This is a genomic window from Streptomyces sp. NPDC002144 (assembly GCF_053593695.1).
Map to the genome: position 1 here is coordinate 225,202 of NZ_JBSFDB010000009.1, position 55,743 is coordinate 280,944.

General features: G+C 71.9%; 51 protein-coding genes, 1 tRNA gene, 1 pseudogene and 1 riboswitch (2 of these 54 cut by a window edge). Of the genes and pseudogenes, 21 read left to right on the top strand and 32 right to left on the bottom strand.

Features of this window, described 5'->3' with window-relative positions:
* The 5 genes and pseudogenes from ACWCQ1_RS16415 to ACWCQ1_RS16435 all read left to right on the top strand — a co-directional run.
* Positions 1-863: the 3' portion of a lysylphosphatidylglycerol synthase transmembrane domain-containing protein gene (locus ACWCQ1_RS16415; RefSeq protein WP_451026751.1), read on the top strand. It extends 118 nt beyond the left edge of the window; 863 of the gene's 981 nt are visible here — the last part of the coding sequence; its start codon lies off the left edge, out of view; the stop codon is at positions 861-863.
* A gap of 109 nt (positions 864-972) precedes the next feature.
* Complete coding sequence (locus tag ACWCQ1_RS16420) at positions 973-1,323, top strand: trypco2 family protein (RefSeq protein WP_451026752.1); 351 nt, start codon at positions 973-975, stop codon at positions 1,321-1,323.
* Positions 1,324-1,346: 23 nt separating this feature from the next.
* Complete coding sequence (locus ACWCQ1_RS16425; RefSeq protein ID WP_451026753.1) at positions 1,347-3,692, top strand: S1 family peptidase; 2,346 nt, start codon at positions 1,347-1,349, stop codon at positions 3,690-3,692.
* An 82-nt stretch (positions 3,693-3,774) separates the two neighbouring features.
* Positions 3,775-4,222: pseudogene (locus tag ACWCQ1_RS16430) on the top strand (enoyl-CoA hydratase-related protein); the annotation flags it as partial.
* Between the two features lie 139 nt (positions 4,223-4,361).
* Positions 4,362-5,456 (top strand): mechanosensitive ion channel family protein, encoded by a 1,095-nt coding sequence (locus ACWCQ1_RS16435; protein WP_358600818.1) that lies wholly within the window; start codon positions 4,362-4,364, stop codon positions 5,454-5,456.
* 1 nt (position 5,457) lies between these two features.
* Here the strand turns inward: ACWCQ1_RS16435 and ACWCQ1_RS16440 are convergent, their stop codons facing one another.
* Positions 5,458-6,993: a M1 family metallopeptidase gene (locus ACWCQ1_RS16440; RefSeq protein ID WP_451026754.1), complete on the bottom strand. Its 1,536-nt coding sequence runs from the start codon at positions 6,991-6,993 to the stop codon at positions 5,458-5,460.
* A 187-nt stretch (positions 6,994-7,180) separates the two neighbouring features.
* On the opposite strand from ACWCQ1_RS16440, the gene ACWCQ1_RS16445 reads away from it, so the two are divergent.
* The 3 genes from ACWCQ1_RS16445 to metX all read left to right on the top strand — a co-directional run bounded on the left by ACWCQ1_RS16445 (position 7,181) and on the right by metX (position 12,244).
* Entirely contained in the window at positions 7,181-9,400 is a 2,220-nt protein-coding gene (locus tag ACWCQ1_RS16445; RefSeq protein ID WP_133046482.1) for an NADP-dependent isocitrate dehydrogenase, read from the top strand.
* A gap of 334 nt (positions 9,401-9,734) precedes the next feature.
* Positions 9,735-11,099 (top strand): bifunctional o-acetylhomoserine/o-acetylserine sulfhydrylase, encoded by a 1,365-nt coding sequence (locus ACWCQ1_RS16450; RefSeq protein WP_358600812.1) that lies wholly within the window; start codon positions 9,735-9,737, stop codon positions 11,097-11,099.
* Positions 11,096-12,244, top strand: a complete 1,149-nt coding sequence (gene metX, locus ACWCQ1_RS16455; RefSeq protein ID WP_451026791.1) for a homoserine O-acetyltransferase MetX — start codon at positions 11,096-11,098, stop codon at positions 12,242-12,244. Before ACWCQ1_RS16450 ends, metX begins: the two co-directional genes overlap by 4 nt.
* A 36-nt stretch (positions 12,245-12,280) precedes the next feature.
* Here metX and ACWCQ1_RS16460 read toward each other — a convergent pair whose 3' ends face one another.
* Positions 12,281-12,622: a DUF5713 family protein gene (locus tag ACWCQ1_RS16460; protein WP_451026755.1), complete on the bottom strand. Its 342-nt coding sequence runs from the start codon at positions 12,620-12,622 to the stop codon at positions 12,281-12,283.
* Positions 12,623-12,664: 42 nt separating this feature from the next.
* On the opposite strand from ACWCQ1_RS16460, the gene ACWCQ1_RS16465 reads away from it, so the two are divergent.
* Entirely contained in the window at positions 12,665-13,534 is an 870-nt protein-coding gene (locus tag ACWCQ1_RS16465) for an N-formylglutamate amidohydrolase (protein WP_451026756.1), read from the top strand.
* 22 nt (positions 13,535-13,556) lie between these two features.
* Here ACWCQ1_RS16465 and ACWCQ1_RS16470 read toward each other — a convergent pair whose 3' ends face one another.
* Genes ACWCQ1_RS16470 through ACWCQ1_RS16480 form a run of 3 tightly spaced genes read right to left on the bottom strand, consistent with a single transcriptional unit; the run spans position 13,557 to position 16,179 of the window.
* Positions 13,557-14,093 carry a hypothetical protein gene (locus tag ACWCQ1_RS16470; protein WP_358600803.1) on the bottom strand — a complete coding sequence of 179 codons (537 nt, stop codon included), beginning with the start codon at positions 14,091-14,093 and terminating at the stop codon, positions 13,557-13,559.
* A 14-nt stretch (positions 14,094-14,107) separates the two neighbouring features.
* Entirely contained in the window at positions 14,108-14,683 is a 576-nt protein-coding gene (locus tag ACWCQ1_RS16475) for an RNA polymerase sigma factor (protein ID WP_133046476.1), read from the bottom strand.
* 59 nt (positions 14,684-14,742) lie between these two features.
* Entirely contained in the window at positions 14,743-16,179 is a 1,437-nt protein-coding gene (locus tag ACWCQ1_RS16480) for a S8/S53 family peptidase (RefSeq protein ID WP_133046475.1), read from the bottom strand.
* Positions 16,180-16,338: 159 nt separating this feature from the next.
* Here ACWCQ1_RS16480 and ACWCQ1_RS16485 point away from each other — a divergent pair, with 159 nt between their 5' ends.
* Together ACWCQ1_RS16485 and ACWCQ1_RS16490 are read left to right on the top strand one after the other, a co-directional pair.
* Positions 16,339-18,903 (top strand): CHAT domain-containing protein, encoded by a 2,565-nt coding sequence (locus ACWCQ1_RS16485; protein ID WP_358600998.1) that lies wholly within the window; start codon positions 16,339-16,341, stop codon positions 18,901-18,903.
* A 55-nt stretch (positions 18,904-18,958) separates the two neighbouring features.
* Positions 18,959-20,017, top strand: coding sequence for a hypothetical protein (locus ACWCQ1_RS16490; RefSeq protein ID WP_451026757.1), 1,059 nt, complete (start codon positions 18,959-18,961; stop codon positions 20,015-20,017).
* A gap of 102 nt (positions 20,018-20,119) precedes the next feature.
* Here the strand turns inward: ACWCQ1_RS16490 and ACWCQ1_RS16495 are convergent, their stop codons facing one another.
* Positions 20,120-21,946 carry a LuxR family transcriptional regulator AbsR2 gene (locus tag ACWCQ1_RS16495; protein WP_451026758.1) on the bottom strand — a complete coding sequence of 609 codons (1,827 nt, stop codon included), beginning with the start codon at positions 21,944-21,946 and terminating at the stop codon, positions 20,120-20,122.
* Positions 21,947-22,042: 96 nt separating this feature from the next.
* Between ACWCQ1_RS16495 and absR1 the strand changes: the two genes are divergently transcribed.
* On the top strand, positions 22,043-23,134 hold the full coding sequence (gene absR1 / locus ACWCQ1_RS16500) for a beta-glucuronidase AbsR1 (RefSeq protein WP_451026759.1): 1,092 nt from the start codon (positions 22,043-22,045) through the stop codon (positions 23,132-23,134).
* Positions 23,135-23,280: 146 nt separating this feature from the next.
* Positions 23,281-24,249, top strand: a complete 969-nt coding sequence (locus tag ACWCQ1_RS16505) for an NADPH:quinone reductase (RefSeq protein WP_358600789.1) — start codon at positions 23,281-23,283, stop codon at positions 24,247-24,249.
* Between the two features lie 13 nt (positions 24,250-24,262).
* Here ACWCQ1_RS16505 and ACWCQ1_RS16510 read toward each other — a convergent pair whose 3' ends face one another.
* Positions 24,263-25,234 carry a cytochrome c oxidase assembly protein gene (locus ACWCQ1_RS16510; protein ID WP_451026760.1) on the bottom strand — a complete coding sequence of 324 codons (972 nt, stop codon included), beginning with the start codon at positions 25,232-25,234 and terminating at the stop codon, positions 24,263-24,265.
* Between the two features lie 192 nt (positions 25,235-25,426).
* Here ACWCQ1_RS16510 and ACWCQ1_RS16515 point away from each other — a divergent pair, with 192 nt between their 5' ends.
* Positions 25,427-25,960 (top strand): hypothetical protein, encoded by a 534-nt coding sequence (locus ACWCQ1_RS16515; RefSeq protein ID WP_451026761.1) that lies wholly within the window; start codon positions 25,427-25,429, stop codon positions 25,958-25,960.
* A gap of 3 nt (positions 25,961-25,963) precedes the next feature.
* On the opposite strand, the gene ACWCQ1_RS16520 is transcribed toward ACWCQ1_RS16515, so the two are convergent.
* The 16 genes from ACWCQ1_RS16520 to ACWCQ1_RS16595 form a co-directional block, all read right to left on the bottom strand.
* Complete coding sequence (locus ACWCQ1_RS16520; protein WP_451026762.1) at positions 25,964-27,091, bottom strand: LLM class flavin-dependent oxidoreductase; 1,128 nt, start codon at positions 27,089-27,091, stop codon at positions 25,964-25,966.
* Positions 27,084-28,160, bottom strand: coding sequence for an LLM class flavin-dependent oxidoreductase (locus ACWCQ1_RS16525; RefSeq protein ID WP_451026763.1), 1,077 nt, complete (start codon positions 28,158-28,160; stop codon positions 27,084-27,086). The genes ACWCQ1_RS16520 and ACWCQ1_RS16525 overlap by 8 nt, the downstream gene beginning before the upstream one ends.
* Positions 28,157-29,530 (bottom strand): NtaA/DmoA family FMN-dependent monooxygenase, encoded by a 1,374-nt coding sequence (locus ACWCQ1_RS16530; RefSeq protein ID WP_358600775.1) that lies wholly within the window; start codon positions 29,528-29,530, stop codon positions 28,157-28,159. Before ACWCQ1_RS16530 ends, ACWCQ1_RS16525 begins: the two co-directional genes overlap by 4 nt.
* A gap of 21 nt (positions 29,531-29,551) precedes the next feature.
* Positions 29,552-30,760, bottom strand: coding sequence for an LLM class flavin-dependent oxidoreductase (locus tag ACWCQ1_RS16535; RefSeq protein WP_451026764.1), 1,209 nt, complete (start codon positions 30,758-30,760; stop codon positions 29,552-29,554).
* A 76-nt stretch (positions 30,761-30,836) separates the two neighbouring features.
* Entirely contained in the window at positions 30,837-30,923 is an 87-nt protein-coding gene (locus tag ACWCQ1_RS16540) for a putative leader peptide (RefSeq protein ID WP_358600994.1), read from the bottom strand.
* Positions 30,924-30,982: 59 nt separating this feature from the next.
* Positions 30,983-31,708, bottom strand: a complete 726-nt coding sequence (locus ACWCQ1_RS16545) for a GNAT family N-acetyltransferase (protein ID WP_451026765.1) — start codon at positions 31,706-31,708, stop codon at positions 30,983-30,985.
* A gap of 87 nt (positions 31,709-31,795) precedes the next feature.
* Positions 31,796-32,824: an ABC transporter substrate-binding protein gene (locus tag ACWCQ1_RS16550; protein ID WP_358600769.1), complete on the bottom strand. Its 1,029-nt coding sequence runs from the start codon at positions 32,822-32,824 to the stop codon at positions 31,796-31,798.
* Between the two features lie 63 nt (positions 32,825-32,887).
* On the bottom strand, positions 32,888-33,685 hold the full coding sequence (locus ACWCQ1_RS16555; protein WP_133046462.1) for an amino acid ABC transporter ATP-binding protein: 798 nt from the start codon (positions 33,683-33,685) through the stop codon (positions 32,888-32,890).
* On the bottom strand, positions 33,682-34,662 hold the full coding sequence (locus ACWCQ1_RS16560) for an amino acid ABC transporter permease (RefSeq protein WP_451026766.1): 981 nt from the start codon (positions 34,660-34,662) through the stop codon (positions 33,682-33,684). The genes ACWCQ1_RS16555 and ACWCQ1_RS16560 overlap by 4 nt, the downstream gene beginning before the upstream one ends.
* 325 nt (positions 34,663-34,987) lie before the next feature.
* Positions 34,988-35,097: riboswitch (SAM riboswitch) on the bottom strand.
* Between the two features lie 65 nt (positions 35,098-35,162).
* The gene (locus ACWCQ1_RS16565) at positions 35,163-36,038 is read right to left on the bottom strand and encodes a glutathione S-transferase C-terminal domain-containing protein (protein ID WP_451026767.1); all 876 of its coding nucleotides are present in this window, start codon (positions 36,036-36,038) and stop codon (positions 35,163-35,165) included.
* 153 nt (positions 36,039-36,191) lie between these two features.
* A complete protein-coding gene (locus ACWCQ1_RS16570) occupies positions 36,192-36,302 on the bottom strand; it encodes a putative leader peptide (protein WP_358600757.1) in 111 nt (36 codons plus the stop codon).
* 111 nt (positions 36,303-36,413) lie between these two features.
* On the bottom strand, positions 36,414-37,073 hold the full coding sequence (locus ACWCQ1_RS16575) for a hypothetical protein (RefSeq protein ID WP_358600754.1): 660 nt from the start codon (positions 37,071-37,073) through the stop codon (positions 36,414-36,416).
* A gap of 39 nt (positions 37,074-37,112) precedes the next feature.
* On the bottom strand, positions 37,113-37,487 hold the full coding sequence (locus ACWCQ1_RS16580) for a hypothetical protein (RefSeq protein ID WP_133046458.1): 375 nt from the start codon (positions 37,485-37,487) through the stop codon (positions 37,113-37,115).
* A gap of 481 nt (positions 37,488-37,968) precedes the next feature.
* Entirely contained in the window at positions 37,969-39,786 is a 1,818-nt protein-coding gene (locus tag ACWCQ1_RS16585) for an ABC transporter ATP-binding protein (protein WP_358600750.1), read from the bottom strand.
* Positions 39,787-39,936: 150 nt separating this feature from the next.
* A tRNA-Pro gene (locus tag ACWCQ1_RS16590) sits at positions 39,937-40,010 on the bottom strand.
* Between the two features lie 96 nt (positions 40,011-40,106).
* Positions 40,107-41,558, bottom strand: a complete 1,452-nt coding sequence (locus tag ACWCQ1_RS16595; RefSeq protein ID WP_451026768.1) for an MFS transporter — start codon at positions 41,556-41,558, stop codon at positions 40,107-40,109.
* 269 nt (positions 41,559-41,827) lie between these two features.
* On the opposite strand from ACWCQ1_RS16595, the gene ACWCQ1_RS16600 reads away from it, so the two are divergent.
* A complete protein-coding gene (locus tag ACWCQ1_RS16600) occupies positions 41,828-42,400 on the top strand; it encodes a TetR/AcrR family transcriptional regulator (protein ID WP_358600744.1) in 573 nt (190 codons plus the stop codon).
* On the opposite strand, the gene ACWCQ1_RS16605 is transcribed toward ACWCQ1_RS16600, so the two are convergent.
* A complete protein-coding gene (locus ACWCQ1_RS16605) occupies positions 42,401-43,012 on the bottom strand; it encodes a polysaccharide deacetylase family protein (protein ID WP_358600741.1) in 612 nt (203 codons plus the stop codon).
* Positions 43,013-43,194: 182 nt separating this feature from the next.
* Between ACWCQ1_RS16605 and ACWCQ1_RS16610 the strand changes: the two genes are divergently transcribed.
* The 3 genes from ACWCQ1_RS16610 (at position 43,195) to ACWCQ1_RS16620 (ending at position 45,705) form a co-directional block, all read left to right on the top strand.
* Entirely contained in the window at positions 43,195-43,614 is a 420-nt protein-coding gene (locus tag ACWCQ1_RS16610) for a BlaI/MecI/CopY family transcriptional regulator (RefSeq protein ID WP_451026769.1), read from the top strand.
* A 4-nt stretch (positions 43,615-43,618) separates the two neighbouring features.
* A complete protein-coding gene (locus ACWCQ1_RS16615) occupies positions 43,619-44,653 on the top strand; it encodes a M56 family metallopeptidase (protein ID WP_451026770.1) in 1,035 nt (344 codons plus the stop codon).
* A gap of 119 nt (positions 44,654-44,772) precedes the next feature.
* Positions 44,773-45,705: an alpha/beta hydrolase fold domain-containing protein gene (locus ACWCQ1_RS16620; protein WP_451026771.1), complete on the top strand. Its 933-nt coding sequence runs from the start codon at positions 44,773-44,775 to the stop codon at positions 45,703-45,705.
* A 382-nt stretch (positions 45,706-46,087) separates the two neighbouring features.
* Here the strand turns inward: ACWCQ1_RS16620 and ACWCQ1_RS16625 are convergent, their stop codons facing one another.
* The 6 genes from ACWCQ1_RS16625 to ACWCQ1_RS16650 all read right to left on the bottom strand — a co-directional run bounded on the left by ACWCQ1_RS16625 (position 46,088) and on the right by ACWCQ1_RS16650 (position 51,399).
* Positions 46,088-46,867 carry an alpha/beta fold hydrolase gene (locus ACWCQ1_RS16625; protein ID WP_451026772.1) on the bottom strand — a complete coding sequence of 260 codons (780 nt, stop codon included), beginning with the start codon at positions 46,865-46,867 and terminating at the stop codon, positions 46,088-46,090.
* A 340-nt stretch (positions 46,868-47,207) separates the two neighbouring features.
* Complete coding sequence (locus tag ACWCQ1_RS16630; RefSeq protein WP_451026773.1) at positions 47,208-48,158, bottom strand: VOC family protein; 951 nt, start codon at positions 48,156-48,158, stop codon at positions 47,208-47,210.
* Complete coding sequence (locus tag ACWCQ1_RS16635) at positions 48,155-49,258, bottom strand: 4-oxalomesaconate tautomerase (protein ID WP_451026774.1); 1,104 nt, start codon at positions 49,256-49,258, stop codon at positions 48,155-48,157. Before ACWCQ1_RS16635 ends, ACWCQ1_RS16630 begins: the two co-directional genes overlap by 4 nt.
* On the bottom strand, positions 49,255-49,959 hold the full coding sequence (locus ACWCQ1_RS16640) for a 4-carboxy-4-hydroxy-2-oxoadipate aldolase/oxaloacetate decarboxylase (protein ID WP_451026775.1): 705 nt from the start codon (positions 49,957-49,959) through the stop codon (positions 49,255-49,257). The genes ACWCQ1_RS16635 and ACWCQ1_RS16640 overlap by 4 nt, the downstream gene beginning before the upstream one ends.
* On the bottom strand, positions 49,956-50,705 hold the full coding sequence (locus ACWCQ1_RS16645; protein ID WP_451026776.1) for a PIG-L deacetylase family protein: 750 nt from the start codon (positions 50,703-50,705) through the stop codon (positions 49,956-49,958). Before ACWCQ1_RS16645 ends, ACWCQ1_RS16640 begins: the two co-directional genes overlap by 4 nt.
* A 43-nt stretch (positions 50,706-50,748) precedes the next feature.
* Complete coding sequence (locus tag ACWCQ1_RS16650; protein WP_451026777.1) at positions 50,749-51,399, bottom strand: GntR family transcriptional regulator; 651 nt, start codon at positions 51,397-51,399, stop codon at positions 50,749-50,751.
* Between the two features lie 209 nt (positions 51,400-51,608).
* Between ACWCQ1_RS16650 and ACWCQ1_RS16655 the strand changes: the two genes are divergently transcribed.
* Together ACWCQ1_RS16655 and ACWCQ1_RS16660 are read left to right on the top strand one after the other, a co-directional pair.
* On the top strand, positions 51,609-52,646 hold the full coding sequence (locus ACWCQ1_RS16655; RefSeq protein ID WP_451026778.1) for a zinc-dependent alcohol dehydrogenase: 1,038 nt from the start codon (positions 51,609-51,611) through the stop codon (positions 52,644-52,646).
* A gap of 77 nt (positions 52,647-52,723) precedes the next feature.
* Complete coding sequence (locus ACWCQ1_RS16660) at positions 52,724-54,199, top strand: MFS transporter (RefSeq protein ID WP_451026779.1); 1,476 nt, start codon at positions 52,724-52,726, stop codon at positions 54,197-54,199.
* A 155-nt stretch (positions 54,200-54,354) separates the two neighbouring features.
* Here the strand turns inward: ACWCQ1_RS16660 and ACWCQ1_RS16665 are convergent, their stop codons facing one another.
* Together ACWCQ1_RS16665 and ACWCQ1_RS16670 are read right to left on the bottom strand one after the other, a co-directional pair.
* Positions 54,355-54,951, bottom strand: a complete 597-nt coding sequence (locus ACWCQ1_RS16665; RefSeq protein ID WP_208779598.1) for a hypothetical protein — start codon at positions 54,949-54,951, stop codon at positions 54,355-54,357.
* A gap of 26 nt (positions 54,952-54,977) precedes the next feature.
* Entirely contained in the window at positions 54,978-55,490 is a 513-nt protein-coding gene (locus ACWCQ1_RS16670; RefSeq protein WP_451026780.1) for a hypothetical protein, read from the bottom strand.
* A 122-nt stretch (positions 55,491-55,612) separates the two neighbouring features.
* On the opposite strand from ACWCQ1_RS16670, the gene ACWCQ1_RS16675 reads away from it, so the two are divergent.
* Positions 55,613-55,743, top strand: the 5' end (the start) of a protein-coding gene (locus tag ACWCQ1_RS16675; RefSeq protein ID WP_358600707.1) for a cupin domain-containing protein. It continues 214 nt past the right edge of the window; 131 of the gene's 345 nt are visible here — the first part of the coding sequence; the start codon lies at positions 55,613-55,615; its stop codon lies off the right edge, out of view.

Genomic DNA, 55,743 nt, shown 5'->3' on the forward strand with positions numbered 1-55,743 from the left:
AGCACCGGGACGTGCTCGTGGAGGGCTTCGGCCATCTGCGGTCGGCCGAGTGGCCGTGGCTGCTGGCCGCGGCCGGCGCCACCTGTCTGACCTGGGTGGCGGCCGCGTTCACCCGGCAGGGCGCGGTCGTCGACCGGCTGCCCAGGCGGCGGCTGCTCGCGACGCAGTTCGCCGCGGGCTCGGCCAACCATCTGCTGCCGACCGGCCTCGGCGCGGGGGCGGTCAATCTGCGGTTCATGACGGTGTGCGGCATCCCGCTGGCCCGTTCCTCCGCCGCGCTGGCCCTGTATCTGCTGGCCGAGTCGGTCACCCGGGTGGGTCTGCTGCTCGTCCTGCTGGTCGCGTTCCCCGACGCGCTGCGCTTCGGCGATCTGCTCCCGCACGGCTCGACGGCTCCCCTGCTGCTGACCGTCGGCGCGGTCGCGGTCGTCGCCGTGACGGTCCTCGCCCTCGTACGACGGCTGCGGACCACCGTCCTGACGTTCCTGCGGACCGCTCTGGGGGAACTGCGCTCGGTGCACACCCGCCCGTGCCGCGCGCTCGCCCTGTGGGGCGGCTCGCTCGCCTTCCCCTCCCTTCAGGCGGCCGGTCTCGTCCTGGTCGGCATGTCCCTGGGGCTGCCGGTACCGCCCGTGCACATGGCGGTGGCCTACCTCGCGGCGACGGTCGCGGTGGCCCTGGTACCCACCCCGGGCGGCCTCGGCTCGGTCGAGGCGGCGCTGATCGTGGCCCTGGTCGCGGCGGGCGCACCGGCGGCCGTGGCGACGGCGGTGGTCCTGGCCTACCGGATCATCACGGTGTGGCTGCCCCTGGTGCCGGGGGCGTTGACGCTGGGGGCGCTGGTGCGCCTGAAGGTGATCTGAGGGTCGCGTTCCACACCTGGACACCGGAGCGGTCAACCGTGCGCCCGTCGACGGTTCTTGGGCCGTCCGGCCCATTGCCCCACCGGCCCGGCAGAGCGCACGATGCAGCGTGGCCATCGGACCGGGGGGCGGTATGGAGCGGGACGGTACGGAGTTGTCGGAGGCCATCGCAGCGGTGCGCGCCGGGTTGGAACAGGCTCGCCAGTCAGGGACCCACAGCACTGTCAGATTCGTACCCCAGGAGGTCGTCCTGGACTTCACCGTCGAGTTGCGCCGTACCGGTCAGGCCAAAGGGGCCGTAAAGGCATACGTGGTGTCGGTGGAGGCGGGGGCCGACTCGGCGCGGGCCACCACACAGCACGTCAGCATCCGCCTGCGGGTGACGGACGCTGCAGGGCGGGAGCTACCCGTCGGTGACCAGCTCAACGCTGATCAGTTACGTCGGGCGGACGGCGGCTGAGCGTTCCGCTTCTGGGGGGCATCATGAGCATGGACCTGTCGCGGATCGCGGAAGTACTGGGAGAAGCTGGCTCCTACGGGAGCGGATACCACATGGACGCGGGCCTCGTACTGACCGCCTGCCATGTCGTGGCGTCCGAGGCACGAAATCCGGTCCCGGCCTCAGCGCGCGTCCGCTTCGCCGACACCGCCGACTGGACCGAGGCGCGCGTGGCCTGGAGCGACCGCGATCTGGATGCCGCGCTGCTGCACATACCCGGCAGCCGATCGCCGATGCAGCCGACGCGCTTCGGGGAACTGACCGGCCCCGACCCCCAGTACCCGGCCGGGTGCGCCGTGGTGGGGTTTCCCCAGGTCCAGGCCTCGGACTCGGGGCGGGACACGATGGGCGTCGCGGGAACGGTCGACGCCTCCACCCTGAGGTTCAGCGGGCGGTACCAGATCGACCTCACATCGCTGGAGCACCGCGAGAACTGGAGCGGCATGTCCGGCGCCGCCGTGTTCTGCGGCCCCCTCCTCACCGCCATCGTGCGTGGTGTGCCCGACGGCTTCCATGCCCGCCGCCTCAATGCCGTGCCCGTCGCCCTTGTTTTGCGCGATGACGGGTTCCGGCGCTCCCTGCGCGACACCGGGCACGAGGTCCGCGAGCTGGAATCCGTCGAAATGCATGCCTTGCTCGATGCACCGCCGGTTCCCGGCCCGCCCACGTTCATGTCCCGGTACGATGCAGGGCCGTCGATCTCGTATCTCCTGCACCCGCGCACGCGGACGGTCCCGTTCCTGGGGCGCGGTTTCGAACTCAACATCCTCGAGCGTTGGGCCACATCGGACAACCCTGTCGACGTCATGATGGTCACCGGCCGCATGGGCGCAGGGAAGACAAGGCTCGCCGTGGAGTTGGGGCACCGGCTGGGCAGTGACTGGATCGTCGGATTCCTTCGCAAGGAACCTCCCGACGCGTCCCCGGCACCGGACCTGCACCCGCTCACCACGAGCGCACGCCCTGTCCTGCTGGTGATCGACTACGCGGAGACGCGGCCAGCCTGGATCCGGCTCGTGCTCGACACACTGGCCGGGTACGAGCGGCGAGTGCGTATTCGCCTACTCCTGCTGAGCCGGACCGCCGAGTCGTGGCACGAGGTGGTGAAGCGATGCCACAACAAGGGTCTCCTCTCCAGCACACGCAACCACCTCGCTCTGCGGGACCTAAACCTGGACGAGGACACCCCAGTCCTGCGTATGCGCGAGGCGGCGCACGCTTTCGCGCGAGGCCTGTACGGCGCCACGGGGACGGCCGAGGAGATCGCCGCGATCATCGACCATGAGGACTTCGCCGTCGTGCCGCCTGACCCGTTCTCCCTAGGCATCGTCGCCTGCGCGGCGGCCATCAGCGCGTCCTCACGTGTGAACCCGGGCCTCCCCGTCCTGGATTCTCCCTACGAAGTCGTCTTGGACCGGGAGGAGACCTACTGGGAACGCGGCGCCCGCGTCTTCGGCCTCGCCACGGACCAGCCGCACACCCGCGATCTGCTCCGCACACTCGTCGTCACGCAAGCCCTCTGCGGGGCGCGGGACGTCCCCGAAGCAGTGGCGGCAGTCGGGGCGGCCCAACGCGCTTTCCACCGAGAGGACGGCGTCGTGCAACCGTCGGCCCCGGATGTGAGGTTGCAGCGGTCCTTGTTGAAGAGCCTCTACCCCTCCCACGACGAAGAATGGGGCCGCTTCGGGCCCCATGCGCTTACCGCACTACTGATAGAGCGCGCGGAGCACGAAGACCCCGGTCTTACCGAGGCCATCCTCCGGGACCGCGGGCTGCACAGGGAGCAACGACGCAGGAGCCTGGAAACGATCCTCCTGGGCTCGTCTCAGCGCCCCTGGCTGGCCGATCTCGCGTTGGCAGCCTTGGCAGGTTCACCGGGAGACCTCGGTGTGGCGGTCGCCGAAGCCGCGGACGCAGCCGAGCAACCGGCGGTGTGGCTGGCCGAGGCCCGCACGGCCGTCCGGGTGAACGCTGAGCACCTGTCGCCGGAGGACCGCGGCGCCTGGCTGGAAGTAGCGGACTACCTGGACGAGCAGATCGCCGCCCGGCTCCGTCCGCCCGAGCCTCCTGACCGCAACGGCTTGGATCCGGAGGAGAACGGCGAAGGCCCGGGCTCAGGTGGTCCGCCACTGCCCGCGCCACCCGTCGGCGGCTCAAGGGACGCTAGCCGCACTCGCTCGACCCGCCGGGCAAGCGTTCCGGATCCGCCGCCCGAGAGACCGGGCGTCTCCAGAGGCGAGGACCGTTCCAATGCTCCGCCCCCAGGCAGCCCGAACCACCGCAGCCGAGCGGGCCACAAACGGCCTCCACAGACGCCCGGACCCATCTGAGTACCGCATACGGCGGACGAACTCCTCCGCTCGACGGTCGCCTCCAAAGCAGCGTTCTGGCCTCCACACCGTCGGAAAGGACATCGCATGCCCCGTCCGCACCGAGCGCCAACGGCACGTCACCAGTGTCGTCCTCGCCAGACCCGGAGTCCGCAACACCGTCGACGGTCCGACAGCCCCCGACCCTGCATGGGTGCCGATCTCAAGGCGATCGGCATCGAGCACGGCAACCGGTTGACGGAGGACGGGGACGTACCCATGGGTGGGCCCGGGTGCGGCTGTCCAGGCCGGTGACGCCGCCGTCGCGGGCGCGCCGTGGCGGGCGGGCTGGCGTTGGCCCTGTGGTGCGATCTGGGGGTCGCCGAGTAGGACGCCGTCTTCGGCCGTTCTGCCGACGCTGGGGTGTGCCGCTGATCGACGGGCGGGGAACTCCTGGCCCGGTTGTCGGGGAGAGCCGCGCGATAACCATGGTCCTGACGGGGCGTGCGGTGGGGCCCGGGATGCCTGCGAGACGGATCTGGCCGACCGGGTGGCTCTGCTGGACCGGGCAGGCCCGGGGTGTCCGGGCATTCGTCCGAATCCATTCCGTCCGGGCGTCTCTCCAGTGCGAACTCCTCTGCCGGATAAGGCAGGATGAGCGGTTGCACATCCTGGACTTGGAGGTAGTCGGTGAACCGAGCGCTCACCGTGGACGATCTGGTCGTCGCCGCAGTCGCGCTGGTGGCGGGGCTGTTGGCGGCGTTTCTGCTGCGCATGCTGATGCGGTGGCTGGGCAAGCACGCCGGCCGGACGCGTTGGAGCGGGGACGACGTCATCGTGGACGCGTTGCGGACGGTGGTGCCGTGGGCGGCGTTCCTCGGCGGTGCGGCCTCGGCGGGTGGGGTGCTCCCGCTGACGCGGACCGTCCAGAAGCACGTCAACCAGTCACTGACCGTCGTCCTCATCCTCGTGGTGACGCTGACGGCGGCCCGGGTCATCGCCGGTCTGGTGCGGACCGTCACCCAGTCCCGCTCCGGGGTCGCCGGGTCGGCCACGATCTTCGTGAACATCACCCGGGTCCTGGTGCTGGCACTCGGCTTCCTGGTGGTGCTGCAGACGCTCGGCATTTCCATAGCCCCGATGCTCACCGCCCTCGGTGTCGGCGGTCTGGCGGTCGCGCTGGCCCTGCAGGACACCCTCGCCAACCTCTTCGCGGGCGTCCACATCCTGGCGTCCAAGACCGTGCAGCCCGGCGACTACATCCGGCTCAGCAGCGGCGAGGAGGGGTACGTCGAGGACATCAACTGGCGCCAGACCACGGTCCGCGCCCTCTCCAACAACCTGGTCGTCATCCCCAACGGGCAGCTCGCCAAGGCCAACATGACCAACTTCATGCGCCCCGAGCAGCAGTTGACCATTCTGGTCCAGGTGGGCGTCGGCTACGACAGCGACCTGGAGCACGTCGAGCGGGTCACCCTGGAGGTGGTCTCCGACGTGATGACCGGGGTCAGCGGCGCCGTACCGGAGCACGAGCCGGCGATCCGCTTCCACACCTTCGGCGACTCCCGGATCGGCTTCACGGTGATCCTGGGCGTGGGCGAGTTCAGCGACCAGTTCCGCATCAAGCACGAGTTCATCAAGCAACTGCACCGCCGCTACCGCGAGGAGGGCATCCGCATCCCGGCGCCGACGCGGACGGTGGCGCTGCAGCAGGGGTCGGTGTCGATCCCGCAGCAGCGCGGCCCGCAGGAGGTGGGCGACGCGAACGTCGCCCACCTGGAGTGACCTACAGGGTCGCCGAGTTGTCGTGGTACCCGCCCGTCCGCCGGCGCGGCGCGAGCGAGGAGCTGACCGGCGTGACCGTCCAGTCCGGGTGACCGGGCATCCGGGGGGTCTTCGTGCCGTAGAGCCAGTCCCGCAGGAAGCCGGACAGGTCCTGGCCGGAGACCTCCGAGGCGACGGCGATGTAGTCCTGCGTCGTCGCCGAGGAGTTGCGGTGACGGTCCAGGAAGCACCGCTCGACGGCGTGGAAGACGTCCTCCCCGACGAGCTGACGCAGCGCGTACAGCACCAGGACGCCGCCCGTGTAGCGCTGGCTGTCGAAGAGGTTGACCGCGTTCGGGGCCGCGACCGGGCCCGAGTCGTGCCGCCACTGGTCGCCGAGGCCGTACGTGTACTTCATCCGGTCCTCGAAGGTGCTGTAGCCGAGCGAGTCGGTCCAGCCGCGCTCGTAGCGGTACAGCAGCCCGTAGAAGTCCGCGTGGCCCTCGTTCAGCCACAGGTCGGCCCAGGTCGCGGGGCTGACGAGGTTGCCGAACCAGGAGTGGACCAGCTCGTGCATCATGTGCGAGCCGATCTTCTTCTCCTCCTGGAGCAGGAAGTTCGGCTTGTACAGGGTGAGGGTCTGGGTCTCCAGGCCGGTGAAGTCGAAGGCCGCCGGGTCGTCGGAGTTGCAGGGCAGCAGTCCGTACGTCTCGAAGGGGAACGCGCCGAGGCGCTGCTCGAGCCAGCCGACCAGGCCGGGGGTGAGCGCGAGGGCGGGCTCCAGGGCGGCGGCGCGGGCGGCCGGCACGACGTCCCGCAGCGGCAGTCCGTTCGGCCCCTGGCGGTCCTTGACGACGTAGTCGCCGACGGTGATCTGCACCAGCTCGGTCGCCATCGGCTCACGGGAGCGGTACGTGTACGCGGTCCGGCCGTCGCCGAGAGTCTCGGTGCCGGTCGCCAGGCCGTTCGCGACACCGCGCAGACCGGCCGGGACGGTGACGCGGAAGGTGAAGTCCGCCTTGTCCGAGGGGTGGTCGTTGCACGGGAAGACGGTGTGCGCGGAGTTGGGCTGCGGGCAGATCGCGAAGCCGTCCGGGGTGACGACCCAGGCGGTGTGCGCCAGTGCGCGGCGCGGATCGGCGCCGTACTCGACACAGATCGTCACCCGGGCCCGCGCCGGCAGCGGGCGGGCGGGGGTGATGCGCAGCTTCTCGTCCGTCTGCTCGAAGGCGGCGGGGCGGCCGGCGACGCGGACGGAGCGTATGTCCAGGCCGAGGGCGTCCAGGGAGAGGCGGGTGAGGGGCTGGGTGGTGCGGATGCGCAGGGTCGCCGTGGCGTCGACGAGCCGGGTCGTGGCGTCGTAGGCGAGGTCGAGGTGGTAGGCGGCGACGCGGTAGCCGTCGTTGCCGAGGCTCGGGAAGACGGGGTCGCCGAGGGTCTCGGGCCCCGGGGTGCCCTGGTCCTTCTCGGTGGCCTGGGCGGTTCCCCCCACGGTCAGTGCCGCGGCCGTGCCGATCAGCGCGGCCGCGGGGGCCGTCACTCGGGTGCGATATCTCATGGTCAGCTTTCGCTCGGGCGGCCGGTCGGTCGGTTCCGGCCGTCGACGATCAGATGCGATCAGGTGCACGATCTGCATCCAGGACCCGGGATGCGACGCATTGGTTGCACGGACCCCTGTCGAGCCGGCCTCGATCACGAGATATCTTGATGTCGAGCAATGTTGCAGACGTGGAGCGGAGCACCCGGTGACTGACTCGACCATCATCTATACGCACACTGACGAGGCCCCGGCCCTGGCGACGTATTCCTTCCTGCCGGTGGTCCAGGCGTACGCCTCGCAGGCGGGTGTCTCCGTGGAGACGCGGGACATCTCGCTGGCCGGGCGGATCATCGCCGTGTTCCCGGAGTACCTGGCCGAGGACCAGCGCATCCCCGACGCCCTGCACGAGCTGGGCGAGCTGGCCAAGACGCCCGCGGCCAACATCATCAAGCTGCCGAACATCTCGGCGTCCATCCCGCAGCTGAAGGCCGCCGTCGCCGAGCTGCAGGCCCAGGGCTACGCGCTGCCGAACTACCCGGACGACCCGAAGACCGACGAGGAGCGGGAGATCCAGGCCCGCTACGACAAGGTCAAGGGCTCCGCCGTGAACCCGGTCCTGCGCGAGGGCAACTCCGACCGCCGCGCCCCCGCCTCGGTCAAGAACTACGCCAAGACCCACCCGCACCGCATGGGCGCCTGGTCGGCCGACTCCAAGACCAACGTGGCGACCATGGGCGAGAACGACTTCCGCTCCACCGAGAAGTCCGTCGTGATCTCCGAGGCCGGTTCGCTGCGGATCGAGCTGGCGGCCGAGGACGGCACCACCACCGTGCTGCGCGAGTCGGTACCGGTCCTCGAGGGCGAGGTCGTCGACGCCTCCGTGCTGCACGTGGCCGCGCTGCGCGAGTTCCTCACCGCGCAGATCGCCCGCGCCAAGGCCGAGGACGTGCTGTTCTCGGTGCACCTGAAGGCCACCATGATGAAGGTCTCCGACCCGATCATCTTCGGTCACGTGGTGCGCGTGTTCTTCCCGAAGACCTTCGAGCAGTACGGCGCCGCGCTCGCCGCCGCCGGTCTGTCCCCGAACGACGGTCTGGGCGGCATCCTCAAGGGCCTGGACGCCCTGCCCGAGGGCGACGCGATCAAGGCGTCCTTCGAGGCGGAACTCGCCGAGGGCCCGGCGCTGGCCATGGTCGACTCCGACAAGGGCATCACCAACCTGCACGTCCCCTCCGACGTCATCGTCGACGCCTCCATGCCGGCCATGATCCGCACCTCCGGCCACATGTGGGGCCCGGACGGCCAGGAGGCCGACACCATCGCGGTCCTGCCGGACTCCTCCTACGCCGGCGTCTACCAGGCCGTGATCGACGACTGCCGGGCCAACGGCGCCTACGACCCGTCCACCATGGGCTCGGTCCCGAACGTGGGCCTGATGGCGCAGAAGGCCGAGGAGTACGGCTCCCACGACAAGACCTTCGAGATCAAGGCCGCCGGCACGGTCCGCCTGGTCGACCAGGGCGGCAACGTCCTGATCGAGCAGCCGGTCGCCGCGGGCGACATCTTCCGCGCCTGCCAGACCAAGGACGCCCCGATCAAGGACTGGGTGAAGCTCGCCGTCACCCGTGCCCGCGCCACCGGCGACCCGGCCGTCTTCTGGCTGGACGAGACCCGCGCGCACGACGCCAACCTGATCGCCAAGATCAACGCCTACCTGCCGGAGCACGACACCGAGGGCCTGGACATCCGCATCCTCGCCCCCGTCGAGGCCACCAAGCTGTCGGTGGAGCGCATCCGCCGCGGCGAGAACACCATCTCCGTCACCGGCAACGTCCTGCGTGACTACCTCACCGACCTCTTCCCCATCCTGGAGCTGGGCACCAGCGCCAAGATGCTGTCGGTCGTCCCGCTGATGGCGGGCGGCGGCCTGTTCGAGACGGGCGCCGGCGGCTCCGCGCCCAAGCACGTCCAGCAGCTGGTCAAGGAGAACTACCTGCGCTGGGACTCCCTCGGTGAGTTCTTCGCGCTGGTGCCCTCCTTCGAGCAGTACGCCACGGCCACCGGCAACGCCCGCGCCAAGGTCCTGGCCGACACCCTCGACCGCGCCACGGCGACCTTCCTCAACGAGGACAAGTCCCCGACCCGGCGCGTCGGCGGCATCGACAACCGCGGCAGCCACTTCTACCTGTCCCTGTACTGGGCGCAGGAGCTGGCGCAGCAGACCGACGACGCCGAGCTCGCCAAGGCCTTCCAGCCGCTCGCCGAGACGCTCGCCGCGAACGAGCAGAAGATCGTCGAGGAGCTGAACGCCGTCCAGGGCAGCCCGGCGGACATCGGCGGCTACTACCAGCCCGACCCGGCGAAGGCCGCCGCGGTCATGCGCCCGTCGGCCACCTGGAACGAGGCCCTGGCCTCCCTGAGCTGACGTCCCGGGCCTCCCGGCCCGCAGCCTCTCGTGCCGCCCCGTCCGGAACCTTTCCGGGCGGGGCGGCCGCGTTGGCGGACCCGGTCGGCGGCGGGTTCATGAAGGCTGTGTGTCACGCCCGGCAGGACGCTGGCCCGCCCCGGTCATCCGTGGTTCCCTCGTGCCATGACGGTGCTCGTGACCCGACGCCACGTGGACTACGTGCGTGTCACCACCACTTCTTGTCGTGCCGTGAGCTGACGCTCCCCTCCGGCCGATCACTCTCCCTCCCCGCTGTGCCGACGCGTGCCCGCACGCGTACTCCGGCGCGCCCTTCCGCACGAGGAGCAGCACCATGAGCCAGCCCATCGACTCCGTCACCGCAGGTCACACGCCCGAGGAAGCGGCGGCCGCGCCGGACACCCCGGCCTGGTCGTTCGAGACCAAGCAGATCCACGCCGGGGCCGCGCCGGACCCGACGACGGGCGCCCGGGCGACGCCGATCTACCAGACGACGTCCTTCGTCTTCCGCGACACGCAGCACGCCGCCGACCTGTTCTCGCTCGCCGAGCCCGGCAACATCTACACCCGCATCCACAACCCCACCCAGGACGTCTTCGAGCAGCGGATCGCCGCGCTGGAGGGCGGGGTCGCCGCCGTCGCGCTGTCCTCCGGACAGGCCGCGGAGACACTGGCGATCCTGACGCTGGCGAGCTCGGGCGACCACATCGTCTCCAGCACGTCCCTGTACGGCGGCACCTACAACCTCTTCCGGCACACGCTGCCGAAGCTGGGCATCGAGGTGTCCTTCGTCGACGACCCGGACGACCTCGATTCCTGGCGCGCGGCGATCCGACCGGGCACGAAGGCGCTGTTCGCGGAGACGCTGGGCAACCCGCGCGGCAACGTCCTCGACGTACGGGGCGTCGCCGACGTCGCGCACGAGGCCGGTGTCCCGCTGATCGTGGACAACACCGTTCCCACCCCCTTCCTGCTGCGGCCCATCGAGCACGGCGCGGACATCGTGGTGCACTCGGCGACCAAGTTCCTCGGCGGGCACGGCACCGCGATCGCCGGTGTGGTGGTGGACGGCGGCACCTTCGACTTCGGCGCGCACGCCGACCGCTTCCCCGACTTCACCGAGCCCGACCCCAGCTACCACGGCCTGCGGTACTGGCCCGCGCTCGGCCCCGGCGCCTTCGCCGTCAAACTGCGCGTGCAACTGCTACGCGACCTCGGCCCCGCGCTCTCCCCCCACTCCGCGTTCCTGCTGCTGCAGGGCGTCGAGACGCTCAGCCTGCGCATCGAACGGCACTCCGCCAACGCACAGGCCCTCGCGGAGTGGCTGGAGCAGCGCGACGAGGTCTCCGCCGTCCACTACCCGGGCCTGGAGTCCAGTCCGTGGTACGAGGCGGGGCAGACGTACCTGCCGCGCGGCGCCGGTGCCATCGTCTCCTTCGAGCTGCGGGACGGCGTCGAGGCGGGCAAACGGTTCGTGGACGCGGTCGAGCTGTTCAGCCACCTCGCCAACATCGGTGACGTGCGCAGCCTGATCATCCACCCGGCCTCCACGACCCACAGCCAGCTGGACGAACAGCAGTTGGCGGCGACCGGCACCGCGCCGGGTCTGGTGCGGCTGTCGGTCGGCATCGAGAACCTCGCCGACCTCAGGGCCGACCTGGAGGCCGGTTTCCGCGCGGCCAAGGGCGCGGCGTCCTGAACGCCGTACCCGCACCCGAGGCACCTCTCCCGCCGGCCACCGGGGCCTGGCGGGAGGGGGACCCGCCCGGCCGGCGTCGGTGGTACACGGCCGAGAAGCCCCTGCCGCTGGAGGCGGGCGGTGAACTGCCCGGCGTCCGGCTGGCGTTCGAGACCTGGGGGCACCTGGCGCCGGACCGTTCCAACGCCGTCCTCGTCCTGCACGCCCTGACCGGCGACAGCCACGCCGCCGGTCCCGCCGGGCCCGGTCATCCGACGCCCGGCTGGTGGGACGGACTGGTCGGGCCCGGCCTGGCCCTGGACACCGACCGCTGGTTCGTCGTCGCCCCGAACGTCCTGGGCGGCTGCCAGGGCAGTACGGGGCCCTCCTCCGCGCGTCCCGAGGGGCATGGACGCTGGGGTGGCGCCTTCCCCTTCCTGACCCAGCGGGACCAGGTGGCCGCCGAGGCGGGCCTGGCCGACGCACTCGGCATCGACCGGTGGGCGCTGGTCGTCGGCGGTTCGATGGGCGGGATGCGTGCCGTGGAGTGGTCGGTGTCGTACCCGGAGCGGACCGGTGCGCTGCTGCTGCTCGCGACGACCGGGGCGGCGAGCGCCGAGCAGATCGCCTGGGCGAACATCCAGTTGCACGCCATCCGCAGCGACCCCCACTGGCACGGCGGCGACTACCACGACACCGGGCACGGCCCGTACACAGGCCTCGGGCTGGCCCGCCGCCTCGCCCACGTCACCTACCGCAGCGAGCCGGAACTGCGGATCCGCTTCGGCCGTACGCCCCAGGGCGCCGAGGACCCTTTCGGCGGCGGCCGCTACCAGGTCGAGTCGTATCTCGACCATCACGCCGCCAAGCTGGTACGGCGCTTCGACGCGGGCAGCTATGTCGTGCTGTCGGAGGCCATGAACGCCCACGACGTGGGCCGCGGCCGCGGTGGCCTGCGGGCCGCGCTCGGCCGGGTCACCGCCCCCACCCTGGTCGCCGGCGTCGACTCCGACCGCCTCTACCCGCTCGCCCAGCAGGCGGAGCTGGCCGCGCTGATCCCGACCGCGGACCGGCTGCGGATCATCGAGTCGCCGTACGGGCACGACGGGTTCCTGATCGAGACGGCACAGGTCGCCGCGCTGGTCCGCACCCTGCTGACCGGTTGAGTCCAGCCCGGGCCGGCCGGTGAGGGGCCACCCGCTTCACCACTCACGCGTCGCGATCAGCTCCTCCACGTCCGCGTCGTCGAAGCCGTAGGCCTGGGCGATGAACCAGAAGTCGCCGCCTATCTCCTCCCGGGCCACCGTCTCGATCTCGCTGCCCGCCGCCTCGAACTCGGCCTCCAGCGCGTTGAACTCCTCGGTGGCCGCCTGCGTCAGGGCGTACAGCGCGGCCAGGTCGGCGGGCCGCTCGGCCTCGATGCGTTCGCACAGGGCGACCAGCACCGCCCGGCCCTTGTCGAGGACGTGGTCCGGGAAGTACTCGTCCTCGTACAGGACCTCCAGGAACGGACGGGACGCGGCCTTCTCGTTGCTGATGGGCATGGGTGCTCCCCCGAGTTCGTGCTCGTCGATGTGGCACCTTTGATGCTGCCACGCCCCACTGACAACGCCCGCCGACACCGCCCACCGCAACGCCCGCTGGAGCAGCCCGTGCCCGATCCCGCCGCCCCGTTCGACCTCCTGCCCGGCGCCGCCGACTCCCCCGTGATCCTCCATGTGCCGCACTCCGCTCGGGAGATACCGGCCGAGGTGCGCGCGGGCATCGTGCTGGACGACGCGGCGCTGGAGCGGGAGCTGGACCACATCACGGACGCACACACGGCGGAACTGGCCGAGGCGGCGGCGCGGTTGGCGCGGACGACCCCCTGGCGGTTCGTGAACCGGCTCTCGCGGCTGGTCGTCGACCCCGAACGCTTCCCGGACGAGCGGGAGGAGATGCTGGCCGTCGGGATGGGCGCGGTCTACACGCGCACCACGCACCGGGAGGCGCTGCGGCCCGCCGACGCCGACCCCGAGCCGCTCGTCGAGCGTTACTTCAGGCCGTACGCGCGGGCCATGACGGACGCCGTGGCCGACCGGCTGGCGAGCACCGGACGGGCCGTCGTCGTCGACGTGCACTCCTACCCCGGCACGGCGCTGCCGTACGAACTGCACGGCGCGGGACCGCGACCGCCGGTCTGTCTCGGCACCGACCCCTTCCACACGCCGCCCGGGCTTCTGGCGGCCGCGCGGGATGCGTTCGCGCCGTGCGGGGAGACGGGGCTGGACAGCCCCTTCAGCGGGACGTACGTACCACTGGAGTTCTACGGCACGGACGCCCGGGTCGGCGCGCTGATGGTGGAGATCCGGCGGGACACGTACATGACCGAGCCGGGCGGACCGGCGGGCCCCGGCCTCGACCGGCTGGCCTCCGCGCTGGCCACCCTGGTGGAGACCCTGCCCGTCACGTGGTGAAGGGCAGGGACCGGGGCGTGCCTCAGGCAGTGAGCCAGTCCGTGACGAGGACTCCCTCGTCGGTGCGCAGACGCAGGGCGAACGGGCCTGCCGGGGACTCCTCGTACACGAAGCGGCCCATGTCGTCGGTCGTCAGGGGCGCCGCGGTCCGCAGGCCCCTGAGCACCTCGACCCGGGCGGTCTGCGGCGGCAGCACCTGCCCCATCAGGCCCTGGGCGCTCAGCTCCACGTCGACGGTCAGCCCGCCCGCGTGGAAGGTGAGCATGCGCGGCACGTCCACGGCTCCCCGCACCGGGATGGCGTCGACCACGGAGTCGAACGTCAGCTCGGCGATCTTGGCGTCGAGGTCGTGCAGGACGAAGGCCTCCACGGCGATCTGCCGCAGTTCCGCCGGGAGCGGGTCGAGGATCGCCGCGCCCCGGCGCAGCTCCTCCTCCAGCAGATCGAGCCCCAGGTCCTCTCCGTCGAACAGTTCTTCGTCGAACCCTTCCTCGCCGAACGATCCGTCGTCGAGCGGTTCCTCGCCGTCGAAGGGCTCCTCGCCGTTCAGGTCACTCATGTCACCCATGTCCCTCACACCGCCCCCCGTGCTTCGAGTCGCGCCCGCAGGCGCCGCAGACAGCGCTGGCGCAGTGGACCGATGCTGCCCACGGCGATCCCGAGGGCGGCGGACACCTCCTGGTAGCTGGGCGGCGGCGAGGCCATCAGGACACGCAGCAACTGCCTGCACCGCTCGCCCAGTTCCTCGAACTCCTGCCACAGGTGCCGGATGCGCTCGGTCCGGGCGTCGGCCTCCTCCAGATCGAGTAACGACTGCTCGGGCGTGCGGTCCTCGCTGACCCGGTCCAGCAGCTGGGGATCGTCCGTCGGAGTGAGCCGCCGCATGCTCTTGAGCACCTTCAGGCACTCGTGCCGCGCGGTGCTCGCCAGCCAGGAGCCCGCCTTGTCGGGTTCTCTGATGCGCCCCAGGTGCTGGGCGAAGCGGAACCACACGGTCTGGTACACCTCGTGCGCGTCGGCGTCGGACAGCCGGTGCGAGCGCACGACGGACCACACCAGTGGGCTCAGCCCCTCCACGAGCGCCTTCCAGGCCGCCGCGTCGCCGTCGACGGCGGACCTGACCTGCGCGCCGACATCTCCTCGTTCCACGGCCCCACTCCTCGTGTACGGCCTGTCATCGTACGCCGTGGAGGGGGAGGTTCCGCACCTCATGCGGGAGCGGCGAGCAGTGTGACCGGCGACGGGCGCCAACCCGCCGGGAGCAGCGCCGGAGCATGCGCCCCGCGCACTTCCGCGTAGGTGGTGTTCCCGGCGAGCAGCTGGGTGCGGGCCACGCGCGGGTCGCTCTCCTTGTTGGCGGTCATGTAGGCGGCGACGAGCCCCGCGGCCACCGGGGTCGCGAAGGAGGTTCCGCTCCAGTGCGCGTAGCCCTCGAACATCACCTGGTCGGCCTTGCCGGGGGTGGGCGCGCCCGTCTCGCTGAGCACTCCGGTGTGGCGCGGGTACTGGCAGGTGCAGGCGTAGGTGAAGCCGTAGCGGCAGGCGTCGTAGGTGGTGTGCTGGTAGACGTACGGCACGGGCGCGTCGAAGCCGGTCAGGGTGCTGGTGAGGCGCTCCCCGGGGGCGTACGCGTTCACCCACGCGCCGTGGTTGGAGAAGCACGCGCCGAACTCGCCGTCGCTGCGCAGGGCGCCGATCGACAGGACCGAGTCCCGGTAGTCGGGCAGGGAGGCGTAGGCGGCGGGCCAGAAGGGGGTGGCGCTGGAGTTGTTGCCGGCCGCCGCGACCAGCAGGGTGCGCTGCCCGCGCAGTTCCCGCATGAAGCTCTCCACGCCCAGCAGGCCGTCGGTGCGGCCGTTGGAGGTGCCGGCGGAGAGGCTGATGATGTCCGGCCAGCCGTTCGCGTCGACGGCGTCGAACAGCCGCTGGCCGAACTCGGACTCCAGGACGGCACCGGCGTCGTTGAGGGTGCTGCGGACGGTGATGTCGGTGTTGGGCGCGACGGCCGCGACAAGGCCGGCGATGAAGGTGCCGTGGCCGACGTACTGCAGCAGGTTGCCCGCGCTGTCGGTCTCGGTGCCGTGCAGGTCGCCCTGGACGTGCGCGAGCAGCGGGACCAGCCCGTAGTCGTGCGTGAGGCCGTTGTCGACGACCAGGACGCCGACGGCGCTGTCGGGGTCGTGGGGCAGCTCGGTGGGGACCGGGTTGGTGCCCTGGGTGAGCGGGGAGGGCACGGGCTCGTCGCCCGGGCAGGAGTTGACCGCGATGGACACCACGTGGTTGCGGCTGACCAGCCGGCGTCCGGCGCGGCCCTCGTGCTCGCGCATCGAGCGCAGGGCGTGCGCCACGGCCCGGTCACCGCGCCGGTCGCCGTGGCCGGGGTCGCCGACCTGGATGCGGGTGACGCCCGAGCGGTTGGTCTCCGGGCCCGCCCGGCGCACCTGGTCGCCGCTCAGACCGGTGGCCTCGGTGAAGCGGGTGCGCACGGTGTCCTCGACCAGCCGCGCCTCCTCGCCGTCCCGGGCGAGGACCACCCCCTTCTCGTAGATGAACTCCGCCGCGTCGTCCGGCCCCAGCGCGAGGGGGACGTCGGGCATGGAACGCTGGATCTGGTCGAACTGTTCGTGGAATCGCTGTGGTGCCATGGCGTGTCCTCCCCCTTGAGGCGACTGTCGTCAGTTCAGAGTCGCCGGGCCGTTCATTGATACAGCTGATACAGCGCCAAAACGGTGTCGGGTGCAACCAGGGCCACTACCATCCGTTGAGTGACAGCGGGAAGCGACTCGGTTCTCGAACTGCTGCCGATGGTGTTCGCTGCCCCGAACGAGGCCCTGGCGCGGGCCCGGGGCGTGCTGGAGGACGACCCGTCGCCGTGGCACGCCTCCGTGGCGCACCAGGCGATCGGGATCTGGCAGCGGGACTGGGGCGACCTCAGGCTTGCCCTGCACCATCTGCGCCGCGCCCGTGATCTCGCCGTGCGCGCGGAGTCCCCGGACCGGGAGGCGGACGTCCTGGCCGCGCTCGGCGTCGCGCTGATCCACGCGGGCCGCACCCGGCAGGGCCTGGAGGCGCTGGAGCGGGGGGTCGCCGTCAGCAGCGGGCACACCCGCGCGCGGGTGCTCTTCCGCCGCGCCTACGCCTCCTGGGTGCTGGGCCGGCACCGCGAGGCGCTGGAGGACGTACGGCGGGCGATTCCCGTGCTGCGGCAGGTCGACGACGTCATCTGGACGGCGCGGGCGCTGACCCTGCGGGCCACCGTGCATCTGGCGCTCGGCGCCGTGGACCGGGCGGACGCCGACTTCGCGGCGGCCGAGGAGCTGTGGGACACCACCGGCCAGGACCACGACAAGGCGGACGTCGTGGAGAGCCGGGGTCTCGCCGCCTTCCGGCAGGGTGACGTGCCGGTCGCGCTGCGACTGCTCGACGAGGCCGAGGAGCGGTACGCCAAGCTCGGCACGCCGTCGTTCATGCTCTCCATCCGGCGCTGCGAGGTGCTGATGGCGGCCGGGCTCGCCCCGGAAGCGCTCGCCGTGGCCGACGCGGCGATCGGAGCGATCGACGGCATCGGCGGGCAGTCCACCCGCAAGGCCGAGCTGCTGCTGGTCGCGGCCCGGGCGGCCCGCCTCGCCGGTGACGCGAACACCGCGATCGCCCGCGCCGCGCTGGCGGTGCGGCTGTTCGCCGGGCAGCGGCGGCCCTGGTGGGAGACGCACGCCCGGCTGGTGCTGATCGAGGCACGGCTGTCCGCAGGGCGCGCCTCGGGACGCCTGGTCGCGGACGCGGCGGCGGTCGCCGAACGGCTCGCCTCCTTCGGCGCGCCGGCCGCTCCCGAGGCCTCCCTGCTGGCGGGCCGCATCGCGCTGTCGTTGGACTGGACGCAGGACGCGGAACGGCATCTGGCCGTCGCCGCGCGCAGCCGGCACAGCGGGCCGCCGCTGGCCCGGATGACCGGCTGGGCGGCGCAGGCACTGCGGGCCCGGGTCGCCGGTTCCCGGCGGAGCGTCCTGGAGGCGTGCCGGCGCGGACTCGACGTGCTCGACGACCACCGGATGACGCTGGGCGCCTCGGAGCTGCGGGCCCGCGCCACCGCGCAGGGCGCGGAACTGGCCGCGCTGGCCCAGCGGGTCAGCCTGGACTCCGGCGAGCCGCGCCGGCTGCTGATGTGGAGCGAGCGCTGGCGGGCCACCGCCCTGTCCACCCCGCCGGCCCGGCCGCCGGCCGATCCGGAGCTGCTCGGCCAGCTGACCGCCTTCCGGGAGATCGCCGCGCGCGCTGAGGAGGCCCGCGGCGGCGGCCGTCCCGTTCCGGCTCTGGAGCGCGAACAGCGGCGCCTGGAACGGGAGATCCGCTCGCGCACCCTGCACATCCGCGGCGACAGGCCCGGCGCCGAGGACCGCTTCGACCCGGGCCGGCTGCTGGACCGGCTGGGCGGGACACGGCTGGTGGAGCTCGCCGTGCTGGACGGCCGGGTGCAGGTGCTGCTGTGCGGGGACGGGCGGGTACGGCGGTTCGAGGCGGGGCTGCTCGCGGACGCCGAGGCCGAGGCGGAGCACGTGCAGGCGGGTTTGCGGCGGCTGGCGCACCCCGGCGCGGAGGCGCGGCTGCCGCTGGTGGAGGCCATGGGACGGCGCCTGGAGGAGCTGCTGCTCGGCCCTGCCGCGGCCCATCTGGGCTCCGGGCCCGTCGTGGTCGTACCCCCGGGCCGGCTGCACCGTGTGCCCTGGGCGCTGCTGCCGGCGCTGCGGGAACGGGTGCTCAGTGTGTCGCCGTCGGCGAGCGGCTGGCTGCGGGCGCGGGAGACCGCGCCGCCGCCCCGGGACCGCCATGTGCTGGTGCGGGGGCCGGGACTGGCGACCGGTGGGGCGGAGGTGCCCGAACTCGCCGACCGGTACGGCAGGCCGACGCTGCTGGAGCACGAGGACGCGCGCGTGCCGCGGGTGTTGGAGGAGCTGGACGGGGCCGCGCTCGCGCACATCGCCGCGCACGGCACGTTCCGCGCCGACAGTCCGCTGTTCTCCTCGCTGCGGATGGCCGACGGGCCGCTGATCGTCCATGACTTCGAGCGGCTGGACCGCAGCCCGTACCGGATCATCCTGTCCAGCTGCGACACCGCCCGGCTCGCCGCGGTGGGCGCCGACGAGCTGCTCGGTCTGGTCACCGCGCTGCTGCCGCTGGGCACGGCCGGGGTGGTGGCGAGCAGCGCGCCGGTCAACGACCACGCGGTGGTGCCGCTGATGCTGGCGCTGCACAAGGGTCTCGCCGACGGGCTGTCCCTGGCGGAGGCGCTGCGGGACGCGCGGGCCGCGCTGCCGGACGACGCGCTGCACCAGGCGACGGGGTGGGCGTTCACGGCGTTCGGGGCGGCATGAGGATGGCGGGGGGGTTCCCCTGCCGTGGGCGCGGCGGCTCAGGCACCATGATCGTGTGACATACGCGGTGACTGTTGACGTGCACCTCGCTCGGGGTGCCCAGGAACTCGACGCCCTGCAGCGCGAGGGTGTGATCTTCCTGCTGCGCAAGGGCCTCGACTCGATCGAGGCCATCGAGGGTCCCGACGGGATGCAGGTCGACCTGACGGACGACTTCATCGCCGTCCATCCCGAAGGAGCCCTGCTGAAGCTCTTCGTCGACGCGCCGGCGCTGGAGTTCGCGGAGGACGCGGCGCGGGAGGTCGTCGCGGAACTGCTGGAGCGCAGTGAGCTGCTGGCCGACTGGGAGATCACGCGGTGCGAGGTGGATCTGCACCCCGATCTGCTCCAGGAGAGCCTCGACGCGGCCGACGGCCCGGACGCGCCGCCGGCCGATCCCGCCGAACGCGCGCGCCGGCACGCGGAGTTCGAACCCGCCGTCTCGCCGTCCCGGCTGGACGAGGCCGAGATCGAGGAGATGCGCACCCGGCTGCGCTCGCTCGCCCCGAGCCTGCGGGCCTTCCCGCTGTCGGCCTTCGGTCACGACGAGAAGGGAACCGTCGGTCGCGAGGCGGCCGAGGTCGCGGCCGGTGCCCTCGTCCACGCCGTCGACCTCCTCGTCGACCAGTTGTTCACGGACCTGGCGGGGCTGGAGGAGGAGGGCCCGACCGTCGCCGAGAGCGACGCGCCGTTCATGATCCTCGACGACCTGCCGTCGCAGTTCGCCCTCCAGTACACGGTTCTGTTCGCGCGCCGTCTGATCGTCACGGCGATCACCATGACCGGACGCCTCGCCCAGCCGCACTTCGGCGAACTGAGCTGTGTCGCCGAAGAGTTGCTGATGAAGTTCCTCCTCGCCCAGGCCGAGGTGACGGCCGACCTGCACGGTCTGCTCACCGACGAGGTCAGCGCGGCCCTGGAGATCTTCACCGCCACCGTGTGCGAGGACCTCGACCACGAGTGGCTGTACAAGCCGGCCACGGACGCCCTCGGAGTGAACGACTGGTTCATCCCGTTCAACGACGACCGCCAGGTACACCCGTACGCCGCGAACGACGGCGATGACCACGCCTAGACCACCGGTCACGGCCGGAACACCGGTCACCGTGTCGGGGCATGAGGTGGCGGCCTGACCCCTCCCCCGAATACCGGGGGTCAGACCGCCTGTTCAGGGGGCTCAGGCCGTCTCCGTGTCGGGGAGGTCCATGAGCCACGGGAGGGCCGAGCGGTCGTTCGCGCCGAGGCGGGCGTAGGCGCTGTAGAGGTGGTTGCCGACCGTGCGGATGGACAGGGTCAGGCGCTCGGCGATCTGGCGGTTGCTCAGGCCCGCCGCAGCGAGGGTGACGATCTGCCGCTGACGGGCGGTCAGTTCGCCCAGGACCAGGCCGGACAGGGCCGGGGTGCGGGCACCCTGGCAGCGGCGGGCCAGGGCGACGGCACGCGTGCGTGACGTGCGCGCGGCGTGCGGGTCGCGGTGGGCCCGTACCGCCTGGGCCCGCGCCTCCGCGGCGAAGAGCAGGAAGCCGCGCTCCTCCAGCGCCTCGGCCGCGCGGTCCAGGCCCGGTCCGTCGGCCTGCGCCAGCGCCTCCGCGTGCAGGGCGAGCACCCCGCCCGCCGGAAGGCGGTCGGCGACCTTCTCCGGGGCGCCGAGCCGGACGGCGTCGTAGAGGCCGTAGGCGTCCTCCGCCCCGTACGCCTCCAGGGCCGCCCCCTCCACGTCCCCCCTGGCCACCGCCAGCCAGACCCCGGCCCCGTCCAGGGCCGGCTGTCCCGCCAGGGCCCGCTCGGCGGTGGCCGTGTCCCCCGACTGCGCGGCGGCCAGGGCGAGTTCGGTACGGCAGGAGGCGTCGCCCGGCGCCTCCCGCAGTCCCTCCCTCGCCCAGGCCGCCGCCTCCCGCAGCTCCCCCCGAAGCCGCGAGAACCGCGCGCGTACGGCCGCGTGGCCGGCCGGCACCGGCACGCCCTCCTGGGCGAGCCACTCCCCCACGGATGCCGGCAGCGCGCGCACATCGGTCTGTTCGATCCCCCGGGTCAACGCCGCCCGCTCCGCGGCCAGCGCCGGCGCGCACTGCTCCGGCGTGCGGGCCAGGCGCCTGGCCCGCAGCCCGCCGGCCGCGGCCCGCAGCACCGGGCCGTGCAGAGGGCGGGCGAGGCGCACGGCGCCGTCGTCGTCGAGGCGGACGAGGTGGTCGGCCTCGAGGGCTTCGAGGTCCCCGAGGCGGAAGTCGTCCATGGGCAGCGGCAGAGGCTCCGAGAAGGCCAGCCGGGCGAGAGCCTCGCTCCGGGGGTGGTCCAGCACCCGCGCGCCGCGCTCGCGGACGGTCGCCGTCAGCGGGAGCGGACCGCGCCAGGTCCACTGGTCCGTCTCCGGGCAGCGGGTGAGAAGGCCGCGTGCGCGCAGGGCGTCGACCAGCTCGCGGAGCAGGCGCAGATCGCCCCGGGACAGGTGCAGCAGGCGGTTGAGGGTCAGCGGCTCCAAGGGGCCGCCGAGGCCGGCCGCGAGGAGGTGCTCGGTGTCCTCCCGGGGAAGCGGTTCCAGGGGGAGGCGGGGCAGCAGCTCGCCGGTCCACAGGCGGGAGACGGCGCCGGGGCACGGGACGTCGTCCGCGGCGACGACGATCAGACGGGTACGGCCGTGCACGGCGAGCTGGTGGACGAGGGCGGCCGAGGCGTCGTCCAGGAGATGGGCGTCGTCGATCAGCAGCAGCCGTACGCCGGACAGGAGGTGGAGCGCCCGGTGCAGGGAGACCGTCTCGGGCAGCAGGTGGGCGAACGCGGCGAAGGGGATGTGCCGGGTCTCGGGCGTGCCGGCCGCGCGGGCCCGGTCGCTGCCCCGGACCGCCTCGGTGACCAGGCGGGTCTTGCCGCGGCCCGCCGGGCCGGTGACCACGATGCCGAGGTGGCCGGCGGTGAGGGCGCGGCGGATCAGCTCCAGTTCGTCCTCGCGCCCGGTGAACCGCCAGGGCAGTTCGAGGGTCTTCGCGTCGCGTTCGAAGGTCGTCACGGGAGTATGAGTGCGAGTACTCAGCCCTGATACAGGGTGACTTGAGTAGACCCCGACTCAGGCGCCCGTGACCCTGCTCACGGCAGTCTGTTCGGCATGACCGGACGCTACTGCAGCCTCGCGGCGCAGTCGGCCCCCGCCTTCACCGCGGGGCTGACCGCCGAGCGGCTCAGTGCGCTCGTCTCGGGACACCGGATGTGGGTCAACGGCACGGTCCTGCACTACTGCTTCTTCGACGGCGACAGCGACGCCTCGGTCATTCCCGTACCGGGGACCGGGTCGGTGCGCCGGGTGTCGTGGGTCGGCACCTCCGAGCAGCGGGACGTGGTGCGCGCGTGCTTCCAGGAGTGGCGGGACCTCGGCATCGGCATCGGCATCACCTTCGTCGAGGTCGGCGACCGCTCGGAGGCCGAACTGCGGATCGGCTTCCAGCTCGGTGACGGCTCCTGGTCGGCGGTGGGCCGGGACGCGCTGCGGGCCGGGCAGCACGAGCGCACCATGAACTTCGGCTGGGACCTGACCGCGCCCGGGGAGCGCGGGACGGCGCTGCACGAGATCGGGCACGCGCTGGGGATGCTGCACGAGCACCAGAGCCCGTTCGCCGGCATCCACTTCGACGACGAGGCCGTGTACGCGGATCTCGCCGGCCCGCCGAACTTCTGGGGCCGGGAGCGGACGTACTTCAACATCCTGCGCAAGCTGGACCCGGACGAGGCCAACGGTTCCGTCTGGGACCCGCAGTCGATCATGGAGTATCCGTTCCCGGACGGGCTGATCCTGGAGCCGGAGCAGTTCCGCGGCGGTCTGCACCCGCCGGGCACGCTGTCGCCGGCCGACAAGGAGTTCGCCCTGCGCTGGTACCCGCCGGCTGGTGCGCCGCTGCCGCCGGCCCTGGAGCCCTTCCGGTCCGTGCCGCTCGGTCTGGGACCGGGCGAGCAGGCCGACTTCACGATCGATCCGCAGGAGACCCGCGAGTACACCGTGGGCGCCTTCGGTGCGAGCGACACCGTCCTGGTGGTCTTCGAGGAGCGCGACGGCGAACCCCGCTATCTCGCCGGCCGGGACGACGGCGGAGAACCGCACAACGCCACGATCAGGGCCCGCCTCGTCAAGGGCCGCCGCTACTACGTCCGAGTCCGTCTGTACTCCGCGTGGGGTCCGGGGGAAACAGCGGTCATGTGCTGGTAACGGCACACGACCCGCACCACGCGGTCGGCTGGACCACAGTCCGGCGCCGGGGGAGGGTTCGGGGACGGTCGCCTTCGGGGGAGGGAGACCGTCCCCGACCCGTGTCGTCCGACCGGGAGGGGTGAGCGGCGCCGTACGGTGGCGGCATGCGTGCCGCGTACATCGAACAGCTCGGCTCCCCCGACGTCATCCGTCATGGTGTGCTGCCCGCGCCCGTGCCCGGCCCCGGGGAGGTGCTGGTCGACGTCGGGGTCACGGCGGTGGACCCGGTGGACGGCTTCGTACGGTCCGGGCGTTTCCGGACGCCGCTTCGGTTCCCCTTCGTCATCGGGCGGGACTTGGTGGGCACGGTGGCGTCCGCCGCGGAGGGGTTCGCCGCGGGTGAGGCGGTCTGGTGCAACAGCCTGGGACACGACGGGCGTCAGGGCGCGGCGGCCGAGCAGGCGGCGGTGCCGGCCGACCGTCTCTACCGGCTCCCGGCCGGCGTGCGGGCCGAGGAGGCGGTGGCCGTTCTGCATCCCGCGGCGACCGCGTATCTCGCCCTGTTCACGCACGGTGGTCTGCGCGCCGGTGAGACCGTCCTGGTGGGCGGCGCGGCGGGCAACGTGGGCAGCGCGCTGGTGACGCTGGCGGCCCGGGCGGACGCCCGGGTGATCGCCACGGCGTCACCGCACGACCATGAGCATGTACGGGCGCTGGGTGCGGCCGAGGTGGTCGACTACCGGGATCCGGGCGACCGTCTCGCCGCCCTCGCCCCGCGCGGGGTCGATCTGCACATCGACACCTCCGGCCGGCACGACCTGCGCACGGCGGTCGCACTGCTGGCCCACCGGGGCCGGATCGTGCTGATGGCAGGGACCGAGGCCGAACCCGTGCTGCCGGTCGGCCCGCTGTACATGAAGGACGGCTCCCTGCGGGGTTTCGTCATCTCGCATGCCACGGTGGCCGAACTGGCCGAGGCGGCGGAGTGTGTGAACGACCACCTCGCCGCGGGGCTGCTGCGTCCCCGTGCCGTGGAGGTGCTGCCGCTGAGTGCGGCGGCGGAGGCGCATCGGCGCATGGAGCGCGGCGAGTTGCACGGACGGCGCCTGGTGCTGGACCCGGCGGCCGGCTGAGCCGGGCGCCGGGTCAGGGCCGTTGCTGCCGGATGCGCTGGGCGACCGCGCTGTTCTCGGTCTCCCACCAGGGCCGTACGAGATCCGGCGAGGGCTCGGCCGACTCCGCGGGCGCCGCCGGGACCAGCTCCGTGGCCAGGCGGCGGTCCAGCGCGACGGTCTCGGCGCGTTCCGTGCGGGCCCACTGGACCAGGATCGCGAGCAGGAAGGGCAGCGCCACCAGTTCGGCGATGCTGATCATCGCGCCGCCGCCGAGCTGCTGGTCGTGCCGCACGTCGGGCGACCAGGCCGGGGCGTGGTGCAGGTACCAGGCGCCGGCGATCAGCGTGCCGTGGGTCATCACCACGATGCCGGGTACGGCGTCGATGATCCCGTCGAGGAAGACCAGCGCCACCCGCACGGGGTGGGTGCACCACGCGGGCAGGGTCTCCTCGCGGGTGAGCACCGGCACCACGAACAGGCTGCCGGCGAGCAGCAGATGGAGGTACATCAGCTGGTGCAGCCAGCCGACCCGCAGGGCGGTCTCGAAGTACGGCGTGAAGTACACCGTGAGTTCGGTGGCCAGGACGAGAGCGGTGCTGACCAGCGGGAAGGTGAGCAGACGGACCACACGCCCGCTCATCGCGCGCCGCAGGCGCCCGGCGGCCGGTCCGGGCAGGGCACTCACGGCGAGGCGCAGGGGGTCGCCGAGGGCCAGGCCGAGCGGTGCGATCAGGTCCAGGAGGATGTTCTGCACGGCTGCCGGCCAGAACAGCACGTGGTCGTAGACGGCGAGGGCCGACATCGTGGCCACCACGAGGGTGCCGAGGCCGAGCAGCACGAACGCGGCGAGTCGCGCCGGCGGCCAGTGCTCGCCCCGCCGCCGCAACCGCAGTACGCCCCAGGCGTACAGACCGCCGAGCAGGGCCACGACCAGCAGGGCGGGCACGTCCGGTTGCCATGAGGACAGCAGCCGTCCCACGGTGAGCTCCGGTGGGCTCGACATCGCGCACTCCCTCCACGGCATCCGACCAGACCCGGCCAGGGACTCTACGCCGTGCGCAGACGGCCGAGCGGACGGCGGCCGGTGAGGGGCCGGTCGTCATACCGAGCTCTTGCCGAGTCCTTACCGAGACTCACGCAGCGATCAGTTCAGGCCAGGGATCGGCTACGCTGACCGCCGATATCAGGGGGAGAGATGATCAACGCGCGTCGGCTGCTGGTCGCCGGAGTGACGGCTCTGCTCGTGGCGGGGCTGGGGGCGTGCGGGGGCGGGTCCGGCGACTCCGGGCGAAGCGGCACCGCCAGGACGGCCCAGGCGAGCCCGGACGGCGTCCCGGGAAGCAAGGACACCGTCCGGGGACTCAAGGACACCGTCCGCCATGTCTCCCGGAAGACCGCCTACGCCACCCGCCCCCATCTCGTCCGGACGTGCCGGCCCGCCACCCGGCGGGTCCGGCACACCTCACGGTCGGGCAGCGGCACCCACCGGACGACCCGCGTCTGGTACACCACCGAGCACTACCAGAGCTGCACGAAGGTCCAGAAGGGCACGGAGAGGTACCGGCGGGTCGTCCGCCGGGAGCGGTGGTGCGTGAGCCTGGACGACGTCAACGGCGTCAGGACACAGGACGGCGTCTGGTACGAGGTCGACCGGCAGACCTACTCCCAGGTGCTGGCCGCGGACGACCACACGCGCGTGCGGTTCACCCCGACCGGCACCGGCTGCTGACCGTCACCGTCGGCGCCACTCCCGCGCCAGCAGTTCGTAGGACCGCACCCGGTCCGCGTGGTCGTGGGTGATCGTGGTGATGAGCAACTCGTCGGCGCCAGTGGCCTCCTGGAGCTGTTCCAGCCGGTCGGCGACCCGGCCGGGTGAGCCGACGAACTGCGTGTCGATCCGGTCCCGCACCAGCTCCCGGTCCTCGTCGCTCCAGACGTGGGCCCGGGCCTCCTCCGGCGTGGGGAAGGGAATGGCGCCCTCGGCCGTGCGGATGCTGCGCACCCACAGGCCGTAGCCGGTGGCGAGTTCGCGGGCGGTGGCGTCGTCCTCGGCGACCACGACGTCGGCGGAGACGCTGACATAGGGCTTGTCCAGGACGTCGGAGGGCTGGAAGGAGGAGCGGTAGCCTTCCACCGCGTCCAGGACCGTGGCCGGGCTGACGTGGTAGTTGGCCGCGAACCGCAGGCCCCGCGCGCCCGCGGCCTGTGCGCTCTCGCCGCCGCTGCTGCCGAGGATCCACAGTTCGACCTCGGCCCCCTCCCCCGGCACGACATGCGCCTCGACGCCCTCCGGGGAGCGGTAACTGCCCTCCAGCAGGGCGAGGATGTCGTCGATCTGCTCGGCGTAGTCCTGGGACTCGGCCCCCGGCAGGAGGAGCAGCTTGCGCTGCAGGGCGATGCGGGGGGAGCCGAGGAGGCGGGCGAAGGAGAAGGGGGGCGGGATCAGCAGGCCATTGGGGGCGCGCCCGTCGACGACGGGAGTGGCCGGCACTCCGGCGGCGGGCTTCTCGCCCGGCGGACGGCCGCCTGAGCGGCCCAGGCCCAGGTCGAAGCGGCCCGGGTGCACGGCGTCCAGCAGACCGAACTCCTCCACCGTCGACAGGGCGGTGCGGTGGCCGAGCTGTACGGCGCCCGAGCCCAGGCGGATCGTGGAGGTGGCCGAGGCGGTGAGGGCCAGGACGACCGCGGGGGACGTGCCGGCGACGCCCGGGTTGAGGTGGTGCTCGGCGAACCAGTAGCGGGCGTATCCGAGCCGTTCGGCGTGCCGGGCCAGGTCGACGGAGTTGCGCAGGGCGTCGGCGGCTGTCGAGCCGGAGGAGACCGGCACGAGGTCCAGGACGCCGAGGGGGATGTCAGACACGCGCCGCCTCCACGGGCAATACGGGAGCCCAGTCGAAGGGCGGGTCCGGGATGTCCTTGCGCAGGGTCGGGGCGACCGCCGACTGGAAGAGTTCCAGCGAGTCGCGGTGCCGGCTGTCGCTCAGGCCGCCCGCGTCGGCGTGCAGATGGACGACGGTGTGTCCGAACTGCTCGTGATAGCGGTGCACCTTGTCGATGACCTGCTGCGGGCTGCCGATCAGGGCCGAGCTGCGCTCGACGAAGTCCTCCAGGGTCTCGAAGACGACCGGCAGTCCGGCCTTCTTGAAGAACGCCAGGTTGGCCTCGAACACCGGCCGGTAGGCGGCGAGCGCCTCCTGCGAGGTGGGGGCGACGTGGATGCCCGCCGTGCCGGCGCCGACGGCGATCCGCGCCGGGTCGTGGCCGTAGTGCTCCCAGCGCTCGCGGTAGTGACGGATCAACTCGGCATAGGGCTCGATGGGGTTGGTGACGTTCGCCGAGAACAGCGGGTCGCCGTAGCGGGCGGCCAGGTCCACCGACTCCTTGCTGGTGGCGCTGCCGTGCCACACGCGCACCGGCCGCTGGTAGGGCCGCGGCCACACCTCGGCGTCGGTCAGCGGAGGCCGGAAACGGGTCGCCGCGGTGACCTTGTCCTGGCGCCAGATCTGCCGGAACACCTCGTAGCTCTCGGCGTTGCGGTCCCACTGGTCCTCGGGCGTGACGTGGAACAGGTCGCGCTGGGCGGCGCCGTTGCCCTTGCCGATGATCAGGTCGAGACGGCCGCCCGACAGATGGTCGAGGGTGGCGTAGTCCTCGTAGGCGCGCACCGGGTCCAGCAGGCTGAGCGTGGTGACGGCGGTGAACAGCCGGATGCGTTTGGTGAGGGCGGCAACATGGCTCAGGACGACGGTCGGCGACGAGGAGATGAACGGCCGCTCGTGCCGCTCCCCCACGCCGAAGCCGTCGAAGCCCAGTTCCTCCGCGAGCAGGGCGTTGTCGAGCACCTCGCGGAAACGGTCGTGGGTCGACTTCAGTTCGCCGGTGACCGAATCCGGCCGGTGGACGATGAGGGTGATCGTCAGGAACTTCACGACGCGACCCGGTCGTCGGCGGCGTCGGGATGCTCGAGGCCCAGGTGGTGGCGGAGGGTGGGGCCCTCGTACTCGGTGCGGAAGACGCCCTGTTCCTGCAGCAGCGGGACGACCTTGTCGGCGAAGTCGTCCAGGCCGCCCGGGGTGATGTGCGGGACGAGGATGAAGCCGTCGCTGGCGTCGGCCTGGACGTAGTCGTTGATGGTCCTGGCGATGGTCGCCGGGGAGCCGACGAAGGTCTGCCGGTTGCCGGTGTTGATGACCAGGTCCCGGATGGACCAGTTGTTGGCGGCGGCCAGTTCGCGCCACTCGCGGGCGGTGGCCAGCGGGTCGCGGTACATCCGCACCTGGGCGCGGCCCTTGGAGATGTGCTCGTCGCTGACGTCCGGGTCGATGTCGGGCAGCGGCCCCTCCGGGTCGTAGGAGGACAGGTCCCGGTTCCAGACGAACTCCAGGTGCTTGATGGCGGTGGCCCCGCTGACCTGCTGGCGGCGCACCTCCCTGGCGAGTTCCTCCGCCTCGGCGTCGGTGTCGGCGAGCGCGAAGGAGGCGGCGGGCAGGATCAGCAGCTGGTCGGGGCGGCGGCCGTACTTGGCGAGACGGTTCTTGACGTCCGTGTAGAAGGCCTGGCCGTCGGTCAGGGTGGCGTGCCGGCTGAAGATGGCGTCGGCGGAGGAGGCGGCGAACTCCCGGCCCTCCTCGGAGTCGCCGGCCTGGAAGATGACGGGACGGCCCTGCGGGGAGCGCGGGACGTTGAACTGGCCGTGGATGTCGAAGTGCTGGCCCGTGTGCACGAAGGAGCCGGCCTTCGCGTCCCGCAGGAAGACGCCGGTGGCCTGGTCGGCGATGATCTCGTCGCCGTGCCAGGAGTCGAAGAGTTCGTTCGCGGTGGCCAGGAACTCCTTGGCGCGGGAGTAGCGCTCCGTCTGCGGGAGGAAGCCGCCGCGGCGGAAGTTCTCGCCGGTGAAGGCGTCCCAGGAGGTGACGACGTTCCAGGCGGAGCGGCCGCCGGAGAGGTGGTCGAGGCTGGCGAACTGGCGGGCCACCTCGTAGGGCTCGTTGAAGGTGGAGTTGATGGTGCCGGTCAGACCGAGGTGCTCGGTGACGGCGGCGAGCGCGGCGAGGATCGTGAAGGTGTCTGGGCGGCCGACCACGTCCAAGTCGTATATTTTTCCGCCCTGTTCGCGCAGGCGCAGGCCCTCGGCCAGGAACAGGAAGTCGAACCTGGCGCGTTCGGCGGTCCGCGCGAAGTGCGCGAAGGAGTCGAACTCGATGTGGCTGCCGGCCTTCGGGTCGCTCCACACGGTGGTGTTGTTGACGCCAGGGAAGTGCGCGGCCAGATGGATCTGCTTCAGCGGCTTGCTGGTCATGTCGGTGCGGTCCTTCCGGCTTCAGGCGGCGGCGTAGCGGTTGGCGGGGCGGGCGAGACCGAGCAGGCCGCGCAGGGTGTCGGCCTCGTAGGCGGTGCGGAAGACGCCCCGGCGCTGGAGTTCGGGGACCAGGCCGCGGGTGACGGCGGGCAGGTCGTGCCCGGCGACGGCGGGCCGCAGCCGGAACCCGGTCAGGCCCTCCGCCGCCAACTCCTGTAGCAGATCGGCAAGTTGGGCGGGCGTACCGGTGAAGACACGGGCGTCGCTGGTGTACGGCTCCCCCGCGAGGGCGTCGAGACGTGCGCGGCGGTCCTCCGCGGCGGACTGCTCTTCGTCCAGGAAGACCACCAGGTCACCGAAGACATGGAGGAGTTCACCGGCGCGTCCGGCCGCCTCCTGCTCGGCGCGGATCTCGGCGACGATCGCCCGGGCGTCCTCGGCGTCCCGCGGGGTGACGTAGCCGACGTCGGCCTGGCGGGCCACCAGCCGGTAGGGCACGGTCTGGTGGGCGAGGGCGGTGACCAGCGGCTGGCCCTGCGGCGGACGCGGGGTGATGGAGGGGCCCTTGACGCTGAAGTGCCTGCCCTCGAAGTCGATGTAGTGCAGCTTGTCGCGGTCGATGAAACGGCCGGTGGCGACGTCCCGGATCTCGGCGTCGTCCTCCCAGCTGTCCCAGAGCCGGCGCACAACCTCGACGTAGTCCGCGGCCTCGTCGAAGAGGTCGGTGAGCCGTTCCTGCCCGGCCGGGCTCCGCAGTTCGCCCAGGTCGATCGGCGGGAAGGTGCGGCGGCCGAAGTGGTCGGCCTCGTGGGGGCGGGCGGAGATCTGTACCCGCAGCCCGGCGCGGCCGGTGCTGACGTAGTCCAGGGTGGCGATCGCCTTGGAGATGTGGAAGGGCTCCGTGTGGGTGGCGATCACGGTCGGGACCAGGCCGATGTGCCGGGTCAGGGGTGCGATGCGGGACGCGGTGAGTACGGCGTCGAGGCGGCCGCGTACCTGGTCGGTGCGGCCGTCGAGCTCACCGAACTGCGAGGACTGCAGGCCGAGTCCGTCCTCGAGGGTGACGAAGTCGAGCAGGCCGCGTTCGGCCTCGGCGACCAGGTCGGCCCAGTAGCCGGCGGTGAACAGGTCCCGGGGGCGGGCGACCTGCTCGCGCCAGGAGGCGGGATGCCAGCCGGTGCCGTCGAGGGCGACGGCAAGGTGCAGGGAGGAAGCGGGAGTTGCGGACACGAGGTGCCTTCCTGGAGGTCCGTACGAGATCGCCGGCCCGCGGGAGTCGGGGCGCACGGCGGCTGGGGAAACGGGGTCAGGAGCTACAGAGGGAGCCGGCGACGCGCTGGAGGTCGATGTGGGGCCGGGAGTGGAGGCGGACGACGCGCGCTACACGTGTCATGTGTCGCACCTCCGTCCGCGTGGGCCGAGCACTCGCCTTCGACAAGGACAACGGCACGGCTATGCCGTTTCTTCCAGCGCGGCGGCCCCGGTGTGCCGGACGAGCGAGAAGACGGTACGGCTGCGCAGGGTGAACCCGATCGACTCGTACAGCCGGATCGCGTTCACGTTGGTGGCCGCGGCGTGCAGGAAGGGGCGTTCGCCGCGCTCCTTGATGCCGGCGGCGACCGCGCGGACCAGACGGGTGGCCAGGCCCCGGCCACGGTGGGCGGGGTCGGTGCACACGGCGCTGATCTCCGTCCAGCCCGGCGGGTGCAGCCGCTCGCCGGCCAGGGCGATCAGCCGGCCCTGGTGGCGGATGCCGAGGTAGGTGCCCAGTTCGACGGTGCGGGGCAGATAGGGGCCCGGCTCGGTGCGGGCGACCAGGTCGAGGATCTCGGGCACGTCGTCGGGGCCGAGCCGCACCGCCTCGGGGTCGGGCTCGGCGCGCAGGGCGGTGTCGACGAGCTGGACGCCGTGCCCGGTGCGCACGACCTCCCAGCCCTCCGCCGCCTCGGTCACGCCCCGCACCGCGGCGGTGCCGCCGGGGCCGACGAGTGCGGCGAGGTCGGCCCAGGCGCGCGGGTCGTCCTCGTCGGAGAGGGCGTGGAAAGGGGCCACGTCCGGCTGGTAGCGGACGGCGTGGCCGACGCGCTGGGCGAAGCGGGCGTGCGGGCCGGTGAGCGCGGCCCAGGCGGGGTTGTCCAGGAGGTGCGAGGAGTTGGCGTCGAGGGCGATGACGGACATGGTGTGGCGGTCTCCGGTGTGCGGCTCGGGATGTCCGGCGCGGGGACTCCACCGCGCAGCGGCGGCGGAGTCCCCGGCGCGCGGTGGTCAGGAGTTGTCGAGCGGCAGTCCGGGCGGGTTGACCTCGGACTTGGCCACGGCCTCGTTGGAGAGGTTGTAGGCCTTGAGCCACTCGGCGTACTGACCGTTCTTGATCAGGTAGTTGATGGCGTCGGCGAGCGGCTTGGCCAGGCCGCTGTCCTTCTTCGCGGTGGCCGCGATCAGGCCCTGCAGGCTGGCACCCGCGCCCGAGTAGGTGCCCGCCGTACGCGTGGCGTTGGGCGTGTTGGCCACTTGGCGGTTGTGGTAGGCGAAGCCGGGGTTGGGGCCGAAGGACGCGTCGATCTTCCCGCTGTTCAGGGCGAGGAAGGTGCTGGTGCTGTCCTGGAAGTACTTGACGGTGAGCTTCTTGCCCTCCTTGGCGAGCTTCGCCTTCCACTCCAGGAGGATCTTCTCCTGGTTGGTGCCGGAACCGACGGCGACCGTCTTGCCGGCGAGGTTCTCGTAGTTGCCGTCGAAGTTCCAGGTGCTCTTCTTCGGGACGATGAAGGCCAGGTTGTCCTGCCGGTAGGAGGCGAACTCGTACTTCTTCTTGCGTTCCTCGGTGTCGGTGACGTTGGAGAAGGCCACGTCGACCTTGCCGCTGTCGATGCCGACGAAGAGGTTCTCCCAGGTGGAGTTCTTCACCTCGGGCTTGAGACCGAGGACCGCTGCGACCAGACGGCCGAGGTCGGGCTCGGAGCCGGTGAGGGTCTTCTGGTCGCTGCCCACGTAGGCCAGCGGCGGGAAGCCGGCCGGCAGTGCGCCGATGCCGATCTCCAGCTTGCCGCTCTTCTTGACGGCCGCGGGCAGTTCGGCGCTGATGGACTTGACCTCGGAGACCTTGATGGAGGTCTGCTGGGCGGCGCCGTTGGAGACCTGGCCGACGACGACCTCGCCGGTCTTGGCGGCGGCGTCGGTGGAGGTGGCCGCGTCGCTGTTGCCACCGCAGGCGGCGAGCCCGGTGGCCAGGGAGGCGACGGCGGTCGCCGCGGTGATGCCGCGTATCAGGCTGCGTCGGGTGAAGTGGATGGACATGGCCGTTCCTTGTCGCTGGAGGTGATGAGAGTGGTGTGGGGGGAGGTCTGAAGCTGCGGCGAGTCACAGGACCTTGCTGAGGAAGTCCCTGGTCCGCTCGTGCCGAGGGTTGTCGAGGACCTCGGAGGGCGGGCCCTGCTCGACGATCCGGCCGCCGTCTATGAAGACGACCCGGTCGGCGATCTCGCGGGCGAAGCCGATCTCGTGGGTGACGATGACGAGGGTGGTGCCGCTGGTCGCCAGGTCCTTGATGACGGCGAGCACCTCGCCGACCAGTTCGGGGTCGAGGGCGGAGGTGGGCTCGTCGAAGAGGATGACGCCGGGGCGCAGCGCGAGGGCGCGGGCGATGGCGACGCGCTGCTGCTGGCCGCCGGACAGCTGGCGCGGGTAGGCGCCGGTCTTGTCGGCGAGGCCGACGCGGCCGAGGAGTTCCCGGGCGAGTTCCTGGGCCTCGGTCCTGCCGAGCCGGCCGGTGGCGACCGGGGCCGCGGCCACGTTGTCCAGGACGGTCAGGTGCGGGAAGAGGTTGAAGTTCTGGAAGACGAAGCCGATCCGGCCGCGTTGGGTGAGGATGGCCCGCTCGCTGAGCTCCTTGAGCCGGTCGCCCTGCCGCTTCACGCCGATCGGTTCGCCGTTGATGCTGACATGGCCGATCTCGGGCTTCTCCAGGTGGTTGATGACCCGCAGCAGGGTGGACTTGCCGGAGCCCGAGGGGCCGAGGATCACGGTGACCTCGCCGGGGCGGACGGTCAGGTCCACGCCGTCCAGCACCCGGTGGGTGCCGTACCACTTGTGCACGTCGTGCACCTCGACGGTGGCGGCCTCGACGTTCGCCAGGGCCTCGATGGTGTCGGTGGTCATACGGCGGCCTCCCGGCGGATACGGGCCCGCAGCTCGGTGAGAGCGGTGCGGAGCTTCTGCAGCGGTGTCGGCGGCAGGCTGCGGGTGGCACCGCGGGCGTAGTGCCGCTCGACGTAGAACTGGATGACGGAGACGACGCTGGTCAGGATCAGGTACCAGACGGTGACGACCAGCAGCAGTGGCACGATGTCGCCGGGATAGGTGGAGCCCATGGTCTGCGCGGAGCCGAACAGGTCGAGCAGGGAGACGTAGAAGACCAGCGAGGTGCCCTTGATCAGGCCGATGAGCTGGTTGACGTAGTTGGGGATGATCGAGCGCAGTGCCTGCGGGAAGACGATCTTCCGGAACTGGTAGCCCTTCGGCAGGCCGAGTGCCGCGGCCGCCTCGTGCTGGCCCTGGTCGACGGAGAGGATGCCGCCGCGGACGACCTCGGCCGCGTAGGCCGCCTCATTGAGGCTGAGGCCGATGACGGCGATGGCCATGTCGGTGGCGAGCTTCGTCTCGTCGAAGGAGAAGAAGGCCGGACCGAAGGGGATGCCGACGCTCAACGTCTTGTACAGGGCGCTGAAGTTGTAGAGGAAGAGCAGCACCACGATGAGCGGGATGGAGCGCAGCGCCCAGATGTAGGTCCAGCTGACGGCGCGCAGCACCGGGCTTCTCGACAGCCGGGCCAGGGCGAGCAGGATGCCGCCGAGGAGGCCCAACACCGCGCTGTAGGCGGTGACTTCGAGGGTGATCACCAGACCGTCGAGGATGGTGGGGCGCAGGAACCAGTAGCCCCAGCGGTCCCACTGGTAGAACGGGTTGGTCACCAGGCCGTGCACGAACTGGGCGACCAGGACGAGGACGACCGCGGTGGCGATCCAGCGTCCGGGGCGCCGCAGCGGCAGAACTCGCTGGGCGGTGAGGGGCTTTGACGGTTCGTCTGCGGCGGACGTCGGCGCAAGCGTGACGGTGGCGCCAGGGGGTTCACTCATGGTGGGCTCCGGCTGGGTCGGACACCCCGGACGGCGCGGCGGCATGCGGCGGCGGACGCGACAGCGGAGTACCGGGGGGCGGAAAGGACGACGGCACACCGCGTCGCGGTGTTCGTCAGGGGGTGCGGGGGCTGCGGGAAGAGGTCAGCCCCGACAGCGGGCACGGCCCGATGCGGTACACAGTGCGCTGTTCACGCGGAGCAGATCGACGGCGCGATCGGCCACGAGAGGGTTCGGGTACGGCTGTACGCAGCCCTGTGGGCGGCGCGTGGCCGTCCTGGGAGCTGCGTACATGGCGTCACCGTCACTGTTCCGGCCCGTGTGGGCCTCGCGCTTACCGAAAGGTCATCCGGTCCGGTCGTCACCTGGGGCACCCCACCGCGGTGCGAGGGTTGCCGGTCAGCTAGCCAGGGCTTGTCGCTGACGCTCATGACCGTTCTGGTTGTCAGTTAAAACAATCGTCCGAACACATGTCAACGCCCGTCCACCAGGTGGAACGGCTAACGGGTTTTGTGGGCCGCCCAGTCCAGGATCCGTACGGCCGCTCCGGCGGCCTCCAGTCCCTGGCAGCGTGCGTGGTGGCGGCGTTCGATGCCGTCGAGGTCGAGGTGGCCGCCGAACGCCGGGTGGGCGGCGAGCCGGCGGGCGTAGGCCCACAGGGTGGGGTGGTCGGCGATGCGCTGGACGGCGGCGGCGTCCAGGTGGTTGCGGTGCACGGTGTCGAGCTGGACCAGCGCGGCCCACAACTCGACGTCGGCCGCGGTGACTTCGTCACGGATCAGGTAGGTACGGCCGGTGAGCCAGCGGTCGAGGGCGCCCAGGGTGTCGAGCAGGGTGGTCAGTGCTGTGTCACACACGACCGCGTCCTCGCCGGCCGACCCGGCCCGCTGCGCCGCCTCCTCGATCCCCTCCCGGCACATCCGCTCCACGGCCTCGATCTCCGAGTCCGCGCCGCAGGGGTGGAGGGAGGTACCGCCGGTGGAGAAACGGCGGGCGAGGTCGCGCATGATGTCCGGCGCGTGGGTGCTGACGATCCGTCCGGACCAGTCGTCGCTGAGCACCGGTCCGACGGCCGGTCCGCGGTAGCGGTGGGCGCTGGCCTCGTACAGCGGCCGCAGGGCCGAGTGGCCGCCTTCGGGGCAGTCGGGCACGGCGGGCAGGTGGGTCACCGGACAGACGGTGTCCAGGCCGAGCAGGCTGTGGGTGACGGCGATGCGCAGGCCGTCGGGACAGGCGGTCGACAGATGGAGGCGGTAGCGGCCCGGAACGGCGTAGTGGCCGCTGCGCGCGTCCCGGCCGATGCGGCCACGGAAGGCGGGCGCGGGTCGGTCGGTGGCGTGGGCGGTGGCGTGGGTGGCCGGCGGTGCGATGGTCATGACTCTCCCCGGGAGCGGGCGCGGACGTACGCGCGGCGGAAGCGACGTCGGGCGGGCGGGAATGGGGCGGCGGTCCTGGGAGCAGGGCTCACCCGTGCGCGCCGGACGAGGCGCCCCCGAGGGGGCGGGTGCCGGCGCGGGAAAGGCCGCGGCTCAGCCCTGGGGCCTGATCGCGCTGCAGACTCGCAGCAGATCGATGTGGCGGCGGGAGGTCAGAAGAGGCGAACGGACCACGCGGACGGTGACCGGTTCATGGCGCCTCATGTTTCCCTACCTATTCACTAGGATTCCCTCAGTGAGTGTCGATCCGACCGCGGACCACGTCAAGAGGGGCGTCCCGCATGGCGGACGCCCCGGTGGACTTTCCCGGTGGGGTCAGCGGAGATGAGCGGTGTCGACGGTCGTGTACTCGCTTCCGACGGCGGTGACCAGGATGTAGCCGGGGTTGCTGTTGCGGTCGACGTAGCACGTGAGGTAGTGGACGACGGCCACCGTCTGGCGCACGGGATTCTGCGCCACCGCCTTGCGGCAGTCCGCCGCGGTGGGAAGTTTGTCGGAGTTCCAGGAGGCCAGCTTGCCGTTGCTCGCGGCCAGGTAGCCACCCGAGACGTAGATGGCGTCGGTGCTCGACCCCGCCGGTACCGGCGGGGTGTGGCTGAAGTCGTAGCCGGTCGGCGTGCCCCCGGGGTCCATCATGCGGAACCCGCGGACCAGCGCGGTCGAGACGGAGGGCTGCGGGCTGGACAGCGCGGCCGTGGTCGCGAGACCGCCGCCCCCGATGAGCGTCACCGCCGCCACGCCGGCGATCACGGGATGGGCGGAGGCCATGCCGAGCAGCGGGCCGATGACCGGGACCGAGAACTTCAGATGGGTGTTCTTCTGCGTGACCGTGGAGTGGTCGCCCGCGGTCACGGTCGCCGTGGGCGCGTAGTCCCGTGAGCGGCGGCGCGTGGCCCGCTGCGGGGGCAGGTAGGTGTTGTGCTGGACGTTGCCGTCGCCGGCCTGGGCGCCGTTGGTCCGGCTGTTCCTCATCATGGCGGTGCTTTCTGCGGCCCGTGGGTGTCGGTCGGGCGCCTAACCGAACGTGTTGTGCTGGGTGTTGCCGTCGCCGACCTGCACGCCTCGCGCCTCCCGCAGATCGACCCGGTACGTCCCGCGGGGGCCCGCGTCCGGGGCGGTCAGGGCCAGCAGCCGTCGGGCGTGCTCCACGACTTCGGCGTCCACGGCACCGGCCAGGACGAGATCGTGGGCGAGCCCTTCGGCCGATCCGCCCGGCCGGCGCTCCAGCAGCTCGATGCGTTCCAGGGCCCCGGGCCTGCCCGCGAGCCGCCGCACGAGCGCCTGCTTCAGGGCGGCGTAGCACTCGGTCACCGCCGACGAGGCGGCGCCGCTCAGACCGGCACCCACCCCCGCGGCCAGCGCCTGCGCCACCAACGTCCCCGGGTCCATCCCCCACCTCCGCACGGCTTCCTCGGCGGCACCCGGTGACGATCACCGGCGTGACGACACGAGGAAGCTATCGGCGGGCCGACCGGCTCCTCGGGCCTTGAGCGGAGTCGACGGATATCGCACGACCGGCGGCGGGACGTCGCCGTTGTTGGCCGTTTCCTGCCCGGCGATGCCCGTTCGGCACCGGAGGGACCGCCGTCGCTCCCCCAGCCGACGGCCGGACCGCGGAGTTCGGGCGCCGGCCATCGGACGCGAACCATATGCGGGCCGGCGGCCGTTGACCCCGGAGCCGGCGGACGTTGTCACCGCGGACGGCCGCCTTCTGGTCCCTCGTGAAGGCGGGTTCGTCCTCGGCGGCGAGTCCGTGCGAAGGGACCCGGAGCCATGGGCGGCGTCGCACGGCGAGCCGCCGAGCAGAACGACCCAGGCCGTCGCGCGCGGCCCGTGTGCCCGGCGGCCCGGGATGCTGCCGGGACCGGGCTCAGTGCAGGTCCGCGCCTGCCGGGCTGTCGTCCGTCAGGAAGCCGCCGGACTGGTGCTGCCAGAGCTTGGCGTAGGCGCCGGCGGAGGCGAGGAGTTCCTGGTGGGTGCCCTGTTCGACGATCCGGCCGCGGTCGAGGACGACGAGCCGGTCCATGCCGGCGACCGTGCTCAGCCGGTGCGCGACCACCAGCGCGGTCCGCCCCTCCATCAGCCGCCACAGGGCTTCCTGGACGAGGATCTCGCTCTCGGAGTCCAGCGCGCTGGTCGCCTCGTCGAGCAGCAGGATCGGGGCGTCCCGCAGGATCGCCCGGGCCAGCGCGACGCGTTGGCGCTGGCCGCCGGAGAGCTTGACGCCCCGCTCGCCGACCATGGTGTCGAAGCCGTCCGGCAGTGCGTCGGCGAACTCCGTGACGTGCGCCGCCCGGGCCGCGCGGCGGATCTCGGCGTCGGTGGCGTCCGGCCGGGCGAAGGCGATGTTCTCCCGTAGCGTGCGGTGGAACATCGCCGGGTCCTGCGGCACGTACGCGATCAGGCCGCGCAGGTCCGCCTGCCGCATCCGGCTGATGTCCTGGCCGCCGATCAGGATGCGGCCCGCGTCGATGTCCATCATCCGCAGCAGCAGCCGGGTCAGCGTGGTCTTGCCCCCGCCGGAGCGGCCGACCAGTCCGATCCTCGTGCCGCTGGCCACGGCCAGGTCGAGACCCTGGAAGAGCGGTTCGCCGCCGCCGTGGGTGAAGTCGACCCGCTCGAAGCGGACGTCGGCCGGTCCCGGCAGCAGCGGCTCGGGGGCCGGCGGGTCCAGCACGGTGGGCGGGACCAGCAGCAGCTCGGTGAACTGCGCGGCCTCCGTCATCGAGCTCTCCAGCCGGCGGTAGATCTGGTTGAAGTCGAACATGATCTTCGTGGCGTTGGTGTAGTAGGTGAAGGCGACCACGACCGCCTCCACGCCGTGTCCGCCCCCGCCGAGCGCGACCGCGAGCAACAGGCCCAGCACATTGGTGAGGACGGACATCGGCGCGACCAGGGTGTCGATGCGCAGATTGCCGTAGTCCCACGACCGGAGCATGAGCCGGCGCGAGTGGGCGACCCGCCTGCGGTGCTCGGCGGCCTCGCGCCGCTCGGCGGCGAAGGCGCGGACCGTCTCCATGTTCATCAGACTGTCGGCGACATGGCCCGCCACCCGGGCGATCGCCTCCTCGCGCTGGTCGACGATGGCCTGACGGCGCCGGATCAGCGGCGCGACGCACACCGCGGTGACCGCGATCATCGCCAACAGCCCGACGACGAGCCACGGTTGGTAGCGCCACAGCACCACCGAGCCGAACAGCAGCGGTACGAGGCTGCCCACGATGTTGAAGGTGAGGGTGTCGGCGAACTCCTCGAAGCGGGAGGCGAAGCTGAGCACCCTCTTGGTCAGCGCCCCGGCGAAGTTGTCGTGGAAGAACGCGGCGTCCTTGGCGAACAGTTCGTCCAGGCCGAGCACGTAGAGGTGCTCGATGCCGAGGGCGTCCAGACGGTTGAGGCAGTGCAGCCCGACGCGCCACACTCCCTCCGCGAGCAGCATCACCCCGGCGAAGACGAGGACGTACGGCAGTGTCGCGGCGAGCTTGATGCCGTGGTCGTCGGAGATACGGGCGACGAGCTTGGCGACGACCAGCGGCGCGAGGTAGTTGAGGCCGATGTTTCCGAGGGCGGGCAGCAGCAGCGCGGGCACCGTCATCCGGCGCAGCCGGGCCAGCTCCCGTCCGTAGTAACGAAGTGCGAGAAGCACGGAGCCCCTGCGCGGCGTGGCCGCGCGAGCATCGGGTAATCCCATTCCGATCCTGAGGTCGCGAGTGCGGGCGGGTCAGGGATGGGAGTGTCCCAGGAACAAACCCGCCTGGTCCAAGCGTTTTCCGGGCAGACCGGTGCAGGGATCGAAAAAACAGCGGGCCTGCCGTCATCGGCAGACCCGCTGTGAAAACCGTCGGGACGACAGGATTTGAACCTGCGACCCCTTGACCCCCAGTCAAGTGCGCTACCAAGCTGCGCCACGTCCCGGTGCCTCTCGCGCGGTGACCCGTGCGATCAGGCAGGTCAACTTTACCGTACGCGGGACGGTGTTCCCGCCGGGCCCGGCGGGCGTGGCTCCGGGTGTCAGCTCGCGGTGCCGGACGTGACCGTGTGCGGCTCGGCCTCGGCCGGGACGGAGGCGGCCCGTGCCGTGGGGCCGGGGCGCCCCGCGCGTGCCGTCGGCACCAGCAGGGCGGCCAGGGCCGCCGCCAGGCACAGCACCGCCAGCAGGGCGAAGCCGTGGGTGTAGCCGGAGGCGTACGGCAGGCCCGAGGGCTGGAGGTGTCCGGTGACCAGGACGCTGGTCACGGCCGCGCCGATGGAGCCGCCGATGGTGCGGATGTTGGCGTTCATGCCGGTCGCGGCGCCGGTCTGGGAGGCCGGGACGCTGCCGACGATCAGGTTGGCCATGGAGGCGAAGGCGAGACCGATGCCGAGGCCGAAGACGCCCGAGACGAGGGCGACCTGCCACTGCTCGTCATGCCAGGCGGCGAGCAGTCCGAGGGCGACGGCGCCGAGCGTGGCACCGGTCGTCAGGAGGGACTTGGCGCCGACCACGGGCTCCAGCCGGCCGCTGAGGATGCCGGAGAAGAACATGGCCACCAACATCGGCAGCATCAGCAGTCCGGACGTCGTGACGCCGGCGCCGAAGCCGTATCCCGCGGAGCTCGGCGTCTGGACGAAGCCGGGCAGGAAGGACCACAGCGCGTACATGCCGGCGCCGAACAGCAGGGCCGCGGCGTTGGTGGTCCACACGGCGGGCAGCCGCATCACGCGCAGGTCGATCAGCGGGGTGCGGGAGCGGGCCTCGGACAGCAGCCAGGCGGTGAACAGCACGACCGCCGCGGCGAACAGGCCGACGACCCTGATCGAGCCCCAGCCCCAGACGCTCGCCTGGCTCAGCGGCAGCAGCAGTGCCACCAGCCAGCCAGACAGCAGACCGGCGCCGAGCCAACTGACGTTGCCCTGAGCCCGGTTGGGCGACTCCGGGACATAGCGCAGGGCGATCAGCGCGGTGATCGCGACGACGCCGACGGGGATCCAGAACAGCCAGCGGTAGTCGAGGGCGGACACGATCGGGCCGGCCGCGACGATGCCGACGCCCCCGCCCGCGGCGATGACGGCGGACAGGTTGCTGATGCTGCCGCTGACCCGGGAGATCTCGAACTCGTCGCGGATGATGCCGAAGGACAGCGGGAAGAGGGCGCCGCCGACGCCCTGCACGATCCGGGCGACGATCAGCACGCCGATGGTCGGGGCGAGCGCGGCGAGCAGACAGCCGGCCAGGACGACGAGCAGCACGGCGACGAGGGTGCGCTTCTTGCCGATCAGGTCGCCGACACGGCCGAGGATCGGGGTGAAGACGGAGGCGGACAGCAGGTAGGCCGTCATCACCCAGGTCGCGGTGGACTGCGAGGTGTGCAGCGCGTGCTGGACGGTCGGCAGGGCCGGCGCGATCAGCGACTGCAGCATCGAGAACACACCGGCGCCGGTCGCGAGGACCGCGAAGGTGAGACGGGTGGACTTGCGGGGCATGGACGAGCCTCTCCGAACGAACGGGGTGCGGCCGGAGTTCTCTGGCCACGGTCGTACGGGCCCGGGCCGCCGGTGGGCGGCTGCGGGCACGCCGACGGCCGCGGTGAGCGGTCGCGGAAAGGTGGTGGACGGATGCGCGGGCCGTGCGGATCCACGGCGGACGCACCCGCACTGCTAAAGTGGAGGTACGCCTCCACTCTAGCGGAGGCGTACCTCCGCTTCAAGTAGCGGAGGTAACCCTCCGTATCAGTCACGTTCGGGAGGCATCCGTGACGTTCCCCGTCGGCGAGATCGTGGCGTCGCGGCGGCCGCACCGGAAGGACGCCGCACGCAACTACGACGCCCTGCTGGACGCGGCCCGCGAGGCGTTCGCGGCCCATGGGGCGGACGCGTCCCTGGAGGACATCGCCCGTCGCGCGGGCGTCGGCATCGGCACGCTGTACCGCAACTTCCCCACCCGCCGGGACCTCTTCGAGAGCGTGTACGCGGACGAGGTCAACGAGCTGTGCCGGGTCGCCGGTGAGGTCGCCGGGCTCGAGCCCTGGGAGGCGCTGACGACATGGCTGCGGCGGTTCACCGACTACATGGTGACCAAACGGGCGGTGCGTGAGGCGCTCAACGACGAGTCGGAGATCTTCCAGGCCTGCCGGGAGTCGATGTACGCGGCCGGTGGACCGCTGTTCGAGCGGGCCCAGGAGGCGGGTGAGGCCCGCAAGGACATGGACTTCATGGACCTGCTGCGGATGGTCGCCGGCATCACGGCGACGGCCTTCGACGACGACGCCCAGCGCGACCGCGTGCTCGCCATCGCCCTGGACGGGGTCCGCGCCACCGCCCGCTGATCAGACCGCGCGCGGCCGGTGCTCGCGCAGCGGGCCGACCGTCAGTCCCCGCTCCTGGCACGCGTCGAGGATCCGCGGCAGCGCCCCGAGGGCCGAGCGCCAGGCACCGGGCGCGGAGGTGCAGTCGGAGTCGTGCAGCAGGATCGTGCCGCCGCCCCGCAGATCGCGTACGAGCGTGCGGTGCACGGAGTCCGGGGTGGCTCGGGCGGTCCAGTCCTCGCCCCACCAGGTCCACAGCACCGGGCTGAGGCCGAGGCGCCGGGCGGCGAGGTGGGCGGCGGCGGACATCACTCCGTAGGGCGGCCGGAAGAGCCGCGGTGGGAGCCCGGCGAGGGCGCCGACGGTGTCGCGGGCGCGGGCGAGGTCGTCGCGGGTGGCACGGGGGCCGCGCAGCCACGGGGCGCGCACCAGTATGCGGTGGTAGCCGTCCCGGACCGCCCGGCCGATCCGGGCGGGCAGCAGGTCGAGCAGATCGCGGCGCTCGACGGCGATGCCGTCCGCCACGAGCCGGCGCTGCAACTCGCGTGCGGCACCGTCGTGACCGGCGCCGATGCTCGCCGAGACGATCACGACGCGCTCGGCCGAACGCACCGTACTTCCGCGCTGGGGCATGGGGTTGTTCCTTCGCGGGTGGAGTGAGGCGGCGAAACTCTACAACATGTAGTAGGTAGGCTCGTACAAGATGTCGTAGTTCTCGTCGGGGCCGACCGCGGAGGTCCCCACACGTCCTACAAGGCGTAGTAGCCCAGCGGGTAGGCTGTGGCGCCGAGCAACCGAGGACGGTGAGGTGAACGATGCACGACCGGGAGGGAGAGGCATCCGGCAGGCGGGCCCGCGGTGAGCTGGAGAGCGGTGTGCTGGCCGCGCTGTGGGCGGCCGAGACGGCGCTGACCGCCCGGCAGGTGCTGGACCGGCTGCCCGGCGACCTCGCCTACACCACCGTGCTGACGATCCTGTCGCGGCTGTACGACAAGGGGATGCTGGTCCGCCACCGCGCCGGCCGCGGCTACGCCTACGCACCCGTGCGGGACGAGGCGTCCCACACCGCCGAGCAGATGCACGCCCTGCTGGAACACGGCTCCGACCGCGAGGCGGTGCTCAGCCGCTTCGTCTCCGAACTGTCGCGCGAGGACGAGGAGTTGCTGCACCGGCTGCTCGCGGAGAACGAGGCCGGGCACGACGACACGAACGGCTCCACGGCCGAGGGACCGTGAGCCGGTGCGGATCAGCGTCTACGTCCCCCTCCTGATCACCGTCGTCCTCGCGGTGCTCGCCCCCCGGCCGGCCCGACGGCTGGCGCCCCGCCCGGCCGCCCGTGCGCTGGCGTGCGGCGCGCTGGTGACGGCGCTCGGCTGGCTGGGATCGCTGGCCCTGCTGGCCTTCGCCGGGTTCGCGCGCATCCCCGAGGTCGCCGAGGAGGGCCGGTGGTCGGTAGCCGAACTGCGCGCCGACGACCCCGTCTACCTCACCGTCGCGACGGCCGCCGCGCTCGCCCTGGCCGGTTCCTGCGCCGGGCTCGCGGTCGCCGCCGTCCGACAGGTACGGCATCTGCGGTGGGCCCGCCGGGAGTGCCGGCGGCTGCCGGGCGACACCGAACTGGCCGTCCTGGACGACCCCTCACCCAGCGCCTTCGCACTGCCCGGGGCGCCCGGGCGGATCGTGGTGTCCCGGGGCATGCTGCGCTGCCTCGGGGACGACGAGCGCGAGGCGCTGCTGGCCCATGAACGGGCGCATCTGCGGGACAGACACCATCTCTACCAGACCCTCTGGCGGCTGACCGCCGCCGTCAGCCCCCTGCTGCGCCCGCTCGCGGACACGGGCGACTTCATGCTGGAGCGCTGGGCCGACGAGGAGGCCGCGGCGCACGTGGGCGACCGCCGGACCGTCGCACGCTCGGTGGGCCGGGCGGCCCTCGCCTCCGCCGCGCATCCGCCCCGGACCTCCCGGCTGGCCGTGAACGGCGGTGCGGTGCCGCAGCGCGTCCGGGCCCTGCTCGCTCCGCCTCCCCCGCGCCGGTCCCTGCCGTTCGTCGGGGGCGCGCTGCTGCTCCTCGTGTGCTGTACGAGCCTGGCGAACGCGGCGTCCGACAGCGAGGAGATGATCGAGAGCGCGCAGCGCGCCGCGTGCCGGGCACACCTGGAGACCGCGGCTCCGCCGCCTTCGCCGTTCGGGCACCGGACCGGCTTCCGCTGCGAGGACGGCGGCCCCGGCCCGCACGAGCACGTCCGCGCGGACGCCGACGACCGCCCCTGATCGCCATCGGTCACCACTGATCGGCCGTCGGGCTCGCCGGCGTGTTATCTTCCCCTCCACCGATCAGCAGGAATCCTGATGATTGGTTCCCTCAAGCATGCCCTCGAAGGGGAGCCGGTATGTCCCTGTTGGCCCGACCCGCGGTGGCCGCCGTCGCCGCCAGAACCCTGCAGCGCCTGACCCGGCTGGCCGACCGGCGATCCGGCGGACGCGGGTCCGCCGCCGCGTCCCACGCCAGGTTCCCCGAATACCCGCGCACCGTCGACGAGTTGAGCGTCCCCACGTCGATCGGTCCGGCCCGGGCCACGGTCTACCGGCCGGCCGTCGACGGGACACCGCCGGTCCACGTCAACTTCCACGGCGGTGGGTACGTCGTGGCCCTGACGGAGATCGACGACCCGCTGTGCCGCTTCCTCGCCGCCGAGGCGGGCGTGGTCGTCGTCAACGTCGACTACGCCGTCGCCCCGCAGCATCCCTTCCCCGCGCCGCCCCGGCAGGCGTACGAGATCGTTCGGTGGGTCGCCGGACACGGCGCGGAGCACGGCTGGGACGGTGCCCGGCTCACCGTCGGCGGACAGAGCGCCGGAGGCGGCCTCGCGGCGGCCGTGGCACGGCAGGCGCTGGAGGAGGGCGGCCCGTCCATCGCCCTTCAGGTCCTGCACTATCCGCCGCTGGACCTGGCGACGAACGCCCGCGACAAGCACAGCGCCGCCGCCAAACCGGTGCTGCGGCCCTGGATGGCCGACGTCTTCGACACGTCGTACGTCCCGGACCCGGCGTCGCGCACCGACCGGCTGGTGTCGCCCGCACACCCCTCGGACACGGCCGACCTGAAGGGGATCGCGCCGGCGGTGGTCATCACGGCCGAGCTGGATCTGCTCAAGGCGGAGGGTGCGCGGTACGCCGACCGTCTGCGGGCGGCGGGAGCGTTGGTGGAGTACCGCGATGTACCGGGCGTCGATCACGGGTACGACGCCTCGGACGACCAACGGGCCCGAGAGACCTACGACCTGATCGCCCGTCACATACGGGAGGCGGGGGCGGACGCCTAGGGCTCGGTCCCGGCGTGGACGCCGTGCCGGCCAGTCACCGGCATACCGACCACTGCGCAGATCTCAACCCGCTGCTGCGGGCAACTTCCGCCCCGGCGAGCGCCTCGACATCGGTCCCTTCGCGGTGGACACCGTGCCGAGTCGGCGGGCCGGCAGGTCCGACAGGTCCGACAGGTCCGACAGGTCCGACAGGTCCGACAGGTCCGACAGGTCCGACAGGTCCGACAGGTCCGACAGGTCCGACAGGTGGGCGTGGCACGGCTGTTGCCGACGCACCAGTGGCCGGGGGATGGACCGGACGGCGGCCCTGCGGGCGGCCGGGGAGCGCTCATGTCCCGCGTGGACCTCGCCGGGCCGAACCTGGTGATCGCGCTGTGACGGGTCAGACCGCCGCTGCCTCCGCGATGACGGCGGCGACCCGCTCGGGCTGCTGGACCACGACCATGTGGCCGGCATCGGACACGGTGACCATCCGCACGTGCGGGCAGGCCTCCAGCTCTCTCCGCTCCTCGTCGGTCAGACCGATCTCGTCGCGGTCGCCGCGTACGACCCACGCCGGGACCGCGGCCTCGCACAGCCGTGGGACCAGTGCCGGATGGCGGCCCAGGTACTCGTAGTAGCGCCGTACGATCCGCCGGCAGACGGCGGGATCGTTGGCGGCGACGTCCGCGAGCAGCTCCTCGGCCCGGTGCGGGGGCAGTTCCCGTTTCATCGCCTTGGGCATCAGTTTGAGCATGCCCGTCCAGGAGGCCGGCCCGAGCAGCGGCACGCGGCCCAGCGCGTTCATCACCGCGAGGAACGTCGCCTCGTCCGCACGCGAGAAGGTCGGCGACAGCAGGACCAGCGGCCCCTTGAACCGTCCGGCCGCGGCCATCTCGATCGCCACGTTCGCCCCGAGACTGTGCCCGACGACGATGTCACAGTCGTTGTCGGCCGCGAACCGTGCCATCAACTCCGCGTAGTACTCCATGCTGACGTCCCCGGGCGCCCGCGTCCCGGCGAATCCCGGCATGGTCACGGCGACCATGCCCAGCCCGGCGAGCGCGGGTTGGTCCATCACATCGGCGTAGAACGCGGTCGAGCTCAGCCCGCCGGGGATCATCAGAACCCGGTGCACCGCATCGACGGGCCCGGCCCGCCGTACGTCCCATCGCTCCGTCATACCCCGAGCGTGACTCCCCCGACGCCCTCCCGCATCCGGTGCGCCCCGCAGGTCGGCGTCGTGCCTGTGCCTCCGTGGTGGTCAGTGCGTGGCGAGCAGTGGGTGGTCGGTGGTTGCCGGGGTGGGGGACTTCGGTGTGCGCAGGGCGGCGATGCCGATGAAGACCATGGACGAGACTCCGGCGAGGGCGAAGGCGGTGAAGCCCCAGTCGGCGTCGCCGGCGGCGAGGAGTTGGCGGCCGGGCCACGGGCCGAAGACCAGCCAACAGTTGTGTCAACAATCTCATCGACAGTTCGGTCGACGGTGTTTCCGGAGTGGCTCCGCGCTCGGCCGGGGCGGCTCAGCCGACCGGCGGTGTGCCGTGCGTGTGGAACGAATCGATGGTCCGCAGCCCCCAGGCCTGCCCCTTCTTCCGCTCCTCCTCGGTCCAGGTGATCAGCGGCCAGTCGGGCGCGAGCACGAGACGGGTGAGCGGGTTGCACAGCTCGATCCGGTTGCCGCCGGGCTCGTAGACGTACAGGAAGAACGTCTGCTGGATGGCGTGCTTGTGCGGCCCGGTCTCGATGAACACGCCCGTGTCGATGGCGAGATCGGCGGCGCGCAGGATGTCCTCGCGGGTGTCGGTCGCGAAGGCGATGTGGTGCAGCCGGCCGGTGGAGCCGGTCCAGTCCTCGGTGTAGACGACGTCGTACGACTTGTTGCCGAAGGCCAGCCAACGGGCCGCGATCCGGCCCGAGTCGAGCTGGATCTGCTCGGTGGGGCGGGCGCCCAGGATGTGTTCCTGGAACTCGGAGTTCGCCGGCACGTCGGCGGCGAGGAAGTTGACGTGGTCCAGGCGGCGCACTCCCACACCCCGGTTGGGCTTGGCCTGCGGCTGGTTCTTCAGCGCCGGTTTCAACTCGTCGGGGGCCCGGTAGTGCTCGCTCTCCCAGTACAGCGCGTGCTCGTGTCCGTCCGGGTCGGTGGTCACGTACAGCTTCCCGAGTCCGGGCTCGTCCTCGACCCAGGTGCCGCTGCCGCCCGCCGCCTCGATCGCCGCTACACGGCGGTGCAGGGCCTCCTCGCTGGAGGAGCGCAGGGCGAGACGGCCGAGGCCGGGCTGTTCGCGGGCGGTGAGGACGAGGGTGTGGTGCTCGTAGTCGTCGAAGGTGCGCAGACGGACCGTGTCGCCGTCCTCGCCGTTGACGGTGAGTCCGAGGTAGTCGGTGAAGAAGGCGACGCTGGCGTCCAGGTCGGGGGTGAAGAGCTGGACGTGGCCGATGTGGGCGATGTCGCCGAGCGGCGGAGTCATCGCTGACCTCCTTGGGGGTGCGGGGGGATAGGTGCCGTCCCGGCGGAGCGGGGGAAGACGGTGCCGTCGAAGATCTTGCGCGCGGTGCGGACCACGGCGGTGCGGCGGGCGCGGGGCGGCCCGTCGGCGGTCGTGTCGAGGCTGCTCTCTATGTCGAGGAATCCCGTGGGGTGTTCGATGCGGACGCGGTCACAACCCGTGTCGACGTCGGCCACTTCCGCGCCCACGCCGCCCTCGATCCGCAGCCCGGCGGCCACGCTCGCGGCGCCGAGCACGCCGATGGAGGTGTGGCAGCGGACCGGGATGAAGGTCCGGGTGGTCACCGCGCCGCCGTCCCGGGGCGGGGCGAGCAGCGTCAGCTTGGGCACGGTGGTGTCGGAGACGTCGCCGAGGCCCATCAACCGGCCTGCGTCCAGGCGGATCTCCCGCAGCCGGTCGGCGAGGGCGACATCCTCCTCCAGGTCCTTGGGCGTCTCGTAGCCGGTGACCTCGAGGGAGGAGGCCGCGATGAGCACCGTCGGCATGCCGTTGTCCACGCAGGTGACGGGCACTCCGGCGACCTCGTCCCGGACGTTGCCGGTGGGCAGCAACGGCCCTGCCCCGGCGGGGAACTCGATGACGACCGGTGCGGCCGTCCCCGGCACGCCGGAGATCTCGGCGCCCCCGGTGTAGTCGACGCGTCCGCCCGGGGTCGGGAAGGTCGCCGTCGCGCGGTCGCCGGAGTTGACCATGCGGATACGCACGGAGGTCTCCCGCTCCCCCGCCGGTACGAGCCCGCGCTCGACGGCGAAAGGGCCGATGCCGGCGAGGATGTTCCCGCAGTTCTGACGATCGCTCACCTCGGCCCTGTCGACGGCGACTTGAAGGAAGAGGTAGTCGACGTCCGCCTCCGGGTCGGCGGAGGGCGAGACGACGGCGACCTTGCTGGTGAGCGGGTGCGCGCCGCCCAGGCCGTCGATCTGCCGCTCGTCCGGACTGCCCATGATCCGCAGCAACAGGGCGTCCCGCTCGGCGGGTTCGGCGGGCAGGTCGCCCGCGAGGAAGTAGGCGCCCTTGGAGGTGCCGCCGCGCATCAGCAGACAGGGCACCCCGTCGGTCACGGCCGCTCCCCCTCGTACTCCTCGAACGTGCGGTACTCGACGCCGAGTTGGCTGAGCTTCTCGCGAAGTCCGTAGCGGTCCAGGCCGAGTTGGCCGTCGAGGAAGGCGGCACGCGAGGCGGCCTCCTTGGCCTCGCGGGCCTCGGACCTCTCGACGGTCTCGCGGGCGCGTTCACGGGGGACGACGACCACGCCGTCGTCGTCGGCGAGAATCACATCGCCCGGGCGCACGATCTGTCCGTCGATGGCGACGGGGACGTTGACCGATCCCCCGGTGGCCTTGACGGTGCCCTGCGCGGAGACGGCCCGGGCCCAGGCGGGGAAGCCCATCTCGCGCAGCTCCTGGGTGTCCCGGATCCCGGCGTTGATGACCAGCCCGCGCACCCCGCGCCGGTGCAGGGCGGTGGCGAACAGCTCGCCGAACATGCCGTCCGTGGACGGCGAGGTGGTGGTGACGACGAGGAGGTCGCCCTCGCCGCACTGCTCCACCGCCGCGTGGATCATGAGGTTGTCGCCGGGCCAGCTCAGCACGGTGACGGCGGTGCCGGCCACGCGTACGCCCTGCTGGACGGGGCGGATGTCCGGGCCCAGCAGACCGGTACGGCCCATCGCCTCGCTGACGGTGGCCACCCCGAACCCGGCCAGCGCCTCGACGTCCTTCGCGGCCGCCTTCGGCGGGTTGGTGACGATCACGCCGCTCACGCCAGCTCCTTCGCGATCTGCGGGAACGGCCGCATGAACGCCTCGGCCATGGTGGTGTGCGCCAGGCCCAGGTTCGGGCCCGCGTTGCGCTTGAGCTGGACGCCCCGGCGCACGGCGAGGTCGGTGTAGTAGTCCCACAGGTGCTGCTGGGCGCCCAGGCACTCCATCGCCCGGCGCTTGGTGTCCCACACCTCGGTGATGTCGAGCAGGACCTCCGGCCGGAAACCGCTCATCTCGGGCTGGTGCGGCTCGAAGTAGAAGACCGGCGGGGCGCCGATGATGTCGCCCTCCCCCGGGTAGCCGATGGCCTGCGCCAGGATGCGGGCCTCGAGGGCCATGCGGTTGGCGGCCGGGTGATCACCGTTGTAGGGGTCCTCGGTCGGGTGGGTGAGCACGACGTCGGGCTGGACCTCGCGGTAGACGGCGACGAGCCGGTCGGTCAGCTCGACCGAGGCGATCAGCGGGTAGTCGCCGGCGTCGAAGAAGCGGACCTCGGCACCGAGCACGGCGGCCGCCTTCTCCGCCTCCTGGCGGCGTATCTCCTTGATCTCCTCCAGCTTCCTGCCCTCGCGCCACGCCTTGGCCGACTCGCCGCGCTCGCCGAAGGTCAGACAGGCGATGGTGACCGTCTCACCGCGGGCGGCGGCCAGAGCGATGGCGCCGCCCGCCCGCCACACGAAGTCCCCGGCATGCGCGGTGACGACGAGGGTGGAACGTGGACGGGCGGGCACGTGGGCCTGGGTCATTGCTCGAACTCCCCTTTTCCGGTGTGCGCCCGCCGTCGCACGTTCAGTCGCGCAGCGCCTCGATCACACTGGTGAGGTGCGCGCGGACGGCCGCCTCGGCCGCCTGCGGGTCCCTGGCCCTGATCGCCTCGATCATCGCCAGATGTTCCTTCAGGGAGTGCTGGGGACGGCCCGGCCGCAGCGCCAGCTGGAAACGGTGACGCACCAGTTGGGCATTGAGCCGCTCCAGCAGGTCGACGGCGGTGCGCTGGCCGGAGAACTCGCGCACCTTGGCGTGCAGTTCCTGGTTGAGCTCGGAGTAGGTCACCGGCTCACCGTCGGCCACGGCCTTGGTCATCGCCGTACCCAGCTCGGTCAGCTCGGCGAGCTGCTCGTCGCTGGCCACGGCGGCGGCCTTGGCCGCGCACAGTCCTTCCAGGACCATGCGGCACTCGGTGATGGCGACCGCCTCCTCGACGGTCACCACCCGCACCCGCGAGCCGCGGTTACGGATCCGCTCGACGAGGCCCTGGGCCTCGAGATCGATGAGTGCGGCGCGGATGCTGGCCCGTGTCACACCGAACTGCTCGGCGAGCTCGTTCTCCACCAGGCGCTGTGCCGGTGCCATCTCGCCGTGCAGGATCGCCTGCCGCAGCCGCGCGAGCGCATGCTGTTTGGCCTGCTCCCCGGTGCTCGGACGGGCTTCGTTCGGCATCGCTGCCCTCCCTGAGTGAGTGCGTGTCGAACCTAAATCTAGTCAGACAGAATTGTCAACAATTTTGTACGCCGTATTGCGAGCAGGTCAGGAGAGGTGCAGTAGTTGCTTGACTTAAGTAATGTAGCATGCTTGCCTAAGTCAAGTAAGCCAGTGAGACCCGGTGAAACCCCCTCTCCCACGCACCCCTTAGAAAGCGAGCCCTTCCCATGGCCACCATGAAGTCCGTCAAGACCGGCGCCCAGAACCACATCGACCTGGTGGACGTCGAACGTCCCGTGCCGGGCCCCAAGGACGTGCTGGTCAGGATCCGTGCCTGCGGGATCTGCGGCACCGACACCTTCTTCCTGCACATCGGCGGCATGCCGGCCGGGGCCGACGGCTCGATGCGGTCGATCCCGCTCGGGCACGAGCCGGCCGGGGAGATCGTCGAGGTCGGCGCCGAGGTGACCGACCTCAAGGCCGGCGACCGGGTGGTGGTCAACCCGCAGGGCGTGCCCTCGGGGATCATCGGCTGCGGTGGTGAGCACGGCGCGATGAGCGAGTACCTGCTACTGGAGGACGCCGAGATCGGCAAGACGGTCGCCGTCTTCCCGGACACCGTGCCCTTCGACGTGGCCGCGCTGAACGAGCCGATGGCCGTCGCCCGGCACTGCGTCAACCGCTCCGAGGCGCGGCCCGCCGACAAGGTCGTCGTCTTCGGCGCCGGGCCCATCGGCCTGGGCGCGACCATCTGGCTGAAGCTGCGCGGCGTCCAGCATGTGGTGGTCGCCGACGTCATCCCCGAGCGGCTGGAGACCGCGCTCGCCGTCGGCGCCGACGCCGTTATCAACTCCGCCACCGAGGACGTCACCGCCCGCCTGACCGAACTGCACGGCGAGGCCGCCAACGCCCTGGGTCAGCCGCGGGCCGGCACCGACATCTACATCGACGCCGCCGGAGTCGCCGCCGTCTTCAACGCCACCGTCGACGCCGCCAAATGGGGAGCGAAGCTCGTCATGGTCGCCGTGCAGAAGAAGGGGGCGGACATCGATCTCGGCGGCATGCTGCGCAGCGAGCTGACGCTCATCGCATCCCAGGGGTACCCGACGGAGATCTTCGAGGTGACGCCGGAGATCGTCGAGCATCACGAGCGGTTCGCGAAGCTGATCAGTCACCGGGTGCCGTTCACGGAGGCGGAGCGGGCGTTCGAGCTCGCCATGACGCCGGGCGCGGCGGAGAAGGTCGTCGTCACGTTCGACGCGTGACGATTCACTTGCTTAACTCAATCAATCCTTCTATGTTTGCGTAAGTCAAGTAATAACCCTTGTCCGGAGGCCCAGCCATGTCCGACGCCCTGACCCGACCCGCCGGCGCAGGGACATCCGCCCCGCCGAAGCCGAACGCCGTGGTGGCGGTTCTGGCCCTGGCCGGCATCGTCGTCTCGCTGATGCAGACCCTGGTCATCCCGATCGTCCCCGAGCTGCCCACCCTGCTGCACGCCTCCGCGTCGAACACCGCCTGGGCCGTCACCGCCACCCTGCTGGCCGCCGCCGTGGCCACCCCGGTGGTGGGGCGGCTCGGCGACATGCTCGGCAAGCGGCGCATGCTGCTGGTCAGCATCGTGCTGCTGGTCTCCGGCTCCGTGGTGTGCGCTCTCGCCGACTCACTGGTCCCGATGATCATCGGCCGTACCCTGCAGGGTCTCGCCGCGGCCGTGGTGCCGCTGGGCATCAGCATCATGCGGGACGCACTGCCGGCCGACCGGCTGGCGGGTTCCACGGCGCTGATGAGCGCCTCGCTCGGCGTCGGTGGCGCGCTGGGGCTGCCCGCCGCCGCGTTCGTCGCCGACAAGTGGGACTGGCACATCCTGTTCTGGACCTCGGCCGCGCTGGGTGCCGTCGCCCTCGTAACGGTCCTGCTGATCGTGCCCGAGTCCACGGTGCGTACCGGCGGCCGCTTCGACCTGGTCGGCTCGCTCGGTCTGTCCGCCGGTCTGGTCTCGCTGCTGCTGGCCGTCTCCAAGGGCGGCGACTGGGGCTGGACCTCCGGCACCACGCTGGGGCTGGGCGCCGCGGCCGTGGTGATCCTGGCCGGCTGGGGCCTCTACGAGCTCAGGGCCGAGCACCCGCTGGTCGACCTGCGGACCACCGCCAGGCCCCAGGTGCTCTTCACCAACCTGGCCTCCGTCGCCCTCGGCTTCTCGATGTTCGCGATGTCCCTGGTGCTGCCGCAGCTGCTCCAGCTGCCCACCCGGACGGGCTATGGGCTCGGCAGGTCCATGCTGACGGTCGGCCTGGTGCTCGCCCCACAGGGGCTGGTCATGATGGCCATGTCCGCCGCGTCCGCGGCCGTCACCAAGGCCAAGGGCCCCAAGGTCACCCTGATGATCGGCGCGCTGATCGTGGCCGCCGGTTACGGCCTGAACATCATCCTGATGAGCGAGGTCTGGCACCTCATCCTGGTCTCCTGCGTCATCGGCGCCGGCGTCGGCTTCACCTACGGCGCCCTGCCCGCCCTGATCATGGGCGCGGTCGACCCGTCCCAGACCGGTGCCGCCAACAGCCTGAACACGCTGATGCGTTCGCTGGGCACCAGCTTCGCCAGCGCCCTCGCCGGTGTGATCCTGGCCCAGATGACCACCGACTTCGGCGGCCACGCCCTCCCCTCGGAGAACGGCTTCAAGGCCGTCATGGCCATCGGTGCCGGAGCCGCCCTGCTCGCCTTCCTCGTCGCCACCTTCATCCCCCGCCGTCAGCCGGCGGCGTCGACGGCGGCCGAGGCGGACCAGCAGACCGCGGCCGTGACCACCAAGGCCTGACATCCCGTCAACTGCCTTGCACATGGCCGCCGTTCCCTCATCGGGACGGCGGTCGTCAGGATCGTCCGTCTGTGTGAAGTCCTGGACGAGGCTCCGCTTGACGGCCGACACGGGGACACGTCGTCCGGGTGGACCCGGTCGCGGGCGAACCGGGGTCAGCCGAACCAGACGACCAGCCGCACCTGCTCGTCGCCGTACTCGGCCGCGAGGCCCCGCATGGCGCTCCACACCTGGGACCAGCATCCCTCGTTCGGCGGCGCGAGCATCCGGGCGGTGAGCAGGACCGGCCGGTACACCGCGTCGTCCACCCGCACCTGGCCGCCGGGCGGCCACTCCGCGGGGGCGAGCAACAGGTCTCCCCCGCCGAAGGTCCGGGCCGCCGCCTCGCGCAGGCCGGGAGTCACCCGTACCACCTCGTCGCCCTCCGGGCCGCGTCTGAGCGCCCGGTTCCAGGCGGGCCGGGCGGCGAGCGGCGCGTCCCAGTCCACGGCGCGGACCTCGGCCCAGGTGGCGTAGGTGTGGCTGTACTGGTAGTCGCCGACCGCCGCCTCCCGCACCTCCTCCGAGAGGTCGTCCGGGATCCCGCGCTCGGCGAAGAGCGGGCGCTCCACGTCGCCCGTTCCGCGCACGCCGAACAGGCACTCCCAGGCGTCGTAGTCCCGCGGAGGCCTGAGGTCCAGCAGATCGGCCTCGATCTGCCAGCGTCCGTCTGCCGATCTGCTCTCGATGGCGCCGTCGATGTCCGTCCCCACGGGGGAGGACCTTACAGTGAAGTGGGTCACTTGATGACGGCATTGGCGACCACGACGACCAAGCCCAGCAAGGCGTCTCCCACGCCGGTGAGGGCCGACACCGGCCAGGAGCGGCGCGACCAGCGGGCGGTGACCAGGCCGAGGGTGAACAGCAGCACGATGTTCAGCACGAACGCCGCGTACTCCACGCCCTTCGGCGGCCACCAGCCCCAGCCGGCGCCCGCGAGCAGCAGCACCGTCGGGAGGACGGCCGTGACCAGCGGCCATTCCTCGGCGAGGGTGCGCACGGCGTCCCAGCGGCGGTGCGGTTCGCGTTCGGCGATGTAGTGGGCGTAGCCGTGCGCGAGGGCGGAGGCCGGCGCGGTCACCAGCAGCCACAGGGCGTCGTAGCGGCGGCTGGCGCGGGAGGTGTGGCCGTACTGGGAGAGGGCCGCGACCATGGAGCAGGCGAGGACGGAGCCGTAGACACCGCCGAACAGGACGGTCTCGCGGGTGTCGTGCCGGTGCGGCCCGGAGGCGGCCGCCGTGCTCTGCGCCATGCCCTCCACGATCACCCGGTGCCGTGCGGCTCGCCAGTCGCGACGATGTGTCCCTTCACCTGGGCGGATACCGCACACACTGTCCACGGCCCGACGCCCCCGGGGCTCGCTAGGGTCGCCGCATGACCCACAGTTTCGTCGTGAACGTCCCGGACGCCGAGCTCGAGCCCGAGCCCCTCGACGCGGAGCAGATCGTGTCCGGGACGCCGGAGGTGACCGGGAAGGTCGTCTGGGAGTCGGCGGACGGCCGGCA

Bases quoted from the DNA above. Each gene is read 5' to 3' on its own strand.
- ACWCQ1_RS16555 (WP_133046462.1), bottom strand. From the start codon at position 33,685: ATGACCACCGACACCATCGAGGCCCTGGCGAACGTCGAGGCCGCCACC.
- absR1 (WP_451026759.1), top strand. From the start codon at position 22,043: ATGACCGGACGCTACTGCAGCCTCGCGGCGCAGTCGGCCCCCGCCTTC.
- ACWCQ1_RS16630 (WP_451026773.1), bottom strand. From the start codon at position 48,158: ATGACTCCGCCGCTCGGCGACATCGCCCACATCGGCCACGTCCAGCTC.
- ACWCQ1_RS16620 (WP_451026771.1), top strand. From the start codon at position 44,773: ATGTCCCTGTTGGCCCGACCCGCGGTGGCCGCCGTCGCCGCCAGAACC.
- ACWCQ1_RS16470 (WP_358600803.1), bottom strand. From the start codon at position 14,093: ATGAGTGACCTGAACGGCGAGGAGCCCTTCGACGGCGAGGAACCGCTC.
- ACWCQ1_RS16580 (WP_133046458.1), bottom strand. From the start codon at position 37,487: ATGGACCCGGGGACGTTGGTGGCGCAGGCGCTGGCCGCGGGGGTGGGT.
- ACWCQ1_RS16585 (WP_358600750.1), bottom strand. From the start codon at position 39,786: ATGGGATTACCCGATGCTCGCGCGGCCACGCCGCGCAGGGGCTCCGTG.
- ACWCQ1_RS16595 (WP_451026768.1), bottom strand. From the start codon at position 41,558: ATGCCCCGCAAGTCCACCCGTCTCACCTTCGCGGTCCTCGCGACCGGC.
- ACWCQ1_RS16625 (WP_451026772.1), bottom strand. From the start codon at position 46,867: ATGACGGAGCGATGGGACGTACGGCGGGCCGGGCCCGTCGATGCGGTG.
- ACWCQ1_RS16645 (WP_451026776.1), bottom strand. From the start codon at position 50,705: ATGACCCAGGCCCACGTGCCCGCCCGTCCACGTTCCACCCTCGTCGTC.
- ACWCQ1_RS16655 (WP_451026778.1), top strand. From the start codon at position 51,609: ATGGCCACCATGAAGTCCGTCAAGACCGGCGCCCAGAACCACATCGAC.
- ACWCQ1_RS16530 (WP_358600775.1), bottom strand. From the start codon at position 29,530: ATGACCAGCAAGCCGCTGAAGCAGATCCATCTGGCCGCGCACTTCCCT.
- ACWCQ1_RS16650 (WP_451026777.1), bottom strand. From the start codon at position 51,399: ATGCCGAACGAAGCCCGTCCGAGCACCGGGGAGCAGGCCAAACAGCAT.
- ACWCQ1_RS16550 (WP_358600769.1), bottom strand. From the start codon at position 32,824: ATGTCCATCCACTTCACCCGACGCAGCCTGATACGCGGCATCACCGCG.
- ACWCQ1_RS16510 (WP_451026760.1), bottom strand. From the start codon at position 25,234: ATGTCGAGCCCACCGGAGCTCACCGTGGGACGGCTGCTGTCCTCATGG.
- ACWCQ1_RS16660 (WP_451026779.1), top strand. From the start codon at position 52,724: ATGTCCGACGCCCTGACCCGACCCGCCGGCGCAGGGACATCCGCCCCG.
- ACWCQ1_RS16545 (WP_451026765.1), bottom strand. From the start codon at position 31,708: ATGTCCGTCATCGCCCTCGACGCCAACTCCTCGCACCTCCTGGACAAC.
- ACWCQ1_RS16560 (WP_451026766.1), bottom strand. From the start codon at position 34,662: ATGAGTGAACCCCCTGGCGCCACCGTCACGCTTGCGCCGACGTCCGCC.
- ACWCQ1_RS16505 (WP_358600789.1), top strand. From the start codon at position 23,281: ATGCGTGCCGCGTACATCGAACAGCTCGGCTCCCCCGACGTCATCCGT.
- ACWCQ1_RS16540 (WP_358600994.1), bottom strand. From the start codon at position 30,923: ATGACACGTGTAGCGCGCGTCGTCCGCCTCCACTCCCGGCCCCACATC.
- ACWCQ1_RS16610 (WP_451026769.1), top strand. From the start codon at position 43,195: ATGCACGACCGGGAGGGAGAGGCATCCGGCAGGCGGGCCCGCGGTGAG.
- ACWCQ1_RS16515 (WP_451026761.1), top strand. From the start codon at position 25,427: ATGATCAACGCGCGTCGGCTGCTGGTCGCCGGAGTGACGGCTCTGCTC.
- ACWCQ1_RS16440 (WP_451026754.1), bottom strand. From the start codon at position 6,993: ATGAGATATCGCACCCGAGTGACGGCCCCCGCGGCCGCGCTGATCGGC.
- ACWCQ1_RS16565 (WP_451026767.1), bottom strand. From the start codon at position 36,038: ATGACCATCGCACCGCCGGCCACCCACGCCACCGCCCACGCCACCGAC.
- ACWCQ1_RS16425 (WP_451026753.1), top strand. From the start codon at position 1,347: ATGAGCATGGACCTGTCGCGGATCGCGGAAGTACTGGGAGAAGCTGGC.
- ACWCQ1_RS16575 (WP_358600754.1), bottom strand. From the start codon at position 37,073: ATGATGAGGAACAGCCGGACCAACGGCGCCCAGGCCGGCGACGGCAAC.
- ACWCQ1_RS16605 (WP_358600741.1), bottom strand. From the start codon at position 43,012: ATGCCCCAGCGCGGAAGTACGGTGCGTTCGGCCGAGCGCGTCGTGATC.
- ACWCQ1_RS16570 (WP_358600757.1), bottom strand. From the start codon at position 36,302: ATGAGGCGCCATGAACCGGTCACCGTCCGCGTGGTCCGTTCGCCTCTT.
- ACWCQ1_RS16465 (WP_451026756.1), top strand. From the start codon at position 12,665: ATGCTGCCACGCCCCACTGACAACGCCCGCCGACACCGCCCACCGCAA.
- ACWCQ1_RS16485 (WP_358600998.1), top strand. From the start codon at position 16,339: ATGGTGTTCGCTGCCCCGAACGAGGCCCTGGCGCGGGCCCGGGGCGTG.
- ACWCQ1_RS16460 (WP_451026755.1), bottom strand. From the start codon at position 12,622: ATGCCCATCAGCAACGAGAAGGCCGCGTCCCGTCCGTTCCTGGAGGTC.
- ACWCQ1_RS16480 (WP_133046475.1), bottom strand. From the start codon at position 16,179: ATGGCACCACAGCGATTCCACGAACAGTTCGACCAGATCCAGCGTTCC.
- ACWCQ1_RS16670 (WP_451026780.1), bottom strand. From the start codon at position 55,490: ATGGCGCAGAGCACGGCGGCCGCCTCCGGGCCGCACCGGCACGACACC.
- ACWCQ1_RS16450 (WP_358600812.1), top strand. From the start codon at position 9,735: ATGAGCCAGCCCATCGACTCCGTCACCGCAGGTCACACGCCCGAGGAA.